Genomic DNA, 57,671 nt, shown 5'->3' with positions numbered 1-57,671 from the left:
TCGAGGTCAGCTCTGCGGCGTGAAGGTCGACGGTCGTCATCTGCTTCCGCTGGATGACCACGGAGGCCGGCATGGTGCCGAGGGCCCCCGGGCCGTGCAGCTCGACGGTGTGCTGGCCGGGCGGGAGCGGCCCTTCCCAGGGCGTCCTGCCGACGGTGTAGCCGTCGACGAGCACGTCGAGCGCCATGCCCTTCTGCTCGGTGACGCGCAGGCGCCCCGACTCGACGAGCTTCTGAAGGCGGGACAGGATGCGGACGACCTGCCCTCCGGCGACGTCGACCCGGGCCTCGAACGGCTCGAAGCCCTCCTTGTAGACGCGGACCACGTGGCTGCCCGCGCCGACGCGCAGCAGGGCGGGCAGCGGGTAGTCGCCGCGGCGCTGGCCGTCGATCATGACCGAGGCGCCGATCTCGGCGCCCACGACGTCGAGGGTGCCGACGAGCCCGCGCAGCCGCACGACGGTCTCCTGCGCGGCGTTCCTGGTGTCCGGCGGCAGCTTCTGCGAGAAGTCGTGGAGCAGCGTCTCGAAGAGGGCGAGCGCCTCGTCGTAGCGGCGGAGCCGCTGGAAGCAGAGCGCCGCGCTCGAGGTGGCGCTCCACGTCGGATAGGCCTGCCGCGAGGCGAGGAACTCGGCGAGCGCCGCCTCCCAGGCGCCCAGGTGGTACAGATCGAGGCCGCGCTCGAAGCGGGCGCGCGCCTCCACGACGGGGTCCGCGGGCGGCGGGGGATCGACGGCCGGCAGGGCGGCGTCGAGCGGCGGCGTGGTGGGGGATGCCACGGGCGGCGTGGGCGATGATGCTGCGGGCGGCGTGGGCGATGCCGAGGGCGGCGGCGCGGCAGCGGGAGCCGCGGGAGGCGGCGCGGCAGGGGGAGCCGCCGGCTGGGCGAGCGCGGTCGGCGCCACGGCGAGCGCGGCGAGCGCGGCGAGCGCCGTGGCCGCCGAGCGGCGCCGCCTGCGGGCGACGGCGAGCGCGAGGAGCGCCGCGCCGGCAGCGAGCGCCGCCGAGGACGCGGGGCGCGCCGGCGCGGCGCTGCACCCGCCGGCGCCCGCCGGCTCGGGCGGCCGGACGCAGTGGCCTCGCAGGTTGCAGACGAAGCCCTCCGCGCAGTCGTCGAGCGAGGCGCAGCTCTGCCTGCAGGCGCCGCGCTGCGGATCGCACCGATAGGCGATGCAGGCCACCTCGACCTGCGCTGGACAGGCGGAGGACGCCAGCGTGCACCGCGCCGGCTCGGCGCTGTGATCGTCGTCGACGCACCTGGACGGCGCGCAGATCGAGCCGGCCTTCGCCGGGCTGCCTGCCTCGCGGCAATACCCTTCGGCCCCCTGGGCGCTGCAGGTGCCGCAGGGACAGGGCGCGTCGCAGCAGAACCCGTCGACGCAGAAGTCGGTGGAGAAGCAAGCAGAAGCAGCGGTGCACGCCTCGCCCCGGGCCAGGGCGAACCGCTCGGCCTCCGCGAGCGCGGCGTCAGCGTTCCCTCCCCCTGCCACCAGCACCTCGCCGCTCGACAGGAGCGTGGCGGTGTGGCCCATGCGCGCGTGGCGCATGGGGTTCGTGAGGGCCCAGGTGTTGACCGCCGGGTCGTACCGCTCGGCGCTGCTCTGGAACGTGCTCTCGCCGCCGTATCCGCCCGCCACGAGGACCAGGCCGTCGGGTAGCAGCGTCGCTGTGTGGCCCTGCCGCTCGCGGTTCATCGGGCGCGTGGGCGTCCAGCCGCCGGTCTCCGGATCGTACAGCTCCGCGCTCGCGAGCGGGGTGAGAGCGCTATCGTGGCCGCCCGCCACCAGCACCTCGCCGTTCGGCAGCAACGTCATCGTGGGATCGTCGCGCGCGTCAAGCATCGGGGTCGTGACCTCCCAACTGTCGGTGTCGGGGTCGTACAGCTCCGCGCTGGCGTGCACGCTGGCAACGCTGTGGCCGCCTGCCACGAGGACCTTGCCGCTCGAGAGCAGCGTCGCCGCGTGCCTGTCGCGCCGGAAGTTCATCGGCGCCATGACGTCCCAGCGATCGGCCTCGGGGTCGTACAGCTCGGCGTGCTTGGGAGCGATGTCCCCCGCGTCGCCGCCCGCCACGAGGACCTTGCCGCTCGAGAGCACCGTCGCCGTGTGCTCGACGCGGGCTTCGTGCATCGGCGTCGCGTCGGTCCATGTGCCGGTCTCCGGGTGATACAGCTCCGCGGTCTCGAAAATCGGGCCTACATCCTGGACGAGGGCCTGCTGGCCACCCGCCACGAGGATCTCGCCGGTCGAGAGCAGCGTCGCCGTGTGCCCGCCGCGCGCGTGCTTCATGCTCCCCGTGAAGCTCCAGGAGTCGGCCGCCGGGTCGTACAGCTCCGCGCTGTCGAGCGTGAGGGTCACCTCGGCTGCGGGGCGCACGTCCCAGCCGCCCGCCACGAGGACGAGGCCGTTCGGCAACAGCGTCTCGGTGTGATCGCGCCGCGCGACGTTCATCGCTCCGGCGGTCAGCACCCACACCGGGTCGACGAGGACCGCCTCGCCGCCGGCGTCCACCGAGAGCTCGATGCGCGATCCCCGCGCCCTCAGCGCCATGGCGACAGGCCGCCCCGAGCGCGCATGGGCCCGCGGCGCCGACACGCGCAGCACGGCCGCCCCCCTCCCCGGCTCGACGAGCTCCACCGCCTCGCCGCGCGCGCGAAGCGTCGCGCCCTCCACCTGCCACGTCGCCACCACCTCGCCGCCGCGCGCGACGCCTTCGTCGAGCAGCAGCCACTCCTCCACGCCGTGATCGGTCGCGGACCAGAACGACGTCCCCCCGCTCCGCCGGTAGGCCACGGCCTGCTCCACCGGAGTGCCCTCCCCCACGACGCCTTGCTCTCGCACCCGCACCTCGACCCCTGCCGGCGTGCGGAACCGGATCGGCTCGCTGCCCTCCCGGGGGAGCACCACGCGAGGCCGCGAGGGTCTCCCGCCCACCTCTGCCGAGCCCAGATGAAACCCCTCCGCGTCGCCGACGAACGCCTCGCGCGCCTCGAGGACGGCGGCAGAGTGATCCGGGAACCGGCGGCGCAGGGTGTCGGCTGACGCAGGCGGCTCCGGCTCGGCGCTGCAGCCGGAGAGGCACGCGGGGCCCGAGAGCAGAAGGGCGAAGCGCGGCAGGACGCGCCGGAGGAAGCCGCGCGGGGACATCAGGAGTCGCCCCGCGGTCGTGTGGCTTTCCTCCGGAAGGCCGAGGATCTCCGCTGCGCGACGGCGAGGAGCGCGAGGGCCACGGCGCCGAGGCCGCGCCTCGAGGCGCCCGCCGCCGCGACGGCTGGCCCGACGCGACAACCCGAGATCACTTCGGACGGAGGGAGCACGCAATGGCCGGAGAAGTCGCAACCATGGCCCAGCGCGCAGTCCCGCAGCGAGCCGCACCTGTCCTTGCAAGCGCCGCTGGCCTGATCGCACTGGTAGGGCGCGCAATCCACGACCTCCCTGGCCTCGCTGCTCGGGCCCGCGCAGCTCGCCCCATCGGCGGGGCAGTGGACAGGCGTCATGCTGTGCGTCTCATCGCTGCACTCCGCCGGGACGCACACGCCGCCCCTGGGCACGGCGGAGCAGGCGCCGACCCCGTCGCACGCTCCATCACAGCCCTCGCGGGCACATTCACCGCGAGCATCCCAGCCTTTCGGCTGGCGGACACAGCGGCCGAGGGACGAGGGCATGGCGCACGTGTGGCAGGGCTCGGAGCAGCGCGATTCGCAGCAGACACCGTCGACGCAGGCGACGAGCCCGCAATCGTCGTCCGACGCGCACGCGGCGCCGACGATCGTGTACCGCTCCGGATAGACCGTAGAGCCGACCAGCAGCACCTCGCCGTTCAGCAACCGTGTCGCGGAGTGCTCGTCCCTGTAGACGACATTCGTGGGCGCCGTGGGGGTCCATGTGTCCGCCTCCGGATCGTAGAGCTCCGCGTTCCTGCTGGACCCGGGCTCCGCAGCGTAGACCTGCCCTGCGACCAGGACCTTGCCGTTATACAAGGTCGTCGCGCTCAGCGCGTCGCGGTCCCCGATCATCCGGCTCGTGGGGGACCAGGTGCCAGCCGTCGGATCGTACCGCTCCGCTCCCGACCCGCCCACCGCCAGGAGCTCGCCGTTGCGCAGCTCCGCCAGCGCCAGGGGGTACCCATCACCTCCGGTCATCGAACCCGTGAGCGTCCAGGTGTCCGCGTCCGGGTCGTACAGCTCCGCGCTGGGCGTGGCCCCTCCCGCCACGAGGACCTTGCCGCTCGTCTGCACGAGCGCCGCGACGTGGCGTTCACGAGCGACGAGCATCGGTGCCGCGGACACCCAGGTGTTGGTCGCGGGGTCGTACAGCTCCGCGCTGGAGAGGCGGCCGATCGCGTTGCTTCCGCCCGCCACCAGGACCTTGCCGTTCGGCAGCAGCGTCGCCGTGTGAGCGCGCCGCGACTCGGCCATGGGGGCTCTGCCCGTCCAGGTGTTGGTCGCGGGGTCGTAGAGCTCCACGGCGTCGACGGGCGTCATGGCGCTGCTCTGGAGCCGCCCCCCGACCACGAGGACGTGGCCGTCCTTCAACCGCGTCGCTGTGTGAAAGACGCGCCCTGCGCCCATGGGCGCCACGAGGCTCCAGGTGTCGTCCGTCGGGTCGTACAGCTCCGCGCTGGCGAAGTCGAAGAAGCCGCTGAAGCCGCCCGCCACCAGGACCTTGCCGCTCGGCAACAGCAGCGTCGCGCTGTGGCCACTCCTGTTTTCAACGTTCATGCGGCCGGCAGGCTCCCATGCGGGATCCACGAGCGCCGCCTCGCCGCCCGCGTCCACCGACAGCTCGATGCGCGCGCCGCGCACCCGGAGCGCCGGGGCGACAGGCCGCCCCGAGGCCGCGTGCGCGCGGGGCGCCGTCACGCGCAGCACAGGCGCCCCGCTCTCCTCGTCGAGGAGCTCCACCGCCGCGCCCCGCGGCCGCAGCGCCGCGCCCTCCACCTCCCACGCCGCCACAACGTCGCCGCCGCGCGCGACGCCTTCGTCGAGCAGCAGCCACTCCTCCACGCCGTGATCGGTCGCCGTCCAGAACGACGTCCCGCCGGCGCGCCGGTAGCTCACCGCGCGCTCCGCGAGCAGGCCCTCGCCCGCGGCGCCGAGCTCCCGCACCCGGATCTCGCGGCCGTCCGCGAGGCGGAACCGGATCGCGCCGCCCCCGTCGTGGGGCAGCACCACCGCCGGCCGCGCGGCCTGCGCCCAGGCCCCGCCCGGCGCTGTCGCGGCCAGCCGGAAGCCGTCCACCGCCGGGGCGAACGCCTCCTGCGCCGACAGCACGGCGTCCGCGTGGCCCGGGAAGCGCAGGCGCAGCGCCGCGGCCGCGGTCTCCTCCGGCTCTGCGCCGCAGCCGCCGAGGAGCAGCGCGGCGGCGAGCGGGGGGGACAGCGCGGCGGGCGATCGTCTCGAGCGAAAGGAAGGTGCGGCCATCGGGCGTCTCGCGCGCCGAGTAGAGCAGCCTTGCTCCGGCCCGCCTAGCCTCCCGCCCGGTTCGCGCGACCTCAGCGCCAGACCTCACCGCTGGCCAGCGCCGGGCCCGCCCTCCGCGGCGCGCTCCGCCTTCTGCGCGCGCGCCGCGGGCACATCGAGCCCCGCCGCGCGGGCCAGCCCCATCACCCCCTCCACGGCCGCCGCGATGTAGCCGAACGGGTTGGCGCCGTCGACGGCGGTGACGTGCACCTCGCCCATCCGCTGCTGGAACGCGGCGGCGAGCGCGGGCATCTGCTGCGCGACCGTGAGCCGGATGATCTCGGGCGACACGGCGTTCTCGATCTCGCGCAGCGCCCGCGCGCGGTCGAGCTCGAGCTCCTGCGCGGGCCGCGCCTTGCGCGCCTCGAGCTCGGCGACGGCGAGCTCCGCCTCGGCCACGAGCCGGCGCGCGCTCGCGATCGCCGCGCGCTGCTGGAGCAGGTCGATCTCGTGGGCGCCCGCGGCCATCCTCGCCGCGTGGCGCGCGGCCGCCGCCTCGGCCTCGAGCGCGGTCTTCTCGATCTCGGCCCGCGCCGAGAGCGCCGCGCGCTGCTGCTCGTGGGCGAGCCGCGTCTCCTCGAGCCGCGCCTCGGAGGCGAGCTCCTCGAGCCGCGCCTTCTCGCTGGTCTCCTGGCGGCGGGTGCGCAGCTCGACCTCGGCGGCGAGCTTCGTCAGCTCGATCGCGCGCTGCGCCTCCGCCTCGCCCTGCCGGACGGCGCGCTCGGTGAGCAGCGACGCCTCCCGGGCCTTGCGCTCCTGCTCCTGGCGGTAGTGCGCCTGCAGGTTGCCGAACACCGCCGGCGAGAGGATGCGCACGTCCTGGATCTCGATCGTGTCGATGAGGACGCCCCACCCCTTGTCGGTGGCGTCGTCGGCGCTGCCGCGCCCGGAGACGACGGGGGCGATCTCGCGCATCAGCTCGCCGGCGAGCCCTTCCTTTCGCCGCGTCAGGCACTCCTCGACGGACAGGCTCGCGACCAGCCGGCGGACGGCGCCGGCGAACATGTCCACGAGCAGCTCCTCGAGCTTCTCCTGCGCGCGCTCCGGGAACGAGAAGTTCAGCATGCGGAACGCGATGAGCGGCTCGACGATGCGGTAGACGGCGAGCCCCGTGACCTCGACGCCGACCTTCTCGAGGGTGACCTGGTCGGCCGTGAACTGGAGCTTCTGGACGGTGGTCGGCACGACCGCGACGCTGTCGCCCGGGAGCTTGAAGCACGAGGCGCCCTGACCGGAGGTGGGCCTGAGCTGGCCGCGCCGCATGTGAATGAGGTACTCGCTCGGCTTCGCGCTGATGCGGCCCCATCTCTTGAGCTTCTCCGGATCTTCGGCCGGCTTGCCGGCGCGCCAGCCTTGATCGTACCGCCCTCGGCCGGCCGCCCCGCCCGCGCGATCGCCGGCGTGGACGATCGCCGCGGCGCCGCCGGGCGCGCCGCCTTCGCCGCTCAAGATGACCCTGCGTTGCTCGATGTGCGTCATGGCCTCTCCACCTCGCGAGGACGGACCTCGCAGGAACCGGGCCAGGCGGGAGAGGCGGTGAATGAAGGCGTTCGAGGCCGCGCCGCCGGGAGGAGATCCAGGATGGAGCGCGGCGGAGCTCCAGGATGGAGCGCGCGGAGATCCGGAATGGAGCGCCGCCGCGGGGCCGCGGAGGTGGCCGCCGCGGGCGTCAGCGGACGTTGACCCGGAGCCTCACCGGGCGGCCGTCGCGCTCGACCACGAAGGACAGGCTCTTGTCGGAGCGCATGCGCGAATAGGCCATCATGGCCTTTTGCGGGTCGGTCAGATCGATGCTGTTGACCGACTTCACGAGATCGCCGCTCTGGATGCCGAGCGACTCGAGCACCGAGCCTGGCTTGACCGCCATCTTCAGCCCGACCACCTGGTCGCCTCGCATCTCCGGGACCGCCGACGAGGTGTTCGTCACCAGCTCGGGATTATCGAAGATCTTCTCCGCGGCCGAGCGGTCGATGTCGATCTCCAGGTCGCTGACCCGCTTGATGCTCGCCGCGATCTCCGGCGGGACGCTGCTCTTGCCGGACCGGCGGGGCGGGGTCGCCCGGGGCGGCTCGGAGGCATCCGACGTCGGCTTCGAATCGGCCTTGTCCTCCTCGCTGCTCTTCTTGCCGAGCTCCATCTGGCAGCGCGCGCCCCCCGAGGTGAGCCACACCCGGTCCCAGGCGATGTCCTCCACCTTCCGTCCGGCGACCTCCCCGCCGCGCCGCCCGAGCGCTGTGCGCCCGCCTTCGGCCTTGATGGCCGCGAACGACCACTCCGGGTCCTCCGACATGGCGATCAGCACGACGCGTCCCTTGTCGCACGGGGGCGCGAGGTACGGGTCGAGGTGGGAGAGGTCCGCCTGTCCCGCCGGCGCCGGGCCCGGCGGGGGTCTGAGGGGGCCTGTGACCGAGTCGAACGGATTGCGCTCCAGGATCGGCGCCGCGCTCGGCGGGGGATCGCCGGAGGGCGGCGGCCCCGCGGGCGCCGTCGCCCGAGGGGCGGCAGGGACGCTGTCCCGCGCGATCTGGTAGGCGATGAGATGAGACAGGCCGGAGGCCTGAAAATACGCGGAGACCGCGACCATCCCTCCCAGGATATATGGGAATCCGCGCTTGACGAACGCGTCGGGGTTCATGAATACCGCTCCTCAGGGCAGGAGCGCGCCGGGCCTCGCCGCGCGAGTGTCCCTTGCCGCCGCGGAGGTCGCGGCAGTGCACGCCCTCGCCACCGGCAAGACCGCGCTTCGGGGCGAGCACCGAGCGTGCCCGCTCAGGGGCGATCGGGGCGGGAGAAGAGGGAGTCCGGCCGGGACAGGGGGGAGAGCGGCGCGCCGAGGTCATCTCGGCGGGCAGGCAGCGCGCATCGCTCAAGTGCAGCGCGAGACGCACGACCCCGAAGGAGATCCGCATCTCCAGAGGGCACCACGGCGCAACGCGGGCCGTGGGCGTCGCGCGCAATGGCAGCGCTCAGTCATGCGGGAATGTTTCACGCGCCCCCGCCCCGGCGACGGCTTTGCACTACTTCAAACAACCCTGCAGGCGCCCTCTTCTCCGGAGAAAACATCGTTCCTGGTCGCTCACGACCACGGTTTCAGACGGGAGCTCTGTCCTCGAGAGCTTGACCCACCATGGTTTGCCTGTAGCCTGCCGGGGGTTCGATCGCGCGAAGAGGAGCGTCATCATGAATCGATCGTGGCCCGCGGTGTTCAGATCGTTGATCCCCGTCCTCTCGGTGGCGCACGTCGCATGCGGCGACGCCGGCGCGGATCCGGGCGGAGCAGGGGGCACGAGCCGAGACTCGCCCGACACATCGAGCACGTCGCCGTCGACATCCGCCTCATCGACGTCCGCCTCATCGACGTCCGCCTCATCGACGTCCGCCTCATCGACGTCCGCCGGAGGGGCCCCTGGCGTCTGGATCCCGGCGCTCGATACGTCGTGGCACTGGATGATCGACCACCCGCTGGATCTGAACGATCCCAAGGACATGGGCCTGGTCGACCCCACCGGGGCGCCCATCGACACGCCGCCTCCCACGGTCTACGACATCGACTGGGAGTTCACGACGGCCGAGACGGTGGCCGCGCTGCACGCGAGGGGCGCCAAGGTCATCTGCTACGTCGACGTCGGCGCGTTCGAGGACTATCGGCCGGACGCCGGCGATTTCCCGGACTCGGTCAAAGGCAAACCGGATTATCACTGGGAGGGCTCGTTCTGGCTCGATATCCGGCAGATCGACGTCCTCGGGCCGATCATGGAGGCCCGGTTCCAGGTCTGCAAGGACAAGGGCTTCGACGCCATCGAGCCCGACGAGGTCGACGGCTATGCCAATGACTCGGGATTCCCCCTCACCTACGAAGACCAGATCGCCTACAACCGCTTCATCGCGGATCTCGCCCACGGGATGGGCATGTCCGTCGGGCTCAAGGGCGACATCGAGCAGGCGGAGGACCTGTGGCCGCACTTCGACTGGACGCTGAACGAGCAGTGCTTCGAGTATGACGAGTGTGAGATCCTCGTCGACACCTTCCTGGCGAACGGCAAGGCCGTGTTCGAGGTGGAGTACGACGATCCCTTCTCGGGTCACATGACCGATCGGTCGCTCTTCTGCGAGCAGGCGAACGCCTGGGGCTTCAACAGCATGGAGATGCCGCTCGACCTCGACGGCGGCCGGTGGCCCTGCCGTTGACCTCGCCGTCACGTCCGCTCGAAGACGCTTCGCACACAGGTCGACCCCGCGGACGCGTCCGGTTGCACGCCCGGCGCAAGGCGTGCGCCGCAGGCCTGGCCCGGGTCCGCGCCTCGCCCGGAGCTCCCCATGGCCATGTTCTTGCTCTCCCGCGGACGAGGCCAATCCGGTGGCCGCGCGATTCCGACGGGGGAGACGCCCTGTGAGCCAGATACGACCGACGCTTCTCGACATCGTGACCAAGACGATCGTGACCCATTCTGTCACGTATATCGTCATGGGGCTGCTGGCGTCGTCGCTCCTCGATTACACGCGTCTCTTTGCAGAGTCCAGCCTCAGCCTGATGATGCGGCCGACGAGCGATCGCTGGGTGATGGCGGGACCGCTGTTTCAGCCCGTCAGGGGGCTCATGTTCGGCGTCGTCTTCCACGCGCTGCGCGAGCCGTTCTTCGGGAAGAAGAGCGGCTGGCTGGCGATGTGGCTCGTCCTGGTGGTGGTAGGCATCATCGGCACGTTCGGGCCAGCGCCGGGGTCCGTGGAGGGGATGGTCTACACGGTGTTGCCGCTGTCGGTTCACCTCCGCGGTCTTCCAGAGGTTCTCCTGCAGTCCCTGTTCCTGTCATTGATCCTGGTTCACTGGGTGAACAACCCGCAGCAAAGGTGGATCCGTTGGGTGATGTGGATCGCCTTCGCGATCCTCATGTCCTTGCCCATCCTCGGCCTGCTGGTAGGGCAGCCTCCAGGCGGAGATCCTTGACGATGCCGTCCGCACCTCGGAGACACGGCTCACGGTGAAGCCCTCGGCATCACGACCCTCGTCTCCCGGACGCGCCGTTGCCGCGCCTCCGTCGCCTCACGCGTCGTAGAGCAGGACCTCGACCACGGCGCCCTCTCCCACCGCCTCTTCGTCGCCCGGCACGATGACCACGCCGTCCGCTCGCGTCGTCGACGACAGGATCGACGCGCCGGTCGTCGCGATCGGAAACACCCGATCACCGTCGACGCGCACCCTCACGTAATCGACGCGCCCCGCCTGGGAGGCGATCTTGCTCGCCACCACGCACCGCCTCCGCCGGTGGGGCCACGCGCGCGGCAGGCCGCCGAGGGCGCGGATCGAGGGGCCGGCGAAGAACTCGTAGGCGCAGAGGCACGACACCGGGTTCCCCGGCAGCAGGAACACCGGGCGTGCGCCGTCCAGGAAGCCGAACCCCGCGGGGCCGGCCGGGCGCATCGCCACGCCGTGGATCGCCAGCTCGCCGAGCTCCGCCAGCACCAGCGGCGCGTGGTCCTCCGGGCCGACCGACGAGCCGCCGGAGACCAGCACCACGTCCGCGCCGGACGCGCCGGACGATGACAGCGCGCCGCGCACCGCCTCGCGCCGGTCCGGGACGTACTCGACCGCGACGTCGCCGGCGCCGTCGCGCCGCGCGAGCGCCGACAGCACCAGGCTGTTCGAGTCGACGATGCACGCCCCACCCGGCAGGCTCCCGGGCGGAAGGAGCTCGTCGCCGGTGATCAGGATCCGCACCGACGGCCGGCGCACCACGCGCACCTCGGCGACGCCGGTCGAGGCGAGCACGCCGACGTCCTGCGGCCGCAGCCGGCGCCCGGCCGACACGACCGCCTCGCCCGCCATGACGTCCTCGCCGATCGCCGCGACGTGCTTGCCAGGCGGCACCGGCTGGCGCACCCGCACCACCTCCGCCCCGCCGCTGCCCGCGGCCTCCTCGGCGTGCTCGACCATGACCACCGCGTCGGCCCCCTCGGGCACCGGCGCGCCGGTCGTGATCCGCACGGCCTCGCCCGGGCGGATCGCGCCCGCGTGAGGGCGCCCGGGGAACGACGCCCCCACGAGCGCGAGATCGACCGGCGCGGAGGGCGCCGCGCCGGCGATCGCCTCGCTGGCCAGCGCGTAGCCGTCCATGGCCGCGCGGGCGAAGTGCGGCACGCTCACCCGGGCGAGCACGAACTCGGCCGCGACCCGCCCGGCCGACGCCGCGATCGGGACCGGCTCGTCGCCGATCCGCTGGATGCGCTGCTCCAGGACCTCGAGCGCCCGCTCGACGGTCGCGCGCTCGCGAAAACCTCGCATTCTGACGTCGCGCAAGGGGAGCTCGGTGCGGCGGGCCGCTCAGCCCGCGGCGGAGGTCTCGAGCGCGCCGCGGTAGATCTCGTCGACGGCCAGCACGCCGTCGATCGACGCGAGCCGCGCGCGCTCGCCCGGCCCGGCCTCGTACAGCGTCCACGAGTCGTCCTCGTTGCGCCGGAAGACCTCGATCCTCCGGTGCGCCTGCGAGACGAGGACGTACTCCTTCAGCGAGGGGATGCGGCGGTAATGGGCGAATTTCTCCCCGCGATCGTACCCCTCCGTGGAGTCCGACAGCACCTCGACCAGCACCACCGGGTTGATCACGGCGTCCTTGTCCTCGGGGCCGTGCATCAGCCGGCCGCACACGACGGCGACGTCGGGGTAGGTGGCGAGGCCCGTCTCGAGCACGCGCACGCGGAGGTCGGACGAGAACACCTCGCAGGGGCGCTGGCCGAGCTGCACACCGAGCGCCACCGTCACCCGGGCCGCGAGCCGCGCGTGCTCCGGCGTGCCGCCCGCCATGTCGAAGATCTCGCCGTGGAGAAACTCGTGCTTGGTCGGGCTCGCCCGCTCCTGCTCGAGGTACTCGGCGTAGGTGAAGGAGAGCTTGCGGGCGGGGGCGTTCACGTCGTGACCTCTCCCGGAGTATGGCACGGGAACAGCCCCTCCGGGGCCGGCTCGCCCTCGATCGCTACCGCCGCTCGCCCCGCCGCGGCCGGCTCGCGCGCCGGAGCGGCGCGATCAGCGCGAAGGCGCCGAGCGCCATGACCGACAGCTTCGGCCCCCGCTTCTTCCGGGCGCTCGCGCGCCGCTCGCCCGCCACCGAGCAGTCCTCCGACTCGGCGGAGTCGTCGGAGCCCCCGCTGCAGCCGTCGTCCTCCGCGTAGTACTCGTCCCCGGAGTCCGGCTCGCTCGTATCCCCGCTGCAGCCGTCGTCCTCCGCGTAATACTCGTCCTCGGACTCCGGCTCGCTCGTATCCCCGCTGCAGCCGTCGTCCTCCGCGTAATACTCGTCCTCGGGCGCCGGCTCGCTCGTGTCCCCGCTGCAGCCGTCGTCCTCCGCGTAGTACTCGTCCTCGGGCGCCGGCTCGCTCGTGTCCCCGCTGCAGCCGTCGTCCTCGTACTCGTCTTCGTAATAGACGTCCTCGCCCTGCTCGTCGGTGTCGTCGACGACGACCGTGTCGGCGGTGCCAGAGCAGCCGCAGCCCACGTCGGCGACCGGCTCGTCGTCGTAATAATACGGGTCGTCGTCCACGCCCGACGGCCCGCCGGTCGCGCTCGATCCGCCGGCGCTCGGCCCGCCGCCCAGGCCCCCGGGCCCGCTCCCCGACGAGCCGCCGGGGCCAGCGCCCGCGCCGCCGCCGCCGGCGTCGCCGGAGCACTCGTCCAGGCGGATGCGGCCGGCCCGCACGACCGGCGAGACCGACGCGCCGTCCCCGAAGATCAGCGGCCAGTCGGCGCCGGACTGGCCGGGCGCGAGCCGCATCGAGACGCGGGTGAGCCACACCGACGACGGCGCGAGACCGGAGAGCCCGACCGCGAGATCGTCGGCGATCGGACCGCAGCGCAGGAGCTCCGGATCCGTCTCGTCCCTCCGCGGCGACTCCGCGCAGTCGGCCGCGCCGTCGACCACGCCGTGCTCGGCGCGCGGGCAGCTCGCGGCGACCGCGAGGCTCGACGCCAGCGCGGCCGCGGCCACCGCGGCGCACGACCTCGGCCCGTCGGGGAGGTCGCCGTACGCGTCCGCGCGCGCGAAGTACGCCGCGACAACGCTGTCGACGCTGTCGCTGCCGATCGCGATGCTGCGGCTCAGCGCGTCGTGGCCCGCGCGCTCGACGAGCGCCCCGTCGCGCGCCTGCCCGAGGACCTCGGCGCGGATCTCCGCGTAATCGCTGCGCTGCGCGCTCGCGTCCCAGGTCAGCGAGGCCGGCGGGAGCGTCACCGGCGCCGCGCCGGACAGCGCGCCCCGGCCGTCGCCGAGGAGCCACGCGGTCACGAGCACGTCGCCCTCGTCCGCCCTGGTCAGCGACAGCGGCAGGAGCGGCGCGCCGCCGCCCATCGCGACGCGCAGCGTCCTCGTGACCGCCGGCCCGCCGGGCGCGTCGAACCGGGCCGCCGCGAACCGCACCCCCTGCAACGCGCCGAGCTGCGCGGCCGTCTCGGGGGAGAGCGCGAGCCCGGCCGACGCCGCCCACTGCGCGACAGCGTCCACGTCGGCGAGCACCGTCACCTCGACCGGCTTCAGCGTCGCCTCATGGGCGAGCCGCCCGGTCATGTCGAACGGCGCCGGCGCGCCCTCCTCCCCGGGGCAGTACGGGACGACGCCCTCGGGCGGGAGCACGCGCGGCGCGGTCGCCGCCTCGAGCGCCTCGAGCCACGCGTCCGAGCTCACGTCGAGCGCCGCGAGCGGCGGCACCGGCACGACGAGCGCCACGGGCCCGCTCGCGCCCTGGAACCGCAGGCTCGTCCAGATCGTCGTGCGCTCCGGCCCCGCCGCGACGGCGACGCGCTGCTCGACCGACGTCTGTCCAGCGCCGGGCAGCAACGCCCCCGCCGCGAGGGCGTCACCGGCGCCGGAGAACGAGAGGAGGACCGCAGGAAGCGCAAGCGCAAGCGACCGTCTGTGCATGCGAGGTCGATTGGCAAGCAGCATGCCCTCCATCGTACGCGGGTTTCGAGGCCGACCTCCACGCTGTCGAGGCCGGCTGAGAACCGCGGTTCACGACGCTCCATCGCCACAGCGACCCTGCCGCGAGGACCGCCCCGTGGACGACGCGGCGGTTCACGCCTCGTGGACGATGACGATGTCGTCGGGGTGGAGGTGGCAGAACACCCTGTCGCCGGCGTGGAGCGCCGCCTGGCCGGAGCTCTCGTTGGCCACCACGGCGGTGAGCGTGAGCCCGGAGTCGGTCCGGAGCCGGAGCTGGTCGGTCGCGCCCTTGAACAGCTCGTCCTCGACGTGCGCCTCGAAGCAGTTCTCGAAGGCGGCTTGCCGCTCCTTGCGGAGCGCGACCTTCTCCGGCCGGATCGAGATGAGCGCGCTGTCCGCCCCGGGCGCGAGGTGCTCGGCGTTGACGAGGAGCTCGATCCCCCCCTCGAGCCGGACCCGCGCGCGCTCGCCGCTCCGCGACAGGACGGCCGCCCGGAGGATGTTGGCCTGGCCGATGAAGTTGGCGACGAACGTCGTCTTGGGGCGGTGGTAGATCTGCGACGCGTCGCCGAGCTGCTCGATCCGGCCCTTGTTGATGACGGCGATGCGGTCGCTCATCGTGAGCGCCTCTTCCTGGTCGTGGGTCACGAACACGAACGTGATCCCGAGCTTCTTCTGCAGCTCCTTGAGCTCCACCTGCATCGCGTGCCGGAGCTTCGCGTCGAGCGCGGACAGCGGCTCGTCGAGGAGCAGCACCTTCGGGCGGCACACGATGGCCCGCGCGAGCGCGACCCGCTGCCGCTGGCCGCCGGAGAGCTGCGCCGGCTTGCGCTGCTCCATGCCCCCGAGCGACACCATCGCGACCGCGGCGCGGACCCGCTCGTCCATCTCCGCCCTCGGCACCTTCTTCATCCGCAGGCCGAAGCTGATGTTGTCCTGCACGGTCATGTGCGGGAACAGCGCGTAGCTCTGGAACACCTGGTTCACGTCGCGCCGGTAGGGCGGCTCGTGCGTCACGTCCTTCCCCTCCAGCAAGACGGCCCCGGTCGTCGGCGTCTCGAAGCCCGAGATCATGCGGAGCAGCGTCGTCTTGCCGCACCCCGAGGGGCCGAGCAGCGTGATGAACTCGCCTGCCCTGATCTGGAGATCCACCTCGTCCACCGCGAGGAAGCTGCCGAATCGCTTGGTGACCGCGCGGAGCTCGACCATCACACCCATCGATTTACCTCGGAGCACCTCGGAGACCGGGAGCTCATCCGCGCTCCGGCTCCTTGCGCAGGCCGAGCAGGAAGAACACGGAGAACAGGAGGAGGAGCGTCATGCCGAGCGCGGCGCCGAACGGCCAGTCGCGCGCCTGCCCGAACTGGTTCTGGATCACGTTGCCGATCATCGGCACGCGCGCCCCGCCCATGAGGTCGGTGATCGCGAACATCCCGAGCGCCGGGATGAACACGAGGAGGACCCCCGCCAGGATCCCCGGGCGGGTGAGCGGGACGATGACGTGGGAGAAGGCGGACACCGGCCTCGCGCCGAGGTCGAACGCCGCCTCGATGAGCGCGTTGTCCAGCTTCTCGACGCTCCCGTAGATGGGCAGGATCATGAACGGCAAGTACGAGTAGACGAGCCCGATGACCACCGCCGCCGGCGTGTACATGATGTCGAGCGGCGCCGAGATGATCCGCAAATAGAGGAGGATCCCGTTGAGGAGCCCCTCCGATTTGAGGATGGACATCCAGGCATACGTCCGGATGAGGAAGCTGGTCCAGAAGGGCACCATGACCAGCATGAGCAGCTTGTTCCGGATCCCCTCGCGCGCCCGGCCGATGAAGTACGCCACCGGATAGCCTGCCACGAGGCAGATCGCCGTGGTGATCGCGGCGTAGCGGATCGAGTTGAGCAGGATCTTCAGGTAGGTCGCGTCGAGCACGCGCGCGTAGCTCGAGAGCGAGAGGCGGAAGACCACCTGCCCGAGCTCGTCCCGCTCGCAGAAGCTGTAGACGAGCATGATCGCGGTGGGCGCCACGACGAAGGCGAGCAGCCACAGGAGGAGCGGGGCGAGCAGCAGCCACCCGCGGACGCCCGGCCTCCGCCGGGCGCCCTGGAACTCGACGACCTGCCCCGTGGCCGTGTTCATGACGCCCCGCCGATCACTGCGACGCCTTGAGGTCCGTCACCAGCTTGTCCACGTCCGCCGCCGCCTTGCCGATGTCGTGGAAGGTCTCCATGCCGGCGAGGGGCGGGTAGCTCGCCGGGTTCGCGAGCTGCTCCGGCGTGAGCAGCTTGCGCGCCTCGGTGTTCGGGTTCGTGTAGGGGAACTTGTCCGAGATGAGCTTGCTGACCTCGGGACGGAGGATGTAGTTCATGAACATCTCCGCGCCGATCTTGTTCTCGGCGTTGGTCGGGACCGCCAGGCTGTCGATCGCCTTGTGCGTCCCCTCGGCCGGCAGGACGAACTGGAACTTGTTCTTGTCCTCCTGGTAGAGCAGGGCCGCCTCCCCGCTCCAGACGACGCCGATGTCGACGTCGCCGTTGAGCAGCGCCGTCTTCGGGCTGTCGGAGTCGAACACCTTCACGAGCTTGATCCACTCCGCGAGCGTCGGCTTGATCTTCGCGAGGTTCTCCGGCGTCACGTCGTTGGCGTCGAGGCCCATCGTGACCATCACCCAGGCGACGATCTCGCGCGCGTCGTTCAAGGCCACGATGCGCCCCTTGTACTTCGGCTGGAACACGTCCTTGAAGCCCTTGATGGGCTCCTTCACCTTCTCGGTGTTGACGACGATGCCGACCGTCGTGCCCATGTAGGGGACGGTGTACTTGAGCTCCGGGTCGTGCGCCTGGTTCCTGAACGTCGGCGCGATGTTCTTCAGGTTCGGGATGCGCGCGTGATCGAGCGGCTGGAGCTTGTTCTGCTTGATCAGCGCCTCGACCGCGTACTCCGACGGCTGGATGAGGTCGTACCGGGTGCTCCCCGCGAGGAGCTTCGACATCATCTCCTCGTTCGAGGCGTAGGTCTCGTAATTGACCTTGATCCTCGTCTCCTTGGTGAAGCCGTCCAGGACCTCCTGCGGGATGTACTCGGACCACCCGAAGAGGTTGAGCTCGCCCCCCGCCTTCGGCTCGGCCGCCGGCCCGCTGCCCGAGGCGGCCGCCTGCGGCGCCGGGCTCTCCTTCTTGCCACAGCCGAGGAGGGCCATGAGGGGGACGACCATCAGTATCAAGAGCGCTGAGATGCGTTTCATTGGCCTTGCTCCTTGTCTTGCCGGCGCAGGCGTGCCCGCGCCGCGCTCGCCTTCAGCCCTCGTCCGGGAGCCGCCTCGCGGTGCCCTTCAGCGACTCGGCGACCACCACCAGCATCGCGGTCGCGACGATGAACACGGTCGAGATCGTGTTCAGCATCGGGTTCAGACCGACCTTCGCCATGCCGAACACCTTGATCGGCAGGGTCTCGGACTTGGGCCCGCGCGTGAAATAGGTGACGATGAGCTCGTCCATCGACAGCGTGAACGACATCAGCGCCCCGGAGATGATCGCGGGCAGAAGATAAGGCACCATGACCAGGAAGAACGCCTTGAGCGGCGTCGCCCCGAGATCCAGGGCGGCCTCCTCGAGCGACGGGTCGAGCCCCGCGAGCCGCGCCTGGACGGCGATCAGCACGAACGGGAAGCAGAAGGTGATGTGCGAGATGATCACCGTCGTGAAGCCGAGCTCGACCTCCACCGTCTTGAAGAAGATGAGCAGGCTGATCCCCATGATGATCTCCGGGATGATCATGGGAATGAAGATCAGCGTCGTGATCGACCGGAGCGCGGGGAACCTGTACCGGTAGAGCAGGAAGGCGCCCGCCGTGCCGAGCGCGACCGAGAACGCCGTGGTGACGCCGGCGATGATGACGCTGTTGCTCAGCGACTCGATGAGCGGCGACCGGCGCTCGTCGCCGAGGTGCGCGACGAGCTCGCCGAAGAGCTGCCGATACCACTTGAAGGTGAACCCCTCCCACACGACGCTCATCCGCGAGTCGTTGAACGAGTAAGCGACCAGGAGCACGATCGGGAGATACAGATAGAGGAGGACCAGGCCGCTCCAGCCGCCAAGGAGCAGATTCGACAGCTTGATGCCCGACAACCTCCGGAGTCGCATGCGGCGGCCTCGCAATCTACCACGGTCGCGGCGCGAGCTTATCGCCGGCGGAACGGCGTTTGCAACCACTGCAACCAGCCGACGTGGCCGGCGCGCCCCGCGCGCCCCGCCGACGAGCGCGCGCCGGCGCCGCGCAACGAGGGTGGCGTCCGGAGAGGCCCTTGACACCGCCCCCTCCTCCGCTTACCGGCCGTGCATGACCGGGTCGTCGCGCCGCCCTTCAGGTGAGCTCCCGTGAGCGCTCCTCGCATCTGGACGATCGAAGAGGCGAACGCCCTCGTCCCGCAGCTCTCGTCGCAGATCGGCCGGCAGCTCGCCCTGGCGGGCGAGATCGAGCGCTGCTGGCGCGAGCTCGTGGACGCCGTGCCGAGCCCGGTGACGACGCCCGAGCAGCTCGTCGAGCTGGCGCGCAGCGGCAGCGAGCAGGCGCGGGCCCAGGAGCGCGAGCTGTCCGAGAAGATCGCCGCCTACGAGGCCGGGTGGCGCGACGTCGAGGAGCTCGGGGTGGTCGTGAAGGACCAGCGGATCGGGCTCTGCGATTTCTACGGGCGCCTCGACGGCGCCCTCGTCTGGCTCTGCTGGCGCTACGGCGAGCCGGCGGTCGAGCACTACCACGCGCTCGAGTCCGGCTACGCCGGGCGCAAGCCGATCACCGCGGCCAAGCGCCGGCAGCTCCTCAACTGACGAGGCCCCCGTGATCGATCGGCAGAGAGCGGCCCGGGCCATCGAGGAGTTCCTTCGCGCGCTCGGGCGCGACGTCGAGGGGGAGCTCGCCGGCACGGGCGAGCGGGTCGCGGACGCGTGGGCGGACGACCTGATCGAGGGCGAGGCGATCGACGCGGCCGCGGTGCTGCGCGAGGGCGCCATGGAGACGGGCCCCTTCGAGCGCGGGCTCGTCGTCGCCCGCGACCTCGCCGTCACCACGATGTGCCCGCACCACCTGCTGCCCGGCCACGGCACCGGGATCGTCGCCTACCTGCCCGGCCCGCGGGTCGCCGGCATCGGCACGATCGCGCACGTGCTCGACGCGCTCGCCCGCCGGCTGACCCTGCAGGAGCGCATCGGCGGGCAGCTCGTGGATCTGCTCGTCCACGAGCTCGGCGCGCGCGGCGCGCTGTGCAAGCTCGCGCTGACCCACACCTGCCTCATCGCGCGCGGCGAGCGCAAGGCGGGCGCCCTCATCGAGACGGTCGCGGTCGCGGGGGTGTTCGCCGAGCCGGGGCCGGAGCGCGACCTCGCGTTCGCCGCCGCGCTCTCGGCGTTCTCCGGGGGGGGCCGCGCGTGACCGGCGTCGCGGTCGTCACGGGGCCGAGCCGCGGGATCGGCCGGGCGACGGCGCTCGCTCTCGCGCGCCGCGGCCTCGCCGTCGCGCTGCTCGGCCGCCCGAGCCCGCGGCTCGACGCGGTGACCGACGAGGTCCGCCGCCTCGACGTCGCCGCGCTGCCGATCCCGTGCGACGTCGCCTCCGAGGAGCAGGTGGCGCGCGCCGCCGCCGAGGTCGTGGCGTGGCTCGGCGCGCCGCGCGTCGTCGTGAACAACGCGGGCATCGTGCGCCGCGGCGCGCAGGTCCACGAGACCGCGCCGGCGGCCTGGGACGAGGTGATCGCGGTCAACCTCCGCGGCCCCTACCTCGTCTCGCGCGCCTTTCTCCCGTCGATGCTGGCGCAGGGCCGCGGGCGGCTCGTCCACGTCGGCAGCATCTCCTCGACCATCGCGTCGCCCGGCAACGCGTCGTACGCCGCGTCCAAGTGGGGGCTCGTCGGCTTCTCGAAGAGCCTGGCCGAGGAGCTGCGCGGCAAGGGGCTCCAGTCCATCGCCGTGCTCCCCGGCTCGGTCGACACCGACATGCTCGTCGGCAGCGGCTTCCCCCCGCAGATGAGCGCCGACGACGTGGCGCAGCTCATCGTGTACGCCGCGCTCGACGCGCCCGACGCCGTCACCGGCTCGGCCCTCGAGATGTTCGGCTGACCGCGCCGGCCTCCTTGCCGAGCTCGGTGTACGTGCGGCCGCCACACCCGGCGCACCTGCGTGCTAGCCTGGGGCCGTGGAAACGACGCCTCCGCGACCTGGCGATCTCGCCGCGGCATTGCCCGAGCTCCCGCTGTTCCCGCTGCCGCAGACGGTGCTCTTCCCCGGCGCGCTCTTGCCGCTGCACATCTTCGAGCCGCGCTACCGCGCCCTCGTGCGCGACGCCCTCGAGACGCACCGCATCCTCTCGGTCGTCCTCATCACGGACAGCCGCGCGGTCGACGCGCACGGCCACCCGGCGATCGCGGGCGTGGCCGGCGCCGGCGAGATCATCGACCACGCCGAGCTGCCGGGGGGCCGCTACAACATCGTCCTGCGCGGCCGCGCCCGCGTCCGCCTGGCGGAGCGCCCCTTCGTGCCGCCCTACCGCACGGCGGCCGCGACCGTCCTCGAGGACGAGCCCGCCGAGGTCTCGGCCCAGGACCACGCCGCGCTCATCTCGACCGCGGCCTCGTTCTCCTCGCTCGTCCGCGAGCGCGACAGCGGCTTCGAGTTCCGCCTGCCGCGCGACGCGGCCACCTCGCTCGTCGTGGACCTCTGCGCCCACCACCTGATCCTCGACGCCCGGGAGCGGCAGGCCGTGCTGGAGACCCTGAACGTCGCCGCGCGGGTGCGCCGCGTGACGGAAGCGCTCGCTCTCCAGCAACTCGCCCTCGCCACCGCGACGCGCGACGTCAACTGAGTCAGCCCGGCTGGGCTCGATCGCGCGATGTTTGCGCGCTGTACCTGAACGCGAGTCCAGAAGCGATGTCGAGCGGGGTGCGGGCGCCCCAAGATCGGGTAGGCTGCGCCGCCTATGGCGACCTCTCGTTCAACGGAACCTTCTGCCCCGATCATCGTCAAGCACCCGGGGTGTCCCCAGTGGGGACTCGGATACCTCGTCGAGGAGCGCGACGAAAAGCGCTTCTACGACTTCGAGGACGGCCACAATCACTCGATCGCCAAGGCTTTCTGGTCGAAGCTCGAGCCGGTGCAGCTCGGCGACGACGAGGCGAACGCCCTCGAGGCGCGGATCCGCGGGCTCCGTGATCGGCCGTCCGCCGCCGCCAAGAAGCAGCGCGCCCGCGTTGTCGCGCCCCCGGTCACGAGCTTCGACGAGCAGGTCGCGAGCTTCGAGTCGCAGTTCGAGGGCGGGTTCGGCGGCCCGCATTTCATCGCCGAGGAGCGCGGCGCCGCGGGCGGCGAGCCGGCGAACGGCGGGGCGAAGAAGAAGAGCAAGGCCTACAAGCAGAGCGCCATCGAGACGGCGCGCGCGCTGCTCGGCAAGGGCGAGCTCGAGGCGCTGCTCGCGGCGGGCAACCTCGCCGACTTCATGGAGCGCATCCACAAGGTCCACAAGGCCGCGACCGGCCTCCTGCACCCGCTCGGCGACCTCATCCCCTTCAACAAGATGCCGGCCGAGCACCACCGCGCCTACGCCGAGGCGGTCGTCGATCTCCTCCACGGCGCCGGCGACTACGCCGCGCGCTTCGACCGGCTGGCCGGCGTGCTCGCGGCGGCCAAGGTCGCCACGTGGCCGCTCGCGACGATCCTGAGCGCGCTCGTCAACCCGGAGGAGCACGTGTTCGTGAAGCCGTCCTTCTTCGAGAAGCAGGCCGTCGTGCTCGGCTTCAACCTCGCCTACGACCGCGTGCCGAGCGCCGAGGGCTATGCCCGGATGCAATCGCTCGCGCGCGACCTCGAGCGACGCCTGCGCGAGCGCAGCCTCGCCCCGCGCGATCTGATGGACGTCTACGCGTTCCTCTGGCGCACGATCTCTCCGCCCAAGCCGTCCGCCAAGTCCTGACCGCCAGCGTCGAGCCGCCCTGCGCCTCGCCGCGCGGGGCGGCGGTCGACGGCCCTCGACGCGCGGCCGCGGCCCGCTTATGCGACGCCTCAAGGAGGTGTCGCGTGAAGGCAGCCGTGCTCGAAGCCGTCAAGAAGATCGCCGTCCGCAACGACGTCGTCCCGCCGCAGATCGGCCCGCGCGACGTCCTCGTCCGCGCGAAGGCCTGCGGCATCTGCGGGACGGACGTGCACATCTGGGAGGGCGATTTCTTCCCCACGTTCCCGCTCATCCCCGGGCACGAGGTCGCCGGCGAGGTGGCCGCGGTGGGCGCCGAGGTCACGGACCTGAAGCCGGGCGACCGGGTCATGGTCGACCCGACCGTGACCTGCGAAGAGTGCCATTTCTGCATGATCAACCGGCAGAACCACTGTCTTAAGTGGAATGCCGTCGGCGTCACCCGCGACGGCGGCTTCGCCGAGCTCGTCCGGGTGCCCGCGAAGAACTGTTATCGCTTCGAGCGCGTCTCGTTCAGCGAGGCGGCGTTCTGCGAGCCGCTCGCGTGCGTCGTGTTCGGCCAGGATCGCGCGCGCATCGAGATCGGCTCGGAGGTGCTGGTGATCGGCGCCGGCCCGATCGGCCAGCTCCACCTCCAGGCGAGCCGCGCCAACGGCGCCGCGGCGGTCACGGTGGTCGACGTCGTCGAGTCGAAGCTCGACCTCGCCCGCCAGCACGGCGCGACCGAGGTGGTCGTCGCCGACAACGCGGTCCAGGCGAAGCTCCGGAAGATCGCGCCCTACGGCTTCGACGTCGTGATCGACGCGACGGGCATCGCCCGGGTGCTCGGCGACTCGCTGCAGTACGTCAAGAACGGCGGCCGGTACCTCGTCTTCGGCGTGTGCGGCCCGCACGACAAGATCGAGATCTCGCCGTTCGAGATCTACCGACGCGACCTCGAGATCATCGGCAGCTTCGCGATCCGCAGGACGTACGACCGCGCCTTCAAGCTGATGGAGCGCGGGGCGGTCGACGTAAGGAAGCTCCTCTCCGAGGCGATGCCGGTCGAGGAGCTCCCGCGCGGGCTGGAGATGATGAAGAAGGGCACCGCGCCGATGAAGCTCCAGGTCGTGTTCTAATCGCTCACCCTTTCTTTACGAAAAAGGACGCTCTCCATGGCCATCGTGATCGGAATCGACGTTGGGACCAGCGGCCTCAAGGCCATCGCAGTTGAGACGGAGCGCGGCGCGGCGGTCGCGTCGGCGCACCGCGAGTACCCGCTCTCCACCCCGCACGCCGGGTGGGCCGAGCAGGATCCCGAGGACTTCGCCGCGGCGGCGCTGAGCGCCCTCGGCGAGCTCGCCCGCGCGCTCGGCCCGCGCCGGGACGAGGTGCGCGCGATCGGGCTCACCGGGCAGATGCACTCGGCGGTCTTGCTGGACGAGGCGCAGGCCGTGATCCGGCCGGCGATCCTGTGGTGCGACACGCGCACCACGGCCGAGTGCGAGGCGATCCGCGCGAACCCGAAGGTCGGCGACGCGGGCCTCGCGCGCCTCGTCGGCAACCGCGCGCTCGAGGGGTTCACGCTGCCGAAGCTGCTCTGGCTGCGGGAGCACGAGCCCGAGGCGTTCGCCCGCGTGCGCGCGGTGCTGATGCCGAAGGATTTCGTGGGCTTGCGGCTGACGGGCGAGCTCGGGACGGACGACAGCGACGCGAGCGGCACGCTGGCGTTCTCGCCGGGCGATCGCGCCTTCAACGCCGAGCTGCTCTCGGCGGTCGGCGTCCCGCGCGGGATCTTCCCGCGGTCGGCGCCGTCGAACGCGCCGCTCGGCCAGCTCACGTCCGAGGTCGCGTCGGCGACGGGCCTGCCCGCGGGCACGCTGGTCGTGCGCGGCGCGGCGGACAACGCGGCGGGCGCGGTGGGGCTCGGCATCGTGCGCCCCGGCCGCGCGATGGCGTCGGTCGGCACGAGCGGCGTCATCCTCGCCCACACCGACTCGTGGATCGTGGAGCCCGAGATGCGGCTGCACAGCTTCTGCCACGCGGTCCCGGGCCGCTTCTACCTGATGGGCGTGATGCTCGCCGCCGGCGGCGCGCTCCGCTGGTACCGCGACGTCCTCTGTGACGGCGAGCGCATGGGGGCGGAGCTCCGCAAGGTCGATCCGTACGAGATCATCTCCGACACGGCGTCGACGGCGCGCCCGGGCGCCGGCGGGGTCGTCTTCCTGCCGTACCTGATGGGCGAGCGCACGCCGCACAACGACGCGGCGGCGCGCGGCGCGTTCGTCGGGCTGAGCGCCCGCACGACGAAGGCCGACGTGTCGCGGGCGGTGCTCGAGGGCATCACGTTCGGGCTGGCGGACTCGCTGGGCCTGATGCGCGGCGTGGGTCAGACGAACGGCGCCGCGCCGGTGACGATCGACGAGATCCGGCTGACCGGCGGCGGGGCGCGCAGCCCGTTCTGGCGCCAGCTCATGGCCGACGTCTTCGAGGCGCCGGTGGCGATCACGACGTCGACCGAGGGGCCGGCGTACGGCGCGGCGCTGCTCGGCGCGGCGGGCGCGGGGCTGTTCTCGTCGGTCGAGGAGGCGGCGGACGCGTTCGTCCATGTCGTCTCGCGCGTCACGCCGGACCAGGCGCGCTCGGCGCGGTACCGCGAGATCCACGCGGTGTACCAGGGGCTCTACAGCGACCTGCGCGAGCGGTTCCGGCAGCTCGGCAAGCTGGCGTGAGATAGAGAGAATCGAACCACAGAGGCACAGAGGGCACAGAGGAGAGAGAAGAAGAAAGAGTCATTGCCTCTCTTTCTTTTCTCCCCTCTGTGCCCTCTGTGCCTCTGTGGTTCGTACTCTTCTTCTCGTGTAACTCGCCTACGCCGCCCGCACCCACCCCCGCGGCGTCTCCTCGAAATGCTCCGGCGCCGCGATCCCGAAGGCGCTGCCCTCCGGCTGCCAGTAGTTGCGCTCGATATGGATCTTGTTCCCGTCGATGCGTATCACGTTGAACGCGTTCTGCTCCCCGCGGCCGCGCGTCGACGTCGCCGTGCCGGCCTGGATGATCAGGGATGAGTGGCCGCCGGCCTCGAAGCGCTCCGCGGAGCGGCCGGTGTGGCTGAGGTGCAGGTGGCCTGACATGATGATGTCCACGCCGCAGCCGGCGATGGCGGCCATCGCCTGCTTCGCGCGACCGACGATGTCGTGGGGCGAGTTCTCGGGCAGATCGAACGGGTGGTGCGTGACCACCACCTTCGTGACCTCGGGCCCGAGGCCGCACATCCTCTCCTTGATCCCCTCGATCTGGCGCGCGTTGATGCGCCCGTCCTTGATCGTCAGCGAGCGCGCGGTGTTGATGCCGAGGATCGCGATCTCCGTGTCCACGTGGAACGGCGAGAGATCGTCCGTGATGTGGCTCCGGTATCTGTCGAGCGGGCGAAAGAACCGGTCGAACAGGTTGTAGAGCGGGACATCGTGGTTCCCGGGCACCACGATCTGCGGCGTCGGCAGGTCGTCGAGGAAGGCGCGGGCCTCGGCGAACTCCGCGCTGCGCGCCCGCTGCGTCAGGTCGCCCGAGACCACGACCACGTGGGGCGCGATCCCCCATATCCTGTCGATCAGCGGGCGCAAGATGGTCTTGTCCACGCGTCCGAAGTGCAGATCCGACAGGTGCACGAGGGTGCGCATGACGATCATCCCCCCAGCGCGGCGAGATGCCCCGGTTGGTCCTCCTGCCGTCGCGATCCCGCGCTGATGTCCGACGACGGGGGAACGATGACGCGCAGCGCTGACGGCCTCGTGCGGTAAACGAGCGGCGGCGTCATCCGGAGGATCTCGCCGTCCGCGGCCACGTGGAGCTTCCGGCAAGGCGCCTCCACGCGCAGCTCCGTCGTGCGCATGACGCTGAAATCATTCGCTTTCTGGATGCGCCCGGCGAAGGCGCTTGCGATCAGCTTGACCATGGCCAGGCGGCTCTCCGCGCGCGCCACGCACACGCCGAGCTCGCCCGGGTGCGGCGGGCGCTGGCGGGCGAGGTCGAGATCACCCAGCTTGAAATCGCTGTTGGCGACGAACACGAATGGCGTGTCGAGCTCGAGCTCCTGCCCATCCAGGAGGAGCCGGAGTCGAGCCCCCTTGTGGCGCCGGATCCCGGAGACGGTCGCCAGCGCGAAGGCGAGCCACTTGTTGATCCCCCTCCGCTTCCGGAGCGCCTCGCGGTCGCGCACGATGCTCGGATAGATGCCCAGGGTCGAGTTGTTCACGAAGACCCGGCCGTTGACCTCGCCCAGATCGACCTGGACGCGCCGGCCCTCCACCAGGGTGCGCACCGCGCCCTCCAGGTCGAGCGGCACACCCAGGTACTTGGCGAAATGGTTCACCGTGCCGAGCGGCAGGACGCCCATCGTCTTGTCGGTCTCGGCGATCGCCGCGGCGACCGTGCTCATCGTGCCATCACCCCCGCCCGCCACGACGAGATCATAGGGCCCCCGCGCCGCGCGCCGGGCGAGCTCCCCCATGTGCCTTCCCTTCTCGGCGCACAGCAGATCCGCGGCGAGGCCGCTCGCGTTCAGGAGCTCCCCGAGCCGCGCGCGCTGCTCCGCCGCGCGGTTCGACCGAGAAGAGCAGTTCAGGAGGACAGCCACGGATCGTTGTGTCACCGTCGAGTTTCCAGCAGAGAGCGAGGCTCGTGTTCACCGGACGGCGACGAGGCAGCTCACGCGCCCCGCGCCGTCCCGACGAGCAAAGCAAGCCGCGCGCCCGGCCTCTCCGCTGCTTCCGGCGCCCCCGGCGAGGCGCGCTTTCACCGACCGTCTCCGCGGGAAACCACCCCTCCGCCGAGCGCCTCGCGCTCCCCGGCGGAGCCGACAGCCCCGCCGGCGGAGCGGCCGCCCGGCCGGCGGCGCCGCTCCAGGCTGCCTCACGCAGCCCGGGGCGTGGCGGATTGCCACGCTACCGTGCGAAGCGCGCCTTCGCCGCGCCTCAGCGAACGCTGCCCGTGGCGTCCGACTCGTGGCGAGGCCAGGTGAAGAAGAACGTGGCGCCTGCGCCCTTCTCGGACTCGACCCACGCGTGTCCGCCCTTGCTGAGCACGATCTTCTGGACGATCGAGAGCCCGATGCCCGTCCCCTCGACGTTGTCGCGCGGGTTCAGGGTCTGGAAGATCTCCCATACCTTCTGGTGGTACTGCGGGGCGATCCCGGGCCCGTTGTCCTTCACCGAGAACTCCCAGAGATCGCCCAGGTCCCGCCCCCGCACCTCGACGCGCGCGTCGGGGCGGTCGGCGTACTTCAGCGCATTGCCGATCAGGTTCAGAAAGACCTGCTCGAGCGGCACCCGCTCGGTGAAGAGCGTCGGCATGCCCGCCGCGACCTCGATCGAGGCGCCCTCGGGGATCGTGAGCAGCGCGAGGACCTCGTCGAGCAGCCTCCGGACCTCCACCGTCTCCGGCTTGTCGCGGGCGCGCCCCGCGCGCGAGTAGCGCAGGATACCTTCGATGAGCGCCTCCAGCCGGACCACGCGCGAGCGCAGCAGCGTGATGTGCTGGCGCGTCTCCGGCGGCACCTTGTCCACGAGGTCGTCCTCGATCCACTGCGAGAGGTTCGCGATGGCGCGCAGCGGCGCCTTCAGATCGTGGCTCGCCACGTAGGCGAAGCGATCGAGCTCCTGGTTGCTCCGCTCGAGCGCCTGGATGAGGTGCTGCGCCTTGCGGAACAGGTGCGCGTTATCCATGGCGATGGCGGCCTGGGCGGCGAGGCCGACCACCAGCTTCTCCGCCCGCTCGGTGAAGACGCCGGGCGCGGGGTGCCCGAAGAACAGCCCGCCGATGACGCTCCCGGAGCGCGAGATCACCGGCACCGCGAGGTAGCTGACGACCGGCAGGTGGCCTCTCGGCATGCCGTGGTGAGGCGCGTTGTTCCCGTAGCGCGGATCCCGCGTCACGTCGTCGAGTCGCACGACGCTCTCCCCGTTGAAGGTCGGCGCGAACACGTCGGTGTTGCGCGGCATCGGGAACCCGGAGAAGTGGTCGCGGGACACGCCCGAGATGGTGTAGAGCGTGTAACTCTTCCCCTCCGCGTTCGTGACGTTGTAGAAGAACGCGCCGAACTGGGCGCCGCTCAGCCGGGTGGCCGCGTCGGTCACCGCCTGCACGAGCTTCTCCAGGTCGAGCTCCGCGGCGAGCAGCTTGCCCGCTTGATTGAGCAGCTCGAGCGTCTCGCCCTCTTCCTGGAGCCTCGTCTCCGTCTGCTTGCGCTCGGTGATGTCGAGCACGATCGCCCCCACGGCGACGATCTGCCCGTCGTTCGAGCGCACGGGGGCGTAGTTGACGATCCACGCGCGCGGCCGGTCCGACGCCCGCGTCCTCCCCGTCACCTCGGCGGAGAGCGCCTCGCCGGTCTCCAGGACGCGCCGGAGCGGGGCCACGATCGCATCCCCCATCTCCGGGAGCAGCTCGGGGATGGTCTTGCCGAGGTGCGCCTCCAGGGGGATCCCGTTGATGTCCGCCAGCGCCTGGTTGAGCCGCACCACGCGTAGGTCGCGGTCGATCACCCCGAGCCCCGCGGTCGTGGCCTGGAAGAAGGCGTCGAGCAGCGCGCAGTCCTCGTGGGAGCCGCGCAGCCCGTGGGGGCCGTGCTCGCCCAGCGCACCGCGCTCGCCACGCGCGCCCCCCGCCCCCTCGCCGGGCCGCGGCGCGTCCCCCGCGTGCGCCGCGGGCGAGGCCGCGTCCAGCGGCTCGGCCCTTCCCTGATGCGAATCCGTGTTCTCCATCGACCTCGTGGCCACTGGATGCTCCCGCTCGAGCGTGGCGCTCGAGTGCAAAGGCGACTCGGCTGCGTGTCGCCGGACGGTCTCTCCAGTTCAGCACGGAGCGAGGGACCAGGCGAGATGAGGCGAGAAGATCCTCGGGCAACGGCAGAGCTCGGCAACTCAGAGGGAGGGGGCCGACCGCCGCTCGCGGAGCGGGATGTGCAGCTCGCGCTGGGGCACCGGGACGACGATCCCCTCGGCGTCGAGCCGCTCCTTGAAGTGGCGTGTCAGCTCGAGCCGCGTCGCGAAGAAGTCCGCGGGCAGGGTCCAGGCGCGGACGAGCAGGTGGACCTTCGCGTCCGCGAGCTCGATCACGTCGACCGCCGGCGCCGGCTCCGTCAGCACGCGCGGCTCGCTCGAGAGGACCTCCCGCAGCGAGGTGATCGCGCGGGCGAGGTCGGCGCCGGAGCTGACGCCGATCGTGAGGTCCATGCGCCGGCGCTGCGCCCGGGTGAAGTTCTGGATCTTCGCGGACCGGACCTTCGAGTTGGGCAGCATGATCGGCACGCCGTCGAAGCTCGTCAGCTTGGTCTGGAACACGTCGATGGCGTCGACGACCCCGGAGGTCCCGTCGACCTCGACGGCGTCGCCGACGTCGAACGGGCGGAGCACGAGGAGGACGAGCCCGGCGGCCACGTCCGACAGCGTGTCCTTGAGGGCGAGGCCGATGGTCAGGCCGGCGGCGCCGATCACCGCGAACAGGCTCTTGGTGTCGACGCCGAAGCGCTCGAGCACCGCCATCACGGTGATGGTCAGCACGGCCAGCCGGCTCACGCTGGCCAGCACCGGGACGAGGGTGACGTCGACGTGCGTCCACCGCTTGCCGAACGACCGCACGCTCCGCGCCGTCCAGGCCGCGGCCGTCCACCCGACGATCCCGATCAAGAGCGCGCTCGCGACGCCGGCCCCGTGGCTCCTGAGGAGCTCGATCGGCGTGCCCAGCGTCGGAATCTCCTGCTCCACGGTGCATCCTCCTCGCCGGCCGCGCGCCGGCTCGCCCTGGGCCGGGCTCTCTCCGCGCGCGGCCGGCGGGAGTCAACCTGCGAGCGCGGTGAGGCGGCGGAGCTGCTGCGCCGCGCTCTCGAAGCCGTTGACGAGGCCCTGGAGGAGGTGGGCCACGGCGCTGTCCTTCGCCGCCCTCGTGGCGCGCGCCGGGCGGGCCGCGAACCACGCGAGCTCGCCGGCGGCCGCCTCGACGAGGGGCCGGCGCTCCGAGAGCCAGCGCGCGCACCACGCCGCGAGGAGCGTGTCGCCCTCGGCCGCGGCGACGTACTGGATCAGCGCGACGAGGTCGATGCCATGGCGCATCCCGAGGAGGGTGCCGCGGTAGGACTTCTCGGCGCTCAGCAGGTGATCGGCGATGTGATCGCGCAGCGCCGAGAAGGCCTCGCCCACCGCGCTCCCGCCCGCGCTGACCGGCAGCCCGCGCTCGCCCACGAGCGCGGGGAGCTCCGACAGCACGGCCTCCGCGTGGGACGACACCGCCCGCAGGGCGCGCGCCGGCGGCGTATCGCCTAGCCGCTCCGCCTCCACGAGCGGATGGGTCCTCGCCGAGTGCTCCGTCTGGAACAGCTCGCGCACGAGGTTCGCCAGGAAAGCTCGCCCCTTCTGGCTCTCCTGCTGCGGTCCGGATTCGTCCTTCTCCGGGCCGCCCCCGCCGTTCGGCGCCCCGTTGCTCTGAAGTTCCTGCATGGTCGCTCCCTCTCCCCCTCCGCGTGGCAAGGTCAGGACCCGCTCGCGGCGCCCTTCCGCGCTCCCTTCCTCGCCCCCGAGGTCGTCTTGCGCGAGGCCCCCGCCCCGCCGCGGCGCGCCGTGCCCTGCGCGGCGCGGGGGCGGCTGCTCGTCGCCTTGCGCGCGGTCGCCTTGCGCGCGGTCGCCTTGCGCGCGGTCGCCTTGCGCGCGGTCGTCTTGCGCGCGGTCGTCTTGCGGCCGCGGGCGCCGGTCGCGGAGCTCTTCGCCGCGCTCTTCGTCGCCGTCTTCTTCGCGGCCGGGCGCTGCTCCGCGCTCGACGCGGCGCTCCGCCCGGCGGCGTTCCGCTTGCGGGTCGCCGCCGCCTTCTTCGCCGCCGCGCTCCTCGCCGCGGCCGGCCGCGCCTTGGACGCGGCGCCCCCCTTGCGGCCCCCCTTCTTCGCCGGCTCCTTGTTCACCGGCTTGCCGACCCCCGAGCCCGACTTCTTCCCTCCGCCGGTCATCTTGTTGACGGTCGCCCAGGCCCGCTTCTCGGCTTCTCCCTCGGGGACCCCTCGCTTCTCGTATCCTTCCTCGATGTGCTCGGCCTGCCGCTTCTGCTTGTCCGTGTAGCTCGATTTGTCGCCTCTCGGCATGGTGCCCTCCTTGCGAGCCTCCTCCGCCGTGCGGGTCTACCTCTCACGCTGGAAGCTCCGGCCCGACCTGCGGTGCGAGCCCTGAGGACCATGTGAACCATGAGAAGAGAAACAGGACCGTGCCTGTGGCTCGGGTCCATCGATGGGCGGAGTCTGACGTCGGTTGTTCCAGGAAGGAGCAAGCGCGATGCCGAGTTGCGAGGGCGGCGCCGTCCCCTGACGTGAGTCCGGATTTCCCGTCTCTTGCGGCTCTACCGCCGCGCGGGCCGCGGGATCACGGGGGCGCGAGCGTGGCAATCGGCCCCGGGTGATGAGGAACGCCCCGGTTGCTTCAGGCGAGGGGCGGGGCGGGGCGAGGGCTCAGAGCGACTCAAGATAGGCGACGAGATCGTCGATCTGCGCCTCGGTCAGTCCGGAGACGTCGCCGTGCTTGTCGCCTCCGCACCGCGGATCGAAGCGATCGCGGAGCGTCGCCGCGCAGCCGTCGTGCATGAACGGCGCGCGCCCGGCGATGCCGATCAGCGAGGGCACCTGCAGGACCTCGTCTTTGCCGACGTCCTCGTTCCGGTCGTTCGTGAGCATCGGGCCGCTGTGGCAGTCCGCGCAGGCCACCTTCTTGTCGTGGAAGAGCGCCGCGCCGCGCGCCACGGCGGCCTCGTCCTCGGGCGGCGACGCCGGGAAGGCGGGCAGGCTGTCGATGTAACGGGCCATCAGGTCGAGCCGCCGGGCGCCGGGCTGCGGCCCGCCCATGCGGGAGACGAACACCTCGCTCATCAGGCCGTCGAGGTCCATCAGGTCGCCGCTCCAGTGGAGGGGCGCCGTCTGCAGGATGCCGCCGCCCATGGCCTGCGTCCGCCGCTGGCCCACGGGGTCGAAGTTCCACGTCCGTCCGTCCTCGTGCCCTTCCGGGTGGCACGACGCGCACGCGGCGGCGCTCACGCCGTTCGGCGGGCGATGGAACATCTCGTGTCCGGTGTCTCGCACGGTCGCGCCCGGGAGCGCGATGGTGCGCCGGTCGAACACCTCCACGTCCTCCGGCGCGCGGATCACCTCCAGGGCCGCCGGCTCGCGGAGCTGCACGACGATGTCGCCCCGGCCGTCGATCGCCACGGCGATCGGCTGCCCGCTCAACGGCTGCGGTACGGCCGCGGGAGCGCAGTTGCCCTCTCCGTCCGCCATGTCGTCGAGGGTCGTGCTCACGACCATGTCGTTGCCGGCTGCCACCACGGCCACGCGCTTGCCGTCTGGCGCGATCGCGACGTCGACCGGGAGCGAGACGCTCGGGAGCGCGGCCGCGGGCGCGGCCGGTCCGCCGACGGCGCCCGCCGGGTCGATCGTGCTGATCGTGCCGTGCACGATGTTCCCATCGCAGTTGGTCGCCTGGTAATAGCCGCCCGGGCTGAGGGTGACCTGCGACGACATCGCGCGCTGGTGCAGCATCACCGCGCCGCCGCCCGGGCGCGGCGCCATGCGCCAGGCCACGGACGGCGTGTAGCTCGAGGCGGAGCCCCCGAACCCTGTCGTGTTGAATTCGGGGAGCGCGCGGCGCGCGAGGACCTCGCCGTCGGCGCCGATGACCAGCGTCTCCGCGGACTTGAAGCGGCTGACCAGGAGCCGGTCGCCTTCGACCACGACGTCGCGCAGGTCGGCGGCGGGGCGGAGCTTCCGGACGGCGGGGCCACCGGCGGCCGGGAGCGTCACGAGCTCGCCGCCGGCGCAGGCGACGTGGATGGCGTCGCGCGCGGCGTCGTAGGCGACCCCGCGGGGGGCGCGGCAGACCTCCCGGCGCTCGAGGACCGACCGCGACTCGATATCGAGGGTCACCACGGCCCCGGCGCGCCGGAGCGCCACGTGCACCCGGCCGCCCGCGTCCTCGACGAGGCGCCCTGGCTCGTCGCCGTGCTCCAGCCGGATCTCCCCCGGCGCGCCGCCGTCGAGATCCACGATCCAGACGCGATCGCGGTCGGGGTCTGCCGCGACCGCCGTGTGTCCGTCGCTGGCGATCATCAGCGTTCCACCGCTGATGGCGGGCGGCGGCACCTCGGTCACCGTGATCCGCGGATCAGGGCCGCCGACGCCGAGATCGGCCTCCCAGGGTGGCTCCCCCGGTCCGCAGGCCGTGAGAAAGGACGAGAAAACGCTCGTGGCCAAGCTCCCTACGAGGACAAGAGAACGACAAAGTCGCTGACGCATGAGTTCCTCCGTTCGCCGCGCGCGCGAGCTCAGCAAGAAGGATTCCAGGGAGACGTCGAGTTTTGGACGGCGGCCATGCCGGCGAGCGGCGCGCGACGCCCGGCGCCGCGGGCCGGAGCCCGACGCCGCAGGGCGGAGCGGGAAGGCGTGTTCTCAGGCGTGGTGCGAAGAAAGCGGCGCGCCGCGCGCGCCGGGAGCGGGCGTCGGGCCCCCGTGTCGCGGCGGCGCTGGACAGCGCGGCGGAGGCCGGAGCGCGGGCGCGGCGTCCGTCAGCGGTAGGCTCCGCCGTACCCGATCTCGTGCTCGATCTTGACCAGCTTGTTGTACAGGCCGATCACGAGCAGCGATGGCACCCACTGGCCAACGAAGTTCGCGATCTGCTTCTTGCCGGCCAGCATGAAGCCGGCCGACAGCACCATGGATCCGATCGCCAGCCCGAGATAAGCGCCGGACGGGACCTGGGCGGTCCTCTCCTCGATCTTCGTGGTGACCTTGCCCTCTTCCTTCTGCATCATTGGTTCGGTCGTCGTCATCGTGGATCTCCTTCGGCGGCGCCTCGCCGGCGCTGCGCTTGCCGTCGCGAGCCGGTGCGACGACCGGGCCAGAACCGAGGGCGTCCGGACGGGAACAAACAGCGCAGCGACGGCCGGGCGCTCAGATCCGCGCGGTCACCGCGCGGAGGAGCTGCCGCTGCGCCGCCGCGAACACCGCGAGCACCGGCAGGCTCAGGATCACGTTCCCGGCCATGACGAGGTGCCAGCGGACCCCTGTCCCCTGCTCCCGCAGGAGGGCAATCGCGAGCGGGAGGGTGCGCACGTCATCGTCGGTGGTCATGACGAGCGGCCAGAAGTAATCGTTGTAGTGAAACACGAAGCTGAACAGGAACAGCGCCGAGAGCGTCGGCCGCAGCATCGGGCCGAGGATCAGGTAGATGATCCTGAGCTCGCCCGCCCCATCCATCCTCGCCGCCTCGATGATCTCGTCGGGGACAGAGAGCAGCGCCTGGCGCACAAGGAACGTCCCGAGCGCGCTGACCCCGAAGGGCAGGATCAGCGCCGCGAACGTGTTCACGAGGCCGACCGAGCCGAGCATCGTGAACACCGGGACGAACGTCACCTGCGCCGGGATGAGCAGGCACGAGAGCACGAGGACGAACGCGGCGCTCCGCCCGGCGAACCTGAGCTTCGCGAGGGCATAGCCGGCCGGGAGCGCCAGGGCGATCTGCAGGAGCGCGATCGCCGTCGCCATGAACACGGTGTTGGCGAAATACCGCATCACCGGCACCGCCTGGAGCACCTCGCGGTAGGCGTCGAGCTGGAACGCCTGCGGCAGCGGGTACGCCGGGGCGCGGGTGATCTCGGGCAGCGTCTTCAGCGAGGTGATCGTCATCCACGCGTACGGCCCCAGCCACACGACGGCCACCAGGACGAGCACGGCGTCCGAGACGATGCGCCGGGCGGCCGAGCGCCCCGCGCCGCCGCTCTGCCCCGCGGTCACGACGGCCGCCTCCCCTCGCGCGGGGCGCCCGCGCGGAGCGCCCGGAGCTGCAGGACGGTCAGAAGCAGCAAAAACACGAAGAAGATCACGATCATGGCGCTCGCCCGGCCGACCCGCAGGTTCACGAAGACGTGCTCGTAGATGGCGTAGACGAACAGGGTCGTCGCCTTCACGGGCCCCCCCTGTGTCATCACGCGGACCACGTCGAACGCCTGGAAGGACAGGATGAGGCTCGTCGTCGCCACGAACGCGGCGCTCGGGCGGAGCAGCGGCCAGGTCACGTGGCGGAACCGCCGCCACGGGCCGGCCCCGTCGAGCGCCGCCGCCTCGTGCAGCGCGCGGGGGATGTCCTGCAGGCCGGCCAGGAAGATGACCATCGCATACCCGGTGATCTTCCAGACGCTCACCGCCGCCAGCGCGAGCAGCGCCGACCGCGGGTCGCCGAGCCAGCTCATCGCCGGCAGGCCGAGCCCGCGGAGCGCCGCCGAGAGCACCCCGTCGGCGTCGAGGATCCACATCCACAGCAGCGCCACCGCGACCCACGACACGACGTAGGCGCTGAACACCGCGCCCCGCACGAAGGCGTAGACAGGCCCTGGCCGATCGAGCGCCACCGCGAGCGCGAGCCCCAGCGAGCCCGAGAGCGTCACCACGACGGCGCTGTAGCCGAGCGTGCGGAGGAGCGTCCCGGTGAGCTCCCCGCTCCCGGCGAGGATCTCGTAGTTCCGCAGCCCGACGTACCGCGGCGGCGTGAGCAGGTCCCACGCATAGAGGCTGTTCTTCGCCGCGAGCAGCAGCGGGACCAGGAAGAACACGGCCAGGAAGGCCGCGGTCGGCAGCAGGAGCAGGTAGGGCGAGAGGGGGTGCTTGGGCTTCATCGCTCGCGCGCCGCGCGGACGGCCTCGGAGAGGGTCTCGGCGGCGTCGCGCGGGGCGAGCACCGCCTCTTCGAGCCGGGGCTGCACCGCCTCGCGCTGGACGCGGAACAGGTCCGGGGACCACGGCCACGGCGCGGCGTGCGCGAGCTGGTCGACGGCGACGCGGTCGTTCGGGTGCGCGGCGTAGTAGCCGCCCTGCGAGAGCGCCTCGAGGCCGCGCCGCGAGACGGGCATGTAGCCCGTGCGCGTCGCCCACGCGTTCGCCTGCGCCGGCTGCATCATCCAGCGCAGGAACGCGAACGCCGCCTCCTGCGCCGCCGGCGCCGCGCCCCGCGGCATCACGAACATCGTGCCGCCCGTGGGCACCGAGGCGCGCACGTCGCGCGGCAGCGGCGCCGCGCCGACCTCGAAGCTCCCCGCGCCCGCCTGGCCCGCGTTGTCCTCCAGGTAGCGAAGGAACGCGGTCGAGGTCCAGATCATCGCCACCCGGCCCGCCAGGAAGTCGGTGTTCGTCACCTGCCACGCGTTGTAGTCGCGCCCCGGCGGCGGCTTCATCGTGCGGTCCTCGTGCACGAGCGCCTGCCAGAACCGGAGCGCGCGCACGCCCGCCTCGCCGCCGAGCGTCGGCGCGCCGTCCGGCCCGAGGAGGTCGCCGCCGGCCTGCCCCACGAGCGCCGCCCAGAACCACCAGTCGATCGGGCACTCGAAGCCCCACCGCCGCGTGCTGCTGCCGTCGCGCACGACGAGCCGCGCCGCCGCGCTGCGCAGCTCGTCCCACGTCGACGGCGGCGACAGCCCGAGCTCGCGGAACACGCCGCGGTTGTAGTAGGCGATCGGCGTCGATCGGTTGAACGGCAGGCACACGAGCGGGCGCTCGCCGCCGCCCACGAACGTCCCCGCCTGCCCGAGCGCCTCGACCACGTCGAGGTCGCCGCCGGGGACGCCGGCGACGAACCGATCGAGCGGCTCGAGCGCGCCCGCCTCGGCCAGGTAGGGCACCACCTCGCCGACCACGTGGGTGAGCGCCGGCGCCGCGCGCGCCGCGAGCGCGGTCCGCAGCTTGGCGAGCGCCTCGAAGTAGTCGCCCTGGTACACCGCCTCGATGCGGTAGCGGCCCTGCTCGCGGTGGAACTGGTCGATGAGCGACAGGAGCACCTCGCGGTTCTTGCCCCCGTACGCGAACCACAGCGAGGCCTCGACGCGCCCGTCCGGCGACCGCCGCGCGCACCCCGGCGGCCCCGCCGCGGCCGCGGCGATCGACGCGGCGAGCGCCCGGAGCGCGTCGCGCCGCGACAGGGACGGCGCCCGGCTCATGGCGCGGCCCCCCGGCTCATGACGCGATCCGCGCGCCGGAGCCGGCGTCGAACCAGAGCACGGCGCGCGGGTCGAGCCGCGCGCGCACCGACTCCCCCGGCGCGGGTGTCGCGAAGCCGTGCGCCCGCGCCCGCAGCCGCGTCCCCGCGGCGTCGAGGTACAGGAACGTCTCGGCCCCGAGCGGCTCCGCGACCACGACGCGCGCCGCGATCTCCACCTCGTCCACCGCGCCGCGCGCCCCCGCGTCCCCCTCCGCCGCCGCCCCCAGCGCCACGCGCAGGTGCTCCGGCCGCACGCCCGCGACGACCCGGTCGGGCAGCGCCGCCCCCGGCGGGGCGGGCAGCGCGAGCGCCGCGCCCTCGTACCGCGCGCCGGAGCGCTCGAGCTCGATCAGGTTGATCGCCGGCGTGCCCAGGAAGCCGGCGACGAACACGTTCGCCGGCGCCTCGTAGATGGCGCGCGGCGGGCCGACCTGCTGGAGCTCGCCGGCGCGGAGCACCGCGATGCGGTCGCCCATGGTCATCGCCTCGACCTGGTCGTGGGTAACGTAGACCGACGTCGTGCCGAGGCGGCGCACGAGCGCCGCGAGCTCGACCCGGAGCTCGGCGCGCAGCGCGGCGTCGAGGTTCGAGAGCGGCTCGTCGAACAGGAACGCCGCCGGGGCGCGCACGATCGCGCGGCCCATGGCCACGCGCTGGCGCTCGCCGCCCGAGAGCTCGCCGGGGCGCCGGTCGAGCAGGTGGCCGATGCTGAGCAGCGCCGCCGCCTCCTCGACGCGCCGCGCCCGCGCTGCCCTGTCGACCCCGCGCATCCTGAGCGGGAAGCCCATGATGTCGCGCGCTGTCATGTGCGGGTACAGCGCGTAGCCCTGGAAGACCATGGCCACGTCGCGGTCCTCCGGCGCGACCCGGCTGACGTCGCGCCCGCCGATCGACACCGTGCCGCCGTCGGGGCTGTCGAGGCCCGCGATCAGCCGGAGCGCCGTCGATTTGCCGCAGCCGGAGGGGCCGACGAGCACGAGCAGCTCGCCGTCCTCGACCTCGAGGGAAAGGCCGGCGAGCGCGGCGCGCTCGGCGTTCGGGAAGCGGCGGGTCAGGCCGCGGAGCGAGAGGGTGGCCATGGCGGCAGCAACGCTAACAGTCGAGCAGGAGGAGCCCCGGGATCGAGCCCGCGACAGCGAGCAGCTTCGGGCTCGGGGAGACCGCGACGGGCACCCGGGCGATCCTCAGCAGGGCGGCGTCGTACGCGCTGTCACCGAAGGCCGCAAGCACGGCGAGCTCGGGGAAGATGCGCTCGAGCGCCTGCGTCTTCCCCTCGCCGTACGTCGCCGGCGCGCCGAGCTCGGGGGCGATCCGGCCCTCGCGGACGGCCGGGGTCATGGCGGCGACCCGCTCGGGCGCGACGCCGAGCCGCGCGACAGCGCGCTCGATCACGAACCGCGGCGACGCCGACACAACGAACACCGGCGCGCCGCGCGACCGCGCCCACTCGAGGATCGGCAGCAGCGCCGGCCGGATCCGCCCCGCGTGGCCCCTGTCCTCGAGCACGCGGTCGACGAGGGCGGCGAGCTCGTCCTCGCGCCACCCCGCGAAGGCCCACGCCATCATCGCGAAGGCCCGGTCCTCCGGGTATTTCTCGGCGGCGAACGCCGCGTAGAGCGCGCTCGCGATCTCGTGCGCGCCGCCCTCCGCGGCGACGCCGAACGCCTCGGCCTCGCGGCGCAGCGCCGCCTCCGCCTCGGGCCGCGCGCAGCGCCCGGCGAGGAACGCCTCGAACAGGTCGATGCCCACGTCCCCGTCCCAGAGGGTGCCGTCCGCGTCGAACGCGAGCGCCGCGCTCGCGCCGACCGCGCCGCGCTCGGCCTCGAGGCGCCGCAGGATGTCGCTCGTGCTCACGCGCGGGATGGGCAACAACGGCGCCCCGCTTCCATCGCCCTGTGCTGCTGTCATGGTCCTCCCCGGGCCGGACGTCCGCTCCGGCCGAGGACCACGCCTACTGCGGCGCGCGCGTCGCGTCACGCCTGTCAACGTCCTGTCACGCCCCGTTCCCGGGGCGGCGGCCGGGCGCCGTGAGCCATCGCGGCGGCGCGGCGCCGGCCCGCCGCCCCGCGGCTCGCCCGCTCGGAGGGCGTCAGCTCGCCTTCTCGAACAGCGATCGGTGCAGCACGGCGACCGCGGGCGCGACGTTCGCGTCGTCGATCACCATGCACAGGTTGATGCTGCCCATCGCGTAGCTCAGCATCTCGACGTTGACGCCGGCCTGGGACATCGCCTCGAGCACCTGCGCGGCGACGCCCTTCTGCCGGGGCAGGCCCTGGCCGACGATCACGAGCGTCGTCCGGTTGGGCAGGACCTCGCAGGCGCCGAAGCGCTCCAGCTCGGGGAGCGCGCGGCCGAGCTTCCCGAGGTCGTCGGTGGTCATCGAGACCGACACCTCCGACGTGGTGATCACGTCGATCACGACCTCGTGCCGCGCCAGCACCGCGAGGACCTGCGCGAGGAAGCCGACCTCGCCGAACATCCGGGTCGAGCTGATCTTGAGCACCACCTGCCGCTCGCGGTACGCGATGCTGGTCACGGCCGGGGACGCGGCGTCGGTGTTGAAGTCGATCACCGTGCCGGGGTGATCCGGCCGGTTCGTGTTGAGCACCCGCACCGGGATGCCCTTCTCCATGGCGGGCAGCAGCGTGGAGGGGTGCAGCACGCGGGAGCCGAAGAACGCGAGCTCCGCCGCCTCGTCGAAGTGCATCGTCGGGATGTTCCGGGCCGTCTTCACGACGCTCGGGTCGGCGGTCATCACGCCGTCGGTGTCGCTCCAGATCTGCGCCTCCTCGGCGCCGAGCCCCGCGGCGAGCAGCGTCGCCGTCAGGTCGCTCCCGTTGCGGCCGACGGTCGTGATCTCGCCGGCCTCGTTGCGGCCGACGAACCCGGTGACGATCGGGACGACGCCCTCGGGGACCCGCTCGGCGAACATCGCCTTGGCGCGGGCGTCGAAGCCGGGCAGCGGGCGCGCGCGGCCGAAGTTCGCGTCGGTGATGAAGCCGAGGTCCCAGACGTCGTAGGCGCGCGCCTTCACGCCGCTCCGGGCGAAGAAGTCCGCGATGCAGCGCACGGCCATGCGCTCGCCGAAGCTCGCGATGTAGTCGAGGCTCCGCGGGCTGAGCTCCTTGACGAGGCTGATGCCGCGCAAGAGATCCTCGATCTCCTGGTAGAACGGCGCGAGCAGGTCGGGCGCGCAGCCGAGCGACTCGGCGACGGCGCGCTGCTTGCCGAGCGGGATCGAGGGGTCGAACCGCCCGGTGGCGGCGAGCTTGGCGGCGTTGATCAGCGCGTCGGTCATGCCCTTGTGAGCGGAGCTCACGACGACGGGGCGGCGGGCCACGCGGGCTCTGACGATGCTGAGGACCTTCTCGATCTGCGCGCGGCTCTCGACCGAGCTGCCGCCGAACTTCATGACGATCATTGCGCGTGCCTCCATGGGCCTGCCGGCCCGGTGGGCGCGGAATGATAGTCAGGGCCGGCCGCCAGGCGAGGAGGGAAGCGCTGTGTTCGCGGCGTGTTGCCCCGGGCCACGCCGCGGCGCCGATCACCGCACATTGAACGACGCTAGGCCTCGGTCGCCAGCAGGGCCCGGAAGCTGTCGCGCTTCGTGAGCAGGAGCCAGCGCAGGTTCTTCATGAGCTTGCCTTGCTCCGACAGCGCCGCGTGGCTCAGGAGGACGAGCTCGGCGACGCTGATGCCTTCCCGCACGTCCTCCAGCGAGACCTTGACCCTGCCGTCCGCCGCCGCGCGGCAGCGGGCGAAGCGGGAGATCACGACCGTGGCCAGCGAGAGGTCGAGCACGGCCGCGAGGAGGTGCCGGGGCGCCGAGAAGATGTGCCGGCGCTGGAGCACGAGGCGCAGGTAGTCCCTCACGATCGTCCCCTCGTCGGCGCCGAGGAACCGGTCGACCGTCCTCACCCGCTGCAGCTTGAACGGCTCCGGGATGAACAGCATGTCGACGGTGCCTCGCCCGAGCATCCAGGCGACCTTGTTGCCGGCGCTGCGCAGCGCCTGGAGCTGCGTCCACGAGGCCTTTCCGACCCGGTGCGCCTCCCGGACCCGCGACGGGTAGCAGAGGTTGCCGAGGAGGTGGGCGAACAGGACCCGCGCGTAGAACGAGGGCCTCTTGCGCGGCTCGAGCGGCGCGAGCTCCCCGGCGTCGGCCTGCCCGAGGGCGGCCTCGATCGACGCGTCCGTCGCGCGCTCGGCGCCCGGCGGGAGGGCGCGCTCGAAGGCGGCCGTCCAGTCATAGAGCCGCGCCAGGGTCGCGGCGGGCGACGCGCCGGTCGCGAGCTCGTCTTCCCAGCGCTTCACCGCGCGCAGGTACTGGGGCTGGGCCAGGATGACGCCGCCCAGGGTGGCGAGCGCCTTCGACATCCGCTCGGTGTCGCCCCGCTGCTCGAGCTTCGCCTTGAGCTGGAGGTCCACCGGCTTGCCGTAGTTCTCGCGGATCGACGGGCAGAGCTGGGAGAGCTGCGCGACGACGACCTCCTTCTCGTCGCGGACGAACCCGAACGGGAACGCCTGGCACGACTTGGGGATGTACTCGTGGCCGAACCGCTTCTGCATGCTGCAGAGCAGGTCGTCGTCGAGGAAGACGCACTGGAGCCGGCGGTCCTGCTCCCGCATCGGCAGCACGCCGCGCGCGATGACGAGCGCCCCCTCCTCCCCGGCGCGCTCCCGGACCCACGGCTCCTCGAGGTACCGCCTGGCCTCGTCGCTGCTGAAGCGGATGTTCCAGGGCAGCCGGCAGCAGCGAGCTGGGCAGTCGCGACACTCGAACTTCTGATCGGGGGGAGAGGAGAGCTTCGCCGCCGGAAGCTTCGTCGCCGGAGAGCGCTTCGTCTTCGTCGCCATGGGGCGGCGGACGATACAACGCGCCGGCGGGCTGCGCTTGGCCGCGCCGCCGCCATCTCCGCCACGCTCGCGCCGCCCGCCCGCTGGGTTCGCTGTGTCAAACAGCCCCACCCCGTCCGGGAGAAGCGGGCCGCGGGGCTCAGCCGTGGCAGAAGGCGACAGGCGAGCGGACGCGGGCAGAACGCGGACAAAAAGACAGCGCCGCCGGGGCCTCAGGGGGGCGAAGGCCACGCCGGCGGCGCTGACGTCCTATGAAGCACTCAGCGTGCCATCGGGCGCGCCCTGAGAATGACGCAAGAATGGCGACATTGCGTCGGGAACGTCCCTTCGAGGTTTCGATTCTGAAACGCCAGGGTCGCAGCATTGAACGATCGTAAAATCTCTTTGCTTACCACCACGTTTCGTCATGGACGCAACCAGTACAGCCAGAACCGTCTTTTTCTCGTGTTGTGGCACGCCCTGGCGTGCTCCGTGCTACGAGCGCTGTACCTCTTCTAAGGAGAAACAAGATGCGACTTGGTCTTCCCCTGTCAGCAATTACAGCGATGTGTCTGGCGCTCGCTGCGTGCGGTGACGATGATCCGGCGCCGCAAGGGACGTCGTCCGGCACCGGCGGCGAGGGCGGCGACGGCGGCCAGGGCGGCGACGGCGGCCAGGGCGCTGACGACGGCGAGGGCGGCCAGGGCGCTGAAGGCGGCCAGGGTGGCCAGGGCGGCGAGGCGGAGGCGAGGGCGGACGGCGAGCCCTGCACGACGAACGACGAGTGCCTCGGCGGGCTCTGCTTGACGGAGGAGACGTTCGGCTGGGCGGCCGGCTACTGCTCCGGGCTCTGCGACCCCGACCTCCTGCCGTGCGAGCGTGGGTCCGAGTGTCTGAACCAGGGCAGCTACTCGCTCTGCCTCAAGACCTGTGGAGAGGCCGACGACTGCGGGGGAGCGGGGCAGGCCTGCGTCGACGTGACCGGGGAAGGCGCGCTGATGTGCATCGGCGGCTGCGACGCCGACGATCAGTGTCAGGGCGCCTGCAACGATGATCTCGGGTACTGCGTCGCGTCCGGCGAGGTCTGCGACAACGGCGCGGACGACGACGCGGACGGGCTGCAGGACTGCGAGGAGCGCGACTGCGCCGCGCAGGGAGCGTGCGCCACGAGCATCGCCGCGGCCTGCACGGGCGCGACCGAAGTGTCCGAGGGAGGGACGTTCTCCGGCACGACGGAGGGCGGCACCAACCTGTTCGGCGCGCTGTGCGAGACGCTCGGCGGCACGTACGCCGCCGGCGTGGGCAGGAACGAGCGGGTCTTCCAGTTCGTCGCCCCCGCCAAGGGCATCGTCGAGATCGCCGCCCGGGCGACCGAGGGCGACTTCGACTGGTACGTTCGGACCGGCTGCGACGACGCGGCGACGCTGCTCGGCTGTCTGCCCGCCTACGCCGCGGACGACGCGCCCGTGGAGCTCCCCGTCGAGGAGGGCGACACCTACTTCCTCTACATCGAGGGCACGGAAGACGCGGAAGCGGCGTATGCGCTCGACGTGTCCTTCGCGGCGCAGGTCTGCGGCGACGGGAGGCGCGTCGGCACGGAGGAGTGCGACGACGGCAACACCGCGGACGACGACGTGTGCTCGAACGCGTGCGTGGTGAACACGGAGGCCGCGTGCGCGGCCGCGTTGCCGATCACCGCGGAGACCACGGAGGGGGACGCGTCCGAGGGCACGCAAGGCTTCACGGGGTCGTGCGGCGGCGCCGGCGGTGAGGTCGTGTATCGGTACACCCCTGCTGCGAGCGGCGAGGTGACGATCACCGCCACGCCGGTCGGCGCGGCCGACGTCGTCCTCCACGCGCGGACCGACTGCGCGGACCGGGACAGCGAGCTCGCGTGCGCGGATGACCCGCTCGACGCCGCGGTCGCCGAGTCGATCACGCTGACGGTGACCCAGGCAGCGCCGATCGACATCTTCGTCGACAGCTACGACAGCGGCTCCTCGGGGGCGTTCACGCTGACGATCACCCCGGCGGAGTGACCTGCTGCCGGGCGAGGGCGCCCCGCAGGGGGCGTCCTCGCGACGCCTCGACTCCACCACATCGCACATCGCCGGCGCGGCGCTCCTGGTCGCCACAAAAGCGGACCGGCCGTCCGGGAGGCGCCGCCTCCGGGACAGCCGGGGATCGCCGCCGGCGGCGCGTTCACTGCGGCGGCGGCGGCGGCGAGCCCCCCCCGGCGGGCGGCGCGTCGGGCACGCGCACGTCCATCGTGGCGACCTCGCCCGGCTTCACCTGCACGCCGACGTTGGCGATGGTGGACTCGACGCTGATCACGTAGAGCCCGGGCGAGATCGCGGACACGCGGTACGAGCCGTCCTCCGCGGTGACCAGGGAGTACAGGCCGATCGAGTTGTCGTCGGCGAACGGCGTGGCCAGCGTGAGGCGAACCCCGGGGAGCGGCTGCCCGCCCGCCGTGACGCGGCCGCGGATCTCGCCCGTGCCCCCGGGCGGCAGGGCGACGTTCTGCTCCGTCTCCTTTCCCTCCTCGACCTCGAGGTCGACGAGCCTCATCCGCTCTCCGTGCTGCGCCATCATGCGGATCGGGCCAGACGGGATCTGGTCGAAGCGATAGCGCCCCTCCGCGTCGCTCGTCGTGTTCACGAAGCCGATCCGCCGCTGCAGCAGCGTGAGCCGGACGCCGGCGAGCGGCGCCCCGTCGGATCCTCGCGCCACGCCGGAGATGCTGCCGCCGGGCGACATCACGAGCTTCACCGGCGGGAGGTTGTCGCAGCCCGCGACATCGACGTTGACCGTGCTCACGGCGTTCGCGCCGTCGTAGCCGCGCACGGCGATCGTGCCCTTCGGCACGTTGGGCAGGACGAACGAGCCGTCGTCCTCGCTCTGCGCCTGGGCGGCGGCCTCCAGGGCGACATTGCTCATCTGGCCGGCGGCGAGCAGCGACTCCGCGTCGACGAACACCCCGGGCAGCGGAGCGCCGGACGGGTCCACGGCGCGCCCGGTCAGGGTGCACCCCTCGGGGACGGTCAGATCCACCTTCTCGACGTCCCCGGGCCGCACCCTGACGAACGGCGAGAACGCCGGCGCGTGATCCGCCGTCGTCGCCCTCACGATGACGGGCCACGACGGGAGCTGGGCGACGCGGTAGGAGCCGTCCGGGCTCTCGAACACGCGGGAGAACAGGGGCGGCGGCGCGGGGTCGTCCTCCGTCACGGGCGAGAGCACGTCGATGGAGAACCGCCGCACGGGCTCGCCGCGCTCGTCGAGCACGCGCCCCTCGATGGCGCCGCTCTTCGGGAGCACCAGGCTCACCGTCTGGCCGCTGTGCGCCGTCGTCGACGTGGTCCCGTATCCCTCGACGTTCGCGCTGAGCTGGTAGGTCCCGTCGGGGAGCGTGAGCTCGAACCGCCCGGCCTCGTCGCTCTTCGCGGTGCCCGCGGTCGTCAGCACGTTGCCGGCGACCTCGAAGGCGGACGCGACGACCGTCGCGCCCGCGAGGGTGCTGCCGTCGGTCGCGTACACGCGGCCGCTGATCGTGGGGCGCGCCTCGGGCGGCGCCTCGTGCGCGCCGCGGAGGAGCGCCCGGTTGCGGTAGCGGGCGCGCTTCTCCGCGCCGGCGGCGGCCGGGGGCCTCGCGCCGGGGGCGACCTCCTCGCGGCCCGGGCGCAGGAGGAGAAAGAGGATGACGCCGGCGAGGGCCGCCGTGAGCAGCCCGAGGGCGACCCACAAGGGCCGGCGCGAGGGTCTCCGTGTCGAGGAATCGCGTTGCATGGTTGCTCCTGCAGATGAGTTGACCTGGCCAAAGCGCTTCGGCCGGACGCTGGACGCAGAAAGAAAGAGGGGTCGCCGGCCGTCGCCAGCGACCCCTCCTCCTCCTGCGCGGCGCGCTCCGAGAGATCCGCCCCCTGTCCTGCCCGGGGCCTGCGTTGTGGGCTTCTGGACAGGGAGTCTCTCGACGATGATCCGCGCGCCGAGCGCCGCCCTACCGCCGGTACGAAACCGGACCTGTGTGCGTCACGGCCCTTGGACCGGGGTCATCTTGATCTGCCTGGCGGAGCTCAGGGGGCTGTACTTCATCAAGGCCACCATGACGCCGTTGTAGGCATCCGAGGTCCCATGAAAGCTGGAGATCGGCTGGATCTGGCCGTGCGCGGTGATCCCGTAGTTGTTCTCCTGCGGATCGATCTGGATGTACCCCTGGGTGAACTGGTAGCTGGCAGCGTAGCAGTCCCCCCACTCGAACGTCGGGCTGTACAGCATCCTGCTCTGAGCCACCCCGATCGGGCCGCCCCCCTCGGAGAACCAGTTGACGTGGTTCGAGCACACGGGATCCCACGGGCTGGACAGCAGGTGCTCCTCGAGCTGACCAATCATTCGCCCGAGGGCGACCTGCCGGATTCCGGTGCTGGTGGTCACCTTGTACATCATATCATTACGCATAGCCATCGCGCTGCCGGAGACCGACGTCACGACAGCGAAAGCGAGCGCCAAACGAGCAATCTTCTTCATGAGAAATACCTCCGAGGAATCGAATCTGTGGTGAAGTTTTGTTGCAGATACCTATCCAGATCGTCACCCAAGGGATTCATGCCCCGGGGCTTGCGCCAGGGGAGCGATGCCCCGACGGGCGCGGCGCGCGTTGTCGCCGGCCCGTCATGGTCACGCTCCCGGAGGAACCCGCCCCGAGGTCATGACGCGAACAACAGGAGACTATTCTCCCCGCGGGTTCACGCAAGCACTTTTGATTGGCAATTCTGCGGTCGGAAACACGACTGACATAGAACCAGGGAGAATAACGGCACTCCTCGACTATGCGCTCGAATCCTCTGCCTGGAACGCACCCCATGGGCTCCCACATCCAGCCGAAGTATCACGCACCAGCGCGCCAGAGGCGCTGTGCGGGGCGCCGCGAAGAGCGGTCCAGGCCCGGAGTGGCCAGCGGGGCGCAGCGCGGGCGCACGCGGGGCGCGCGAGGCAGGAACGCAGGGATTTCGCGCGCGTCTTCGCGCCCTGTGGGCCGATGACGCCTGTGGGTCCTGACCCGCCATGAGACGCCGATGAGCACCGAGTGGCCACCTCCTCGCCGAGGCGCGATGGTGCGCGGCAGTCTCGCGATGATGGGAACTCCAGATATCGAATCATCGCGCGGCGCCGGGTCCGTCCGGGCCTCTCCCGGCGACGCCCGGAGCGGGCGCGCGCCCGCTCGGCTGGACGTGGCGCGGCGGCCCCGGCGGCGCCGCGCGGGTCAGCGGAGCGTGACGGCCAGCCGGTAGTCGAAGACGGCCGCGGAGCCCGCCGCGCCGGACGAGGCGCGGACCCGCAGGAAGTACGTTCCCGCCGGGAGCGCGCGCGCGCCGGGGTGGCGCGGGGCGCTCCCGGTGCCGTCGAGGAGCGAGCAGTCCCCCCGGCCGCCGTCGTCGTCGTCCGCGAGGATCAGGCCCTCTCCGTCGAGCAGCGACAGCCGGCTGTCCATCTCGAGCGACTCGCACGTCTCCGCGCCGCCCTCGACGATCTCCGCGCGGATCGAGCGGCCCTCCGGGAGGTCCACGGCGTAGAGGTCGAAGTCGTCGATCGTGCGCGCGCCGGCGATGACCACGTCGGAGCCGACAGGCCCGTTCGCCTCGGCGAGGGTGCCATTCGGCTCCTCCTCGGCCCCCGCCGGGGCGAGGACCTTCGCCTGGAGGAGGTAGATCGGGATCGCCGCGCCGCCGTCGCGCGCCGCGACCTCGACGAGGTGATCGCCGGCCGGCAGCCCGAGGACGAGCGCCGAGCACCCGCCGATCCCGCCCGCGTACTCGGCGTCGGAGAGCCCCTCGTCCGTCGCGACAAGCGCGCCCGCGGCGTCGCGCACGCGGAGCGTCGTCGCGATGCCCCCCTCGCAGCCCGCGGCGGTGCCGTCGAGGACCTCGAGGCGCACGACCGCCGCGGCCGGCAGGCTCACGCGGAACACGTCCCTGTCGCCGCCCGCGTCGATGCGCGCCGCGATGAGCGCGTCGCCCGCGATCACGACCTCGCCCGCCCCGGCCTCCGCGGGGGTGTCGTTCGGCTCGATCTCCGCGGTCGCCGCCTCGATCTGGCAGTCGGCGCTGCACCCGTCGCCGCCCGCGGCGCCGCCGTCGTCGCACCCCTCCGGCACGTCGACGAGGCCGTCGCCGCAGACCGGGAGGCGCTCGCAGCCCGGCGTGCAGCCCGCGCCGCCGTCGCACTCCTCCGCGCCCTCCGTCACGCCGTCGCCGCACGAGGCGTCGAGCGAGGCGCGCAGCGTGTAGCGGGCGTCCAGCACCCCGGGGAAGCCGTGGACGAGCACGTAGTAGGTCCCCGGGGCCAGGCGGCGCGCCGAGGCGCCGCCGGGGCTCGTCGGGTCGATGAGCGAGCAGGCGCCGGCGCCGCCGTCGTCGTCGGAAGCGAGCACGGTCGCCCCGTCCGGCGCCAGCAGGACGAGCGCTGTGTCGACGCCGTCGGCGCACCGATCGGGGCCGCTCGCGTCGAAGGTCTCGAGACGGAGGTCCGAGACGGTCGTGAGGCGCAGGGCGAAGACGTCGACGTCGGTGTCCGGGTCGAGGACGCCGGACACGAGCGCTCCCGGCGCCACGGCGCCGTTCGCGTCCGCCTCGGCCGGGGTCGCGTTGGGCTCGATCTCGGCCGTCGCCCCCTCGAGCCGACAGGCAGCGTCACAGCCGTCGTCGTCTTCCGTGTTGCCGTCGTCGCAGACCTCGGGATCGTCGATGAAGCCGTCGCCGCACGCCGGAAACCGCTGGCACGTCGCCTCGCACGCGGGGCCGCCATCGCACTCCTCGTGACCCTCGACGACGCCGTCGCCGCACAGGGCGGCTATCCGCGCGCGCAGGGTATATCCGGCGGTGGAGGCTCCACCATAGGCCTCGACGCGCACAGGGTAGATCCCCGGCGCGGCGATGACAGCCTGGATGCGCGAGCAATCCTTCTCGCCGCCGTCGTCGTCCTCGCCGATCAGCGCGCCGTCGGGCCCGAGGAGCTGCACCACGGTATCGACGTCGCGGCAGGAGGTCGGGCCGCTCGCGTCGAAGGTCTCGATGACGAGGTCGGCGATTCCGGGGACGTCGATGGCGAAGTGGTCGACGTCGCCCGCCGGGGAGATCCACGCCGAGAACAGCGCGCCCGACGCGGTCGCCTGCCCCGCGGTGGCCTGCTCCGGCGCGTCGTTCGGCTCGGCTTCCGGGAGCGTCCCCTCGAGCTCGCACGCGGCGCTGCAGCCGTCTCCGCCCTCGGTGTTGCCGTCGTCGCACGCCTCGGGGCCGTCGATGGCGCCGTCACCGCACACCGCGATCCGCGCGCAGTCCTCCGAGCACCCGTCGCCGCCGTCGCACGCCTCGGCCCCCTCGACCACGCCGTCGCCGCAGAGCGCGGTGAACACGACGAGGAGGTCGTACCCGGGGATGGTGGCGTCGCGCGTGAACTCCTCGACGGTCACGTAATACGTGCCTGGCCGGAGCTGCGTCGCCCAGGGGGCAACGGTGGAGTCGATGAGCGAGCAGGCCTCGGGGCCGCTGTCGTCGTCGCTCGCCAGCACCGTCGCGCCGTCCGCGTCGAGGAGCTGGAGGAAGGTGTCGACGCCCTGGGAACACGCGCTCAGGCTGCCCGGGTCGAACGTGGCGAGCTGGATCTCCGCGAGGCGCGGCACCACGAAGGCGAAGACGTCGACGTCGCCGAGCGGCTCGATCGCCCCCGTGACAAGCTCGTTCGGCCGGAGGGCGCCGCGCTCATCGGCCTCGGCCGCGGTGTCGTTCGGCTCGACCTCGCGCACCGGAGCGTCCAGCTCGCACGCGGCGCTGCAGCCGTCGCCGCCGGTGGTGTTCCCGTCGTCGCAGAGCTCCGGGGGCTCCAGCGCGCCGTCGCCGCACACCGCGGTGTCGAGGGTGAGCGAGAGCGTGTAATCGAGCGTGTGTTCGAGCGTCGCGGGCTCCACCTCCGGGGAGATCTGCACGCTGATGAAGTAGTCCCCCGCGCCGAGCCTGTTCAGCGTCAGGAAAGAACACGTGTTGTCGTCGGCGATATCATCGTTGCTGTCGAGGGCCACCATGCTGCCGTCGAAGATCGTCACATACGTATCCACGCCGAGCGAGCTGCACGCCGTGCCCAGCGGTCCATCGAGCGTCTCTGCCTTGAGCCGCCCGACCGCCCCGTCGGGGACGCTCACCGAGAACACGTCCACGTCGCCCGCGGGGTCGAGGAAGGCGCGGATTCGACCGTCGGGGGCGATGCAGAAGGCGTCGTTGGCCGACGCGAAATCGTCGTTCGGCTCGACCTCGCCCCCGGGCTCCACCTGACATGCGCGCGAGCAGCAATCGCCGTCCTCGTTGCCACCGCTTCCGGCCTCTCCACTGCTACCGGCCTCTCCACTGCTACCGGCCTCTCCACTGCTGCCGGCCTCTCCACTGCTGCCGGCCTCTCCGCCACTGCCGGATACAGCGGGCTCATCGATCCTGGTGCGGTCCACGGTGGCGAGGAGCTCGCACCCGACCAGGGCTGGAACCGCCAGTCCTAGGAACAACGGGAGTGCGGTCCTGGAAGGAAAAAACATGGATACTGCGGCCTCTGCTCGGCGCCGTGACGGCAGAAGAGCCGAAGTCTCCCCGGCGCCGCGGCGGCAGCAGACTCAAAGCCCACCGTCGCGTCAAGGGACAGGGCGCGAGCGCCGCGCCTCAGTACGCCACGGCGACGGCCTTGCGAACGAAGTCGTCGCTGTCGAGCTGCGCGATCATGAAATGCGCGGTGTCCTCGCGCGAGATCGTGGGACCACCGATGAAATAGCCATCCATCGGCAAGTGGTCGACGCTGGCGCGGTACTCCTTGCTGAGCCGCCCGTCCGTGAGCTTGGGCGGCCGCACGAGGGTCCAGGCCACATCGCTCTTACGGACGGCCTCTTCCATGCGCACCATGTCGGAATACCGGTTGCGGAGCAGCGGCTTCACCAGCAGGCGGAACCAGAGCGCGCTCTGCTGATCGTCGACGCCCGCCGAGGTGATGGCGATGAGGCGGCGGACGCCGTGCTCCTTCATCGCGCGGAGGACGTTGACGATGCCCTCGGAGTAGACGCGCGTCGGCCCCAGGCCGCGCGACCCGAGGGCCGAGAGGACCGCGTCGTGGCCGGCGACGGCGCGCGACACCTGCTCGGCATCCATGATGTCGCCGCGGAGCGCGCGCAGCCGCTCATGGTGCGGAACGGGGATGGTGGCGGGATTGCGCGCGAACGCCGAGACCTCGTGGCCGGCCTCCAGGGCCTGACGCACCAGCGCGGCGCCCGTGCCCCCCGTCGCCCCCAAGATCAGCAGTCTGCTCATGCGCCCCGAGCCTACCCGGTCTGCGGCAGCGGGTTCAACACGCGCGTGTCACGCCGGGCTCATCCGCCGAGATCTGCTCTGGAGCCGGGCGAGAGGCGCTCCGCCCGTCAGGCGCCGAGCCGCAGCCACGCGACCACGCCGTGGTGATCCGAGCCGGAGAACGGCGCCCGCTCGCAGCGCGTGATCGTCCACCCCTCCCCGGGCTGGACGAAGACATAATCGATGCGGCGCAGCGGCAGGCCCGCCGGCCAGGTGCCGCCGGGCTTGCCGGGGTGCGTCTGCTTCCACGCGTCGAGCCAGCTGGCCTCTCCGGCGCTCGCCTGGAGGTAACAGACCGCCTCCTCGCTCGGGAGCGCGTTGAAGTCGCCCATCAGCACGGCGCCGAGGCTCCTCGACTTCTCCCGCTCGCGCGCGGCGAAGCTCACGAGCTCCCGCACGGTGCGCGCCCGCGCGCGCTTCGACAGCGAGAGGTGCGTGACGAGCACGTCGATCACCGCGCCCGCGTGCCGGATCGCGGCGCGCAGGACGACGCGCTGGCTGTCGCGCTCGAACGGGTCGTCGCGATCGAGCGTGAGCGCCTCGACGGAGTGGTCGAGCACCTCGATGTCCTCCCTGCAGAGCAGCGCGACGCCCTCGCACTCGCCGCTCGCCGCGACCCTGCCGGGCGCGAACCAGGCCCGGTATCCGCCGACGAGCCGCGAGAGCTCGCCTGCCTGCCCGAGGTCGCCGCTCGCGGCCGGCGCGTGCACCTCCTGGAGCCCGATGATGCAGGGCCGCAGATCGCCGAGGAGGCGGGCCAGCATCGTCCGGCGCCGCTCCCAGAGGGCGACGCCACCCCAGATGTTCTGGGTCAAGATGACAAGTTCGCGTTCGTGGCTCAAATGCCTCCTCCTAGGGCGTCAGTCCGGGGATGTCTTGACCAGCGCGTCGAGGACGCTCAAGGCCCCGTGAGCGAGCCAGTCAATCGCCTTGTCCGGGAGCGACCGCGCCGCGAGCGTGCCCCGGGTCACCGGCCGCGAGTCCGCCCTGTCCCGCGAGAACAGGTCGGCCACCCGGGCCACGAACTCCGGATCGAACACGAAGAGATTCACCTCGTTGACGGCGCTCAGGCTGCTCGGGTTCGCGTTGAAGGTGCCAATCGTGCACCAGTCATCGTCGACCAGCGCGAACTTCGAGTGCATGACGTCCCGCTGGTACTCGAAGAGCCCGAAGCCGCGATCGAGCCACGCGGCGTGCTCGGCGCGCGCTGCCCGCTGGATGATCGGCAGATCGGTCTGGCCGGGGAGGATGATCTGGACGTCGACCCCGCGCCTGGCCGCGTCGACGAGGTCCTGGAGCATCCCGGACGGCGGGAAGAAATAGGCGTTCTCGATCCAGACGCGCTCCCTCGAGCGCCGGATCGCCTCGCGGTAGCGGGCGTAGACGCGCGCGTTGTCGTCCGGCGTGTCCGCGACGAGCTCGAGGTCCGGGTACTTGCGCCCGGTCGCGTAGTCGCGCAGGCCGCCGCCCTCGCCGTCGGCCTCGCGCCAGCGCTGCTCGAAGAGGTACGCGAAATCGCCGACGCAGGGGCCCTCGATGCGCATACAGACGTCGTGCCACCCCTCGCCGCCGCGCCGCTCCGGGAGCCACTCGTCCCCCCACGCCGCGCCGCCGGTGTAGGCGAAATCGTCGATCACGATCACGCGCGAGTGATCCCGCGGCAGGAGCCCGCCGCGGCCGAGCGCGATCGCCATGGGGCGGTAGGCGCGGACCTCGACGCCGCGGCGCCGGAGCTCCTCGAAGAACGGGGTGTCGGTCTCGTTCGAGCCGAGCGGATCGTAGAGCAGCCGCGCCCGCACCCCGCGCGCGGCGGCCCGCCCCATGACCTCCGCGAACGAGCGCCCGAGCAGGTCGTCGCGGTAGATGTACGTCTCGATGTCGACGCGCCGCTCCGCGCGGTCGACGTCGCGGAAGATCGAGCCCAGCACCGACTCCATGCCGGGCAGCAGGGTGAGCGCGTGCTCGGCCGTCAGGATGGGGCCCACGGCCTTCGGCGCGTCGGCGCCGGCGCCCGAGGACGCGGCGGCGCGAGCGACCGGCGGGACGCCCGGCGCAGGCACGCTGCGGCCATCGTCGATGGGGCTGTGCAACCGGCGCTCGCGGAAGATCATCGCCGCAGTGTGGAGGATGCGCGGGGGGAGGCGAGCGCTCTACCGGGCCCGCCTTTTGTCTTCTTCTTCGCGGCGCGCGCGGCGCGAAGAAGAAGACAGGCGGCAGGGGCGCGCTCAGTTGAGAGAGAGCGGGCCCTCGCCGGCCTTGGCGTCGCCCTTCATCTCGTGCGAGTTGGGATCGTACTTCGAGCTGCACTTCGCCATCACGAGGCTCGCCTCGAAGTTGCCGTCCTGCGTGAGCGCGCCCTCGACGGTCACCTGGACGCCGCCGCTCGGGACGTCGCGGAAGGTGTCGGGGATGACGCACTGGGCGTAGCGGACCGGCAGCTCGGCCTGCGTGCCGTGGATCTGGAAGCGGTACTCGCAGGGCTGGTCGCGCTTGACGAGCGTGCCCGGGACGAGCTCGCCCTCGACGCGGACCTTGCGGCCGGCGAGCTTGTCCTTCGAGGCGAGGAGCTGATCGACGGGCGTCGCGTAGACGGCGGCTTCCTTGAAGCCGACGAGGAACAGGGCAACGAGCGCGCCCACCATGACGAGCAGCGTCGCCAGCAGGCCGACGCTGCGCGACGGGCGCGGCTTCGGCTGCGCGCTCGACGCGGCCGGCTTCACGACCGCCGGGGTCTCCTGCTGCTCTGCGAGAGACAGCGCCTGGGCCAACTCTTCATCCAGCTTCTTGCTCATCGTGGAACCCTTCAGGCCCAGGCTAGCCCGCGCTCCACGGCCGGTCGAGCGCCACCTGCTCCGGCCCGCGCCCGATCGGCGGCAACCCGGGCGGCATCCCGCAAGATCTGGACAGCCTTACCGGACTTGTCCCTCGCGAGCGGACCGCTCGAACTGGCGCGCCTGGTCGCGGAGGATCGAGACCTCCTCGGGATCCGGGGACGTGAAGCGGACGCGCAGCCCGTCCGCCGCCTCGACGACCCTGCCGCGCGCGCCGGTGCGGGCCATGTCGAACAGGCGGCAGCGCGTCCCGACGTCGCCGGGCGGCTGCTGTCCCGCCTGCCCGATCGCGCCGAGGTGCGCGTCGAGCTGGCGGGCGAGCGTGTCGAGCGAGGTCGCGCTGGCGCCGGGGCTCGGCGTCATCACGAGCTGCACGCCGCCCGGGATGTCCTCCGCGCTGATGCTCGTCGCCGCCGCGATCTGCTCGCAGAGCGCGTGCTCGTCGACGCCGCGCTCCGCGCGCTCGCCCGTCCGCCCCTCGTCGGCGGGGCCCCTGTCGAACTCGCCGCCCGGCCCCGGCGGCGCGCGCCTCGGCGCGGCGCCCGGCGGCTGTTCGTCCGCGTCGTAGGGCATCTCGTCCTGGGGCACCTCGGATTCGAACGTCGGCGTCCCGGTGACCGGCTGGGCCGGCCGCCGCTCCCCGCCGCACCCGGAGGCGAGCGCGAGGAGCGCGAGGGATGCCAGAGTTACGTGCATGCGGTGAATCGTGCGGCGAGTCGACGCGTTCATGGAGGCCTCCTGGAGTTTCTCCGCCCTGCCCGACAGCAGCCGCCGTGCCCGCGGGCGCGCGCCCCGCGACGATCGCGGCCCGTACAGAGCGACACCGCGGTGCACGCTCCGGCGTGCGCGCCGACGATCGTCGCCGCATCTGTGCCAGGCTCGGCCGCCGCCCCCTCCCGGCCGCGCTGCGAGGGAGGCCAGGCACGCGAAGCATGCGACGCCCCCGATCGCTCGTCTCCCTCGTCGTCCCTCCTCGCTGCGCTGCTCGTGCCGCTCGCTTGCTGCGCGGGCGCGTGCTCCGTGCTCGCCCGAGGCAGCGTGCCTGAGCCCTCACGGGCCGTTCAAAGCCGCCTCGATGGCCGGGAGAAACATGGCGTGAGGGAACGCCGCGCGGAACCGCTCGGCTCGCGCGCCGGCGTCGGCGCGCCGCCCGGCCTGGACGAGCGCCTGGATGACCAGCGCCTCGCGCTGCTGGGCTCTCGGGCTGCGCGGATAGCTCCGCTCGTGCAGGGCCAGCACGTCGAGCGCCTCGGTCGCCTTCCCTTCGCTGAGCGCGATGCCGGCGCTGCTGAGCAGGGCGCTCTCCTCGGCCGTGTCGTGCTCGCCGGGCGGAACTGCCTTGCGGGATGGGGCGCGTGATGGCGCCGCAGCCGCCACGTCCACGGCCGCCGGGGCCCCGGCGCTCACGACCGCGTCGGCCACGGCGAATCCGCCTGCGGCGCGCCCGCCGCGCGCGGCCCCGGCGCGCTCGGCTGGCTCGGGAGCGGCGCCTTCGACCTCGGCGCGGACGAACACCACCGGCGCCGCAGCAGGCGGCGGGAGCGCGGCATGGAGCACGCCCGCGCCCACCCCGGCCCCCCCGACGAACAGCGCCGCGCCTGCCTTGATGAGCCTGGATCGCGCGATCGTGACGAGCGGCGACGTGCGCTTCTCCCCGGTGGCGCCGCCGGCCTCCACCGCGCTCCCGGGGCGGCGACGATGGGGCGAGGAGGCACCTGCATGGGGCCGCGCTGTAGGGCCGCCGGAGACGCTGTCCGTGCCGTCGCCCAGCCCGCCGGTCGAGGCGAGCGACCGCTCGAGCCGCGCCCACAGCGGTCCGGCGAGCTCCTGCGCCCGTCCGATCCCGCCCCTGCCCGCATCGAGCAGCATGGGCCTGTCGTCCAGAGCGAACGGCGCCAGGGCGAAGCGCAGGCCACGAAGGCCGAGCGCGTCCGGGTCCCGCGCGGAGAGCCGTTTCACCGCGGCCGTGAACTCCTTGCGGGCGCGTCTCAGCCGGTCCCATGCGGTGTTCACGGGGATCTGGAGGGCCTGCGCGATGTCGCGCATGTCGCTTCCCTCGAGGTCGTAGAGCACGAACACCGCTCGTCGCTCCCACGCGATATGCTGGATGAGCTCGCGGACGATACGCTGCGTCTCGGCCTGCGCGACCCGGCGCTCGGCATCGAGCCCGGGGTCCGCGATCTCGATGGGCTCGGCGTCGTCGAGCGCGAGCAGCTCCCGCTGGTTCCGGGCGAGCTGCCGGTGGCGAAGGGCGACATGCGCGCTGATGCCCGCGACCCACGGCTTGAGCGACAGGCGAGGATCGTGGTCGTCGAGGCGCCGGTGAACGACGAGAAACACCTCGTGCGCGACGTCGTGGAGATCGCGAGACGCAACGCCGAGCCGCCAGAGCACCGCGAGGACGTAGGGGAGCAAGGTCTGGTAGGCCTCCTCGAACGAGGGCCGCGGCGACGCCCCGATGGCCGGCGCAGGATCCCGATCGGCTGCGGCAGCGGGCTCTGGGTCGAGCGCGGGCGTCCTCTCCGAGGCGGGTGCAGGCGCCGCCTCCAGGGCGGGTGCGAGCGCAGGCGCCGGGTCGGGCGCAGGCGTCGCTTCCGAGGCGGTTGCAGGCGCCGGCGCCGGGTCGGACCCAGGAGGGGGCGCTTGGCGTGTTGGGGGCACTTTCATGGACAGGTAATCCGGCGAGGCCGCCCGGATCGTTGCGAAATCGTACACCGGCTCGACGCGACCGGCCGAGCGGGTACCGAGCGGAGGCCTCACCCCGGCGGCAGCGTCACCGGACGGCGCCCTCACCGAACGGCGGCCTCGGTGAGGCGAGCCTTTCGGCGAGCGCCTTCCTGGCGCAACGCAGCCGGCTGGCGGCGGAGTTGGGGTTCATGCCGCGCGCTCGTGCCCAGGCGGCGAGGCTCAGGGGCCCGGCCGCTGCGAGGAGGACCTCGCGATGGCCCACGGGGAGCGCGGCAACGCCGCGGAGCGCGGCGCGGGCGAGGAGCTCGCCCTCGATCTCGACATGCGCCCTGCCGGCGGGCGCGCGGGGCGCGCCGCGCAGGATCGCGCGGCGGACGTAGGCACTCTCGCGGTGATGGGACACCTGGCGCCAGACGATGCCGTGCAGCCATGCGCGCAGCGCGTGGCGCGTGTGCCGCCGCGGGTCCGGGCGGTACCTGCGCGCTCGGATGGCTTCCCAGGCGCCGAGGAGCGCCGTCTGGAGGAGATCCTCTCGGTCGCGGGCGGGAACGTGGAGGGCGCGGAGCAGGAGGGCGACGA

Annotated in this window: 45 protein-coding genes and 1 pseudogene (2 of these 46 only partly in view); 10 read left to right on the top strand and 36 right to left on the bottom strand. The window is 72.4% G+C overall.

Features of this window, described 5'->3' with window-relative positions:
- The 4 genes from WME76_RS44170 to gspC all read right to left on the bottom strand — a co-directional run.
- Positions 1–3,145, bottom strand: partial view of a kelch repeat-containing protein gene (locus tag WME76_RS44170; protein WP_437958150.1) — the 5' portion only. It extends 920 nt beyond the left edge of the window; only the first 3,145 of its 4,065 coding nucleotides appear in the window; it begins with the start codon at positions 3,143–3,145; its stop codon lies beyond the left edge, outside the window.
- The gene (locus WME76_RS44165; protein WP_437958149.1) at positions 3,145–5,421 is read right to left on the bottom strand and encodes a kelch repeat-containing protein; all 2,277 of its coding nucleotides are present in this window, start codon (positions 5,419–5,421) and stop codon (positions 3,145–3,147) included. Before WME76_RS44165 ends, WME76_RS44170 begins: the two co-directional genes overlap by 1 nt.
- Positions 5,422–5,505: 84 nt before the next feature.
- Positions 5,506–6,939 (bottom strand): SPFH domain-containing protein, encoded by a 1,434-nt coding sequence (locus WME76_RS44160; RefSeq protein WP_437958148.1) that lies wholly within the window; start codon positions 6,937–6,939, stop codon positions 5,506–5,508.
- A 190-nt stretch (positions 6,940–7,129) separates the two neighbouring features.
- A complete protein-coding gene (gspC, locus tag WME76_RS44155) occupies positions 7,130–8,095 on the bottom strand; it encodes a type II secretion system protein GspC (protein ID WP_437958147.1) in 966 nt (321 codons plus the stop codon).
- Between the two features lie 812 nt (positions 8,096–8,907).
- Here gspC and WME76_RS44150 point away from each other — a divergent pair.
- Together WME76_RS44150 and WME76_RS44145 are read left to right on the top strand one after the other, a co-directional pair.
- Positions 8,908–9,648 carry an endo alpha-1,4 polygalactosaminidase gene (locus WME76_RS44150; protein WP_437958146.1) on the top strand — a complete coding sequence of 247 codons (741 nt, stop codon included), beginning with the start codon at positions 8,908–8,910 and terminating at the stop codon, positions 9,646–9,648.
- A 235-nt stretch (positions 9,649–9,883) separates the two neighbouring features.
- Positions 9,884–10,405, top strand: coding sequence for a hypothetical protein (locus tag WME76_RS44145; RefSeq protein WP_437958145.1), 522 nt, complete (start codon positions 9,884–9,886; stop codon positions 10,403–10,405).
- A 96-nt stretch (positions 10,406–10,501) separates the two neighbouring features.
- Here the strand turns inward: WME76_RS44145 and WME76_RS44140 are convergent, their stop codons facing one another.
- The 7 genes from WME76_RS44140 to WME76_RS44110 all read right to left on the bottom strand — a co-directional run bounded on the left by WME76_RS44140 (position 10,502) and on the right by WME76_RS44110 (position 18,524).
- Positions 10,502–11,740 carry a molybdopterin molybdotransferase MoeA gene (locus WME76_RS44140; protein ID WP_437958144.1) on the bottom strand — a complete coding sequence of 413 codons (1,239 nt, stop codon included), beginning with the start codon at positions 11,738–11,740 and terminating at the stop codon, positions 10,502–10,504.
- A gap of 39 nt (positions 11,741–11,779) precedes the next feature.
- A complete protein-coding gene (locus tag WME76_RS44135) occupies positions 11,780–12,364 on the bottom strand; it encodes a Uma2 family endonuclease (protein WP_437958143.1) in 585 nt (194 codons plus the stop codon).
- A 64-nt stretch (positions 12,365–12,428) separates the two neighbouring features.
- Positions 12,429–14,366, bottom strand: coding sequence for a DUF2330 domain-containing protein (locus WME76_RS44130; protein ID WP_437958142.1), 1,938 nt, complete (start codon positions 14,364–14,366; stop codon positions 12,429–12,431).
- Positions 14,367–14,519: 153 nt separating this feature from the next.
- Complete coding sequence (locus WME76_RS44125; protein WP_437958141.1) at positions 14,520–15,605, bottom strand: ABC transporter ATP-binding protein; 1,086 nt, start codon at positions 15,603–15,605, stop codon at positions 14,520–14,522.
- 34 nt (positions 15,606–15,639) lie between these two features.
- Positions 15,640–16,521: an ABC transporter permease gene (locus WME76_RS44120; RefSeq protein WP_433932497.1), complete on the bottom strand. Its 882-nt coding sequence runs from the start codon at positions 16,519–16,521 to the stop codon at positions 15,640–15,642.
- A 13-nt stretch (positions 16,522–16,534) separates the two neighbouring features.
- The gene (locus WME76_RS44115) at positions 16,535–17,626 is read right to left on the bottom strand and encodes a polyamine ABC transporter substrate-binding protein (RefSeq protein ID WP_433932496.1); all 1,092 of its coding nucleotides are present in this window, start codon (positions 17,624–17,626) and stop codon (positions 16,535–16,537) included.
- Positions 17,627–17,678: 52 nt separating this feature from the next.
- A complete protein-coding gene (locus WME76_RS44110) occupies positions 17,679–18,524 on the bottom strand; it encodes an ABC transporter permease (RefSeq protein ID WP_437958140.1) in 846 nt (281 codons plus the stop codon).
- Positions 18,525–18,758: 234 nt separating this feature from the next.
- Between WME76_RS44110 and WME76_RS44105 the strand changes: the two genes are divergently transcribed.
- From WME76_RS44105 to xylB, 7 genes are all read left to right on the top strand, one after another.
- On the top strand, positions 18,759–19,208 hold the full coding sequence (locus WME76_RS44105) for a DUF2203 domain-containing protein (protein WP_437288098.1): 450 nt from the start codon (positions 18,759–18,761) through the stop codon (positions 19,206–19,208).
- A gap of 10 nt (positions 19,209–19,218) precedes the next feature.
- Positions 19,219–19,809 carry a GTP cyclohydrolase I gene (folE, locus tag WME76_RS44100; protein ID WP_433932493.1) on the top strand — a complete coding sequence of 197 codons (591 nt, stop codon included), beginning with the start codon at positions 19,219–19,221 and terminating at the stop codon, positions 19,807–19,809.
- Positions 19,806–20,492 carry an SDR family NAD(P)-dependent oxidoreductase gene (locus WME76_RS44095; RefSeq protein WP_437288096.1) on the top strand — a complete coding sequence of 229 codons (687 nt, stop codon included), beginning with the start codon at positions 19,806–19,808 and terminating at the stop codon, positions 20,490–20,492. Before folE ends, WME76_RS44095 begins: the two co-directional genes overlap by 4 nt.
- Before the next feature lie 76 nt (positions 20,493–20,568).
- The gene (locus tag WME76_RS44090; protein WP_437958139.1) at positions 20,569–21,234 is read left to right on the top strand and encodes an LON peptidase substrate-binding domain-containing protein; all 666 of its coding nucleotides are present in this window, start codon (positions 20,569–20,571) and stop codon (positions 21,232–21,234) included.
- A 114-nt stretch (positions 21,235–21,348) separates the two neighbouring features.
- A complete protein-coding gene (locus tag WME76_RS44085; RefSeq protein WP_437958138.1) occupies positions 21,349–22,338 on the top strand; it encodes a hypothetical protein in 990 nt (329 codons plus the stop codon).
- Positions 22,339–22,442: 104 nt separating this feature from the next.
- Entirely contained in the window at positions 22,443–23,453 is a 1,011-nt protein-coding gene (locus WME76_RS44080; protein WP_437958137.1) for a zinc-dependent alcohol dehydrogenase family protein, read from the top strand.
- 36 nt (positions 23,454–23,489) lie between these two features.
- Positions 23,490–25,046 carry a xylulokinase gene (gene xylB / locus WME76_RS44075; RefSeq protein ID WP_437958136.1) on the top strand — a complete coding sequence of 519 codons (1,557 nt, stop codon included), beginning with the start codon at positions 23,490–23,492 and terminating at the stop codon, positions 25,044–25,046.
- 138 nt (positions 25,047–25,184) lie between these two features.
- Here the strand turns inward: xylB and WME76_RS44070 are convergent, their stop codons facing one another.
- The 15 genes and pseudogenes from WME76_RS44070 to WME76_RS44000 all read right to left on the bottom strand — a co-directional run bounded on the left by WME76_RS44070 (position 25,185) and on the right by WME76_RS44000 (position 42,217).
- Complete coding sequence (locus WME76_RS44070) at positions 25,185–25,994, bottom strand: metallophosphoesterase family protein (RefSeq protein WP_437958135.1); 810 nt, start codon at positions 25,992–25,994, stop codon at positions 25,185–25,187.
- 5 nt (positions 25,995–25,999) lie between these two features.
- Positions 26,000–26,950: a diacylglycerol/lipid kinase family protein gene (locus WME76_RS44065; RefSeq protein ID WP_437958134.1), complete on the bottom strand. Its 951-nt coding sequence runs from the start codon at positions 26,948–26,950 to the stop codon at positions 26,000–26,002.
- A gap of 337 nt (positions 26,951–27,287) precedes the next feature.
- Entirely contained in the window at positions 27,288–29,075 is a 1,788-nt protein-coding gene (locus WME76_RS44060; RefSeq protein WP_437958133.1) for a sensor histidine kinase, read from the bottom strand.
- Between the two features lie 159 nt (positions 29,076–29,234).
- Positions 29,235–30,077 (bottom strand): mechanosensitive ion channel family protein, encoded by an 843-nt coding sequence (locus WME76_RS44055; protein WP_437958132.1) that lies wholly within the window; start codon positions 30,075–30,077, stop codon positions 29,235–29,237.
- Between the two features lie 72 nt (positions 30,078–30,149).
- A complete protein-coding gene (locus WME76_RS44050) occupies positions 30,150–30,806 on the bottom strand; it encodes a hypothetical protein (protein WP_437958131.1) in 657 nt (218 codons plus the stop codon).
- 326 nt (positions 30,807–31,132) lie between these two features.
- Positions 31,133–31,438, bottom strand: a pseudogene (locus WME76_RS44045) (hypothetical protein); the annotation flags it as partial.
- A gap of 360 nt (positions 31,439–31,798) precedes the next feature.
- The gene (locus tag WME76_RS44040) at positions 31,799–33,589 is read right to left on the bottom strand and encodes a c-type cytochrome (RefSeq protein ID WP_437958130.1); all 1,791 of its coding nucleotides are present in this window, start codon (positions 33,587–33,589) and stop codon (positions 31,799–31,801) included.
- A 311-nt stretch (positions 33,590–33,900) separates the two neighbouring features.
- Positions 33,901–34,164 (bottom strand): hypothetical protein, encoded by a 264-nt coding sequence (locus WME76_RS44035; RefSeq protein WP_437958129.1) that lies wholly within the window; start codon positions 34,162–34,164, stop codon positions 33,901–33,903.
- A gap of 121 nt (positions 34,165–34,285) precedes the next feature.
- A complete protein-coding gene (locus WME76_RS44030; RefSeq protein ID WP_437958128.1) occupies positions 34,286–35,128 on the bottom strand; it encodes a carbohydrate ABC transporter permease in 843 nt (280 codons plus the stop codon).
- Positions 35,125–36,006 carry a carbohydrate ABC transporter permease gene (locus WME76_RS44025; protein WP_437958127.1) on the bottom strand — a complete coding sequence of 294 codons (882 nt, stop codon included), beginning with the start codon at positions 36,004–36,006 and terminating at the stop codon, positions 35,125–35,127. Before WME76_RS44025 ends, WME76_RS44030 begins: the two co-directional genes overlap by 4 nt.
- A complete protein-coding gene (locus WME76_RS44020; protein ID WP_437958126.1) occupies positions 36,003–37,319 on the bottom strand; it encodes an ABC transporter substrate-binding protein in 1,317 nt (438 codons plus the stop codon). Before WME76_RS44020 ends, WME76_RS44025 begins: the two co-directional genes overlap by 4 nt.
- Before the next feature lie 16 nt (positions 37,320–37,335).
- Positions 37,336–38,439, bottom strand: a complete 1,104-nt coding sequence (locus WME76_RS44015; RefSeq protein ID WP_437958125.1) for an ABC transporter ATP-binding protein — start codon at positions 38,437–38,439, stop codon at positions 37,336–37,338.
- Positions 38,440–38,452: 13 nt separating this feature from the next.
- A complete protein-coding gene (locus tag WME76_RS44010) occupies positions 38,453–39,268 on the bottom strand; it encodes an HAD family hydrolase (protein ID WP_437958124.1) in 816 nt (271 codons plus the stop codon).
- A 181-nt stretch (positions 39,269–39,449) separates the two neighbouring features.
- The gene (locus tag WME76_RS44005) at positions 39,450–40,781 is read right to left on the bottom strand and encodes an aspartate kinase (RefSeq protein ID WP_437958123.1); all 1,332 of its coding nucleotides are present in this window, start codon (positions 40,779–40,781) and stop codon (positions 39,450–39,452) included.
- Positions 40,782–40,924: 143 nt separating this feature from the next.
- Positions 40,925–42,217 carry a YkgJ family cysteine cluster protein gene (locus tag WME76_RS44000; RefSeq protein WP_437958122.1) on the bottom strand — a complete coding sequence of 431 codons (1,293 nt, stop codon included), beginning with the start codon at positions 42,215–42,217 and terminating at the stop codon, positions 40,925–40,927.
- Between the two features lie 545 nt (positions 42,218–42,762).
- Here WME76_RS44000 and WME76_RS43995 point away from each other — a divergent pair.
- Positions 42,763–44,235 (top strand): DUF4215 domain-containing protein, encoded by a 1,473-nt coding sequence (locus WME76_RS43995; protein WP_437958121.1) that lies wholly within the window; start codon positions 42,763–42,765, stop codon positions 44,233–44,235.
- 163 nt (positions 44,236–44,398) lie between these two features.
- Here WME76_RS43995 and WME76_RS43990 read toward each other — a convergent pair whose 3' ends face one another.
- The 10 genes from WME76_RS43990 to WME76_RS43945 all read right to left on the bottom strand — a co-directional run.
- The gene (locus WME76_RS43990; protein WP_437958120.1) at positions 44,399–45,985 is read right to left on the bottom strand and encodes an MSCRAMM family protein; all 1,587 of its coding nucleotides are present in this window, start codon (positions 45,983–45,985) and stop codon (positions 44,399–44,401) included.
- Between the two features lie 243 nt (positions 45,986–46,228).
- Complete coding sequence (locus WME76_RS43985; RefSeq protein WP_437958119.1) at positions 46,229–46,630, bottom strand: hypothetical protein; 402 nt, start codon at positions 46,628–46,630, stop codon at positions 46,229–46,231.
- Between the two features lie 829 nt (positions 46,631–47,459).
- Positions 47,460–50,516, bottom strand: coding sequence for a DVUA0089 family protein (locus WME76_RS43980; protein WP_437958118.1), 3,057 nt, complete (start codon positions 50,514–50,516; stop codon positions 47,460–47,462).
- Positions 50,517–50,895: 379 nt separating this feature from the next.
- The gene (locus tag WME76_RS43975; protein ID WP_437958117.1) at positions 50,896–51,534 is read right to left on the bottom strand and encodes an NAD(P)-dependent oxidoreductase; all 639 of its coding nucleotides are present in this window, start codon (positions 51,532–51,534) and stop codon (positions 50,896–50,898) included.
- 107 nt (positions 51,535–51,641) lie between these two features.
- On the bottom strand, positions 51,642–52,415 hold the full coding sequence (locus tag WME76_RS43970; protein ID WP_437958116.1) for an endonuclease/exonuclease/phosphatase family protein: 774 nt from the start codon (positions 52,413–52,415) through the stop codon (positions 51,642–51,644).
- Between the two features lie 18 nt (positions 52,416–52,433).
- A complete protein-coding gene (locus tag WME76_RS43965; RefSeq protein WP_437958115.1) occupies positions 52,434–53,684 on the bottom strand; it encodes a phospholipase D-like domain-containing protein in 1,251 nt (416 codons plus the stop codon).
- A gap of 114 nt (positions 53,685–53,798) precedes the next feature.
- Positions 53,799–54,365, bottom strand: a complete 567-nt coding sequence (locus WME76_RS43960) for a cytochrome c maturation protein CcmE (RefSeq protein WP_061615071.1) — start codon at positions 54,363–54,365, stop codon at positions 53,799–53,801.
- Between the two features lie 117 nt (positions 54,366–54,482).
- The gene (locus tag WME76_RS43955; RefSeq protein ID WP_437958114.1) at positions 54,483–55,100 is read right to left on the bottom strand and encodes a hypothetical protein; all 618 of its coding nucleotides are present in this window, start codon (positions 55,098–55,100) and stop codon (positions 54,483–54,485) included.
- 354 nt (positions 55,101–55,454) lie between these two features.
- A complete protein-coding gene (locus tag WME76_RS43950; RefSeq protein WP_437958113.1) occupies positions 55,455–57,071 on the bottom strand; it encodes a sigma-70 family RNA polymerase sigma factor in 1,617 nt (538 codons plus the stop codon).
- 106 nt (positions 57,072–57,177) lie between these two features.
- Positions 57,178–57,671, bottom strand: the 3' portion of a protein-coding gene (locus WME76_RS43945) for an RNA polymerase sigma factor (protein ID WP_437958112.1). 148 nt of this gene lie beyond the right edge of the window; only the last 494 of its 642 coding nucleotides appear in the window; the start codon falls outside the window, past its right edge; it ends in the stop codon at positions 57,178–57,180.

Origin of the sequence: Sorangium sp. So ce119 (assembly GCF_051524405.1) — a bacterium.
GTDB classification, from domain to species: Bacteria; Myxococcota_A; Polyangia; order Polyangiales; family Polyangiaceae; genus Sorangium; species Sorangium cellulosum_G.
The sequence above is the reverse complement of the archived record's forward strand: the minus strand, read 5'-3'. Positions and strand labels throughout refer to the sequence as shown.

Coding starts and splice junctions, on each gene's coding strand:
- WME76_RS44165 (WP_437958149.1), bottom strand. CDS start 5,421: ATGGCCGCACCTTCCTTTCGCTCGAGACGATCGCCCGCCGCGCTGTCC.
- WME76_RS44160 (WP_437958148.1), bottom strand. CDS start 6,939: ATGACGCACATCGAGCAACGCAGGGTCATCTTGAGCGGCGAAGGCGGC.
- gspC (WP_437958147.1), bottom strand. CDS start 8,095: ATGAACCCCGACGCGTTCGTCAAGCGCGGATTCCCATATATCCTGGGA.
- WME76_RS44150 (WP_437958146.1), top strand. CDS start 8,908: ATGATCGACCACCCGCTGGATCTGAACGATCCCAAGGACATGGGCCTG.
- WME76_RS44140 (WP_437958144.1), bottom strand. CDS start 11,740: ATGCGAGGTTTTCGCGAGCGCGCGACCGTCGAGCGGGCGCTCGAGGTC.
- WME76_RS44130 (WP_437958142.1), bottom strand. CDS start 14,366: ATGCACAGACGGTCGCTTGCGCTTGCGCTTCCTGCGGTCCTCCTCTCG.
- WME76_RS44125 (WP_437958141.1), bottom strand. CDS start 15,605: ATGGGTGTGATGGTCGAGCTCCGCGCGGTCACCAAGCGATTCGGCAGC.
- WME76_RS44120 (WP_433932497.1), bottom strand. CDS start 16,521: ATGAACACGGCCACGGGGCAGGTCGTCGAGTTCCAGGGCGCCCGGCGG.
- WME76_RS44115 (WP_433932496.1), bottom strand. CDS start 17,626: ATGAAACGCATCTCAGCGCTCTTGATACTGATGGTCGTCCCCCTCATG.
- WME76_RS44110 (WP_437958140.1), bottom strand. CDS start 18,524: ATGCGACTCCGGAGGTTGTCGGGCATCAAGCTGTCGAATCTGCTCCTT.
- WME76_RS44085 (WP_437958138.1), top strand. CDS start 21,349: ATGGCGACCTCTCGTTCAACGGAACCTTCTGCCCCGATCATCGTCAAG.
- xylB (WP_437958136.1), top strand. CDS start 23,490: ATGGCCATCGTGATCGGAATCGACGTTGGGACCAGCGGCCTCAAGGCC.
- WME76_RS44070 (WP_437958135.1), bottom strand. CDS start 25,994: ATGCGCACCCTCGTGCACCTGTCGGATCTGCACTTCGGACGCGTGGAC.
- WME76_RS44060 (WP_437958133.1), bottom strand. CDS start 29,075: ATGGAGAACACGGATTCGCATCAGGGAAGGGCCGAGCCGCTGGACGCG.
- WME76_RS44050 (WP_437958131.1), bottom strand. CDS start 30,806: ATGCAGGAACTTCAGAGCAACGGGGCGCCGAACGGCGGGGGCGGCCCG.
- WME76_RS44035 (WP_437958129.1), bottom strand. CDS start 34,164: ATGACGACGACCGAACCAATGATGCAGAAGGAAGAGGGCAAGGTCACC.
- WME76_RS44025 (WP_437958127.1), bottom strand. CDS start 36,006: ATGAAGCCCAAGCACCCCCTCTCGCCCTACCTGCTCCTGCTGCCGACC.
- WME76_RS44020 (WP_437958126.1), bottom strand. CDS start 37,319: ATGAGCCGGGCGCCGTCCCTGTCGCGGCGCGACGCGCTCCGGGCGCTC.
- WME76_RS44015 (WP_437958125.1), bottom strand. CDS start 38,439: ATGGCCACCCTCTCGCTCCGCGGCCTGACCCGCCGCTTCCCGAACGCC.
- WME76_RS44010 (WP_437958124.1), bottom strand. CDS start 39,268: ATGACAGCAGCACAGGGCGATGGAAGCGGGGCGCCGTTGTTGCCCATC.
- WME76_RS44005 (WP_437958123.1), bottom strand. CDS start 40,781: ATGATCGTCATGAAGTTCGGCGGCAGCTCGGTCGAGAGCCGCGCGCAG.
- WME76_RS44000 (WP_437958122.1), bottom strand. CDS start 42,217: ATGGCGACGAAGACGAAGCGCTCTCCGGCGACGAAGCTTCCGGCGGCG.
- WME76_RS43995 (WP_437958121.1), top strand. CDS start 42,763: ATGTGTCTGGCGCTCGCTGCGTGCGGTGACGATGATCCGGCGCCGCAA.
- WME76_RS43990 (WP_437958120.1), bottom strand. CDS start 45,985: ATGCAACGCGATTCCTCGACACGGAGACCCTCGCGCCGGCCCTTGTGG.
- WME76_RS43975 (WP_437958117.1), bottom strand. CDS start 51,534: ATGAGCAGACTGCTGATCTTGGGGGCGACGGGGGGCACGGGCGCCGCG.
- WME76_RS43965 (WP_437958115.1), bottom strand. CDS start 53,684: ATGATCTTCCGCGAGCGCCGGTTGCACAGCCCCATCGACGATGGCCGC.
- WME76_RS43960 (WP_061615071.1), bottom strand. CDS start 54,365: ATGAGCAAGAAGCTGGATGAAGAGTTGGCCCAGGCGCTGTCTCTCGCA.
- WME76_RS43955 (WP_437958114.1), bottom strand. CDS start 55,100: ATGCACGTAACTCTGGCATCCCTCGCGCTCCTCGCGCTCGCCTCCGGG.
- WME76_RS43950 (WP_437958113.1), bottom strand. CDS start 57,071: ATGAAAGTGCCCCCAACACGCCAAGCGCCCCCTCCTGGGTCCGACCCG.